Here is a 51,429-nt window from a genome sequence, read left to right on the forward strand (position 1 = left end):
GAAGAATTAGTCACTCCGATCCTGGATGATAACGGGTTGGAATTGGTTGATATTGAATATGTCAAAGAGGGTAAAGACTGGTTCCTGCGCGTCTTTATTGATAAAGATTCCGGAATCGACATCGAAGAATGCGGAATGGTAAGCGAAAAATTAAGCGAAAAGCTTGATGAACTTGACCCCGTTCCCCATAACTATTTCCTGGAGGTATCTTCACCCGGTGCAGAACGTCCGCTGAAAAAAGAAAGAGATTATCAAAGGGCTGTCGGCAAAAATGTCTTTATTAAAACATATGAACCTATTGATGGTGAAAAGAGCTTCGAAGGGGAATTAAAGGATTTTAATGGACAATCAATAATGGTTGAGATCAAGATTAAAACGAGAAAAAAACTCATCGAAATTCCTTTTGATAAAGTGGCTGCAGCCCGTTTAGCCGTTACCTTTTCTTAAAGTCATTAGCACTTGAAAAGAATGGCTTCCGGAACGATAATCCAGTTTTGCTAATATTCCTTTAAGAAGAACTGTGCTGGATTTGCTATCTTCAGCCTTTTTTTATAGAAAAAATGGACAAAAGGATCGAAGAAAAATTTATAAAGATTGAGGGGATACGTGTTTATGGCAAGTGAATTGTTGGATGCTCTTACGCTGCTTGAGAAAGAAAAAGGCATTTCCCGGGATGTGTTAATAGATGCGATTGAGGCTGCGCTCGTTTCAGCATACCGCCGCAATTTTAATCAAGCACAAAACGTGCGGACTGATTTGAATTTAGAAAATGGTTCAATGCGTGTATTTGCGCGAAAGGAAGTGGTCGAGGAGGTTTTTGATCCCCGACTTGAGATCTCAGTCGAGGAAGCGCAGCAAATGAATCCTAATTATCAGGTTGAAGATGTTGTTGAAATGGAAGTTACGCCGAAGGATTTTGGCAGAATTGCCGCGCAAACGGCAAAGCAGGTTGTAACCCAGCGCGTCCGTGAAGCGGAAAGAGGCATTATTTATTCTGAATTTATTGACCGCGAAGAAGATATTATGACCGGGATCGTCCAGCGTCAAGATCCTAAATTCATTTATGTCAGCCTTGGTAAAATTGAAGCGATTTTGCCGGCAAACGAGCAAATGCCGACAGAGCATTATAAACCTCACGACCGGATTAAAGTTTTCATTACAAAAGTGGAAAAAACGACAAAGGGACCGCAGATTTTTGTGTCGAGAACACATCCCGGCTTGTTGAAGCGGCTGTTTGAAATTGAGGTGCCTGAAATCTTTGATGGAACGGTTGAAATTAAATCAGTAGCCCGTGAAGCAGGCGACCGTTCAAAGATTTCCGTTCACTCTGACAATCCTGAGGTTGATCCGGTCGGCTCTTGTGTTGGTCCGAAAGGAAGCCGCGTTCAGGCGGTCGTAAATGAATTAAAAGGCGAAAAAATCGACATTGTCAAATGGTCGGATGATCCGGTTGTTTTTGTGGCCAATGCTTTAAGTCCGTCTAAAGTGCTTGATGTTATTGTCAGTCAAGATGAGAAGGCGACAACGGTTGTTGTCCCGGATTACCAACTGTCGCTGGCGATTGGAAAACGCGGACAAAATGCACGGCTTGCAGCAAAGCTTACTGGATGGAAGATCGACATCAAACCAGAATCGGAAGCAAGACAAGCCGGAATTTACCCGAGAGACGAACGGCTCTTAATTTTCGACGACGAAATTGAAGAAGATTCTGATATCGATTAAGGAGCGAGGTGAGGGATCGTGAAAAAAGTTCCTATGCGAAAATGTGTGGCAACCGGCGAAATGAAGCCGAAAAAAGAACTCATTCGCATCGTTCGCTCAAAAGAAGGAGAAGTATCGATTGACTTAACAGGTAAAAAGTCTGGAAGAGGTGCTTATCTTTCCAAGGATAAGGAAGCAGTAATGTCAGCAAAGAAAAAAAACACTCTGTCCAACCATTTACAGGTTAAGATCGACGATCATTTATACGAAGAGCTAATTGAACTCATTGAGAAGGAGAAACGACTGTCCTGATGAAATCAACTCAATGGATGTCATTGCTTGGCTTAGCCAATCGAGCACGAAAAATCATTTCGGGTGAAGAGCTTTCCGTGAAGGAAATTAGAAGCGGTAAAGCTAAACTCATCTTGTTGGCGGCAGATGCGTCAGCCAACACGACAAAGAAAATAACAGATAAATGTAAATCCTATCATGTCCCGTTTAAAATCGTTGAGAACCGATATTTGCTTGGGCAGTCAATAGGGAAGGAAGCCCGTGTCGTTGTGGCTTTATTAGATGAAGGATTTGCAAAGAAGCTGTTGACGTTGCTCGATTAATTTTAGCGGGGGTGAAAATATGAGTAAGACACGAGTCTACGAATATGCAAAAAAATATAATATTTCCAGCAAAGATGTCATTACGAAATTAAACGGAATGAATATTGAGGTCAAAAACCATATGGCAACATTAGAGGACGACACAATTAAAAAACTTGACAGCTTTTATCAGAAAAAAGAACAGAAACAGCCGCAGACACAAGGGAGCAAACAGCCTCAGCAACGACCGCAGAACCAAACACAATCAAGACCAAAACCAGCTGCAGCCACTAACAGTGGTACAAACACAGAGCCAAAAGCAGAACAGGCTAGAACGGCTCCAAAGAGCAACGACGGCAAAAAACAGGATGCTCCAGCGAGATCCAATAATAAGCCGCCGTTCAACAATAGCAATAGAAATAATAATAGAAACAATAATAACAATAGAAATAATAACAATAGAAATAATAACAGCAACAATCGGCCAAAAAATAATCGCGGCAAGCAGCAACAGCATCAGCAACTACCGCCACAGCCGAAAAAGGTCAGAGAGCTTCCGGAAAAAATTACGTTCACTGAGTCATTAACAGTCGCTGAACTTGGCAAAAAGCTGCACAGAGAGCCGTCGGAGATCATCAAAAAGCTCTTTATGCTTGGCGTAATGGCTACGATTAATCAGGAACTCGATAAGGATGCGATTGAACTTGTTGCAGGCGATTATGGTGTTGAAGTAGAAGAAGAAATCAGGATTGATACAACAGACCTGGAGGTTTATTTTACTGAGGATGATGCGGAGAACCGCGTTGAAAGACCATCTGTTGTAACAATCATGGGCCACGTTGACCACGGAAAAACGACTTTGCTTGATTCGATCCGTAATACTAAGGTTACAGCCGGTGAAGCTGGCGGAATAACCCAGCATATCGGAGCATACCAGGTGGAAGAGAACGGCAAAAAGATCACTTTCCTTGATACTCCGGGACATGCTGCATTCACGACGATGCGGGCCCGCGGAGCCAAAATCACTGACATTACGATTCTTGTTGTTGCCGCTGATGATGGTGTGATGCCGCAGACAGTTGAGGCGATCAACCATGCCAAGGCTGCAGAGGTACCGATTATCGTCGCAGTTAATAAGATGGACAAAGAGGCTGCCAATCCGGACCGGGTAATGCAAGAGTTGACCGAGCATAATTTGGTGCCAGAGGCATGGGGTGGCGACACCATTTTCGTTCCACTTTCAGCTTTAACAGGGGAAGGCATCGATAATCTGCTTGAAATGATTCTTCTAGTCGGCGAAGTGGAAGAATATAAAGCAAATCCGAAGCGTAATGCGATCGGAACGGTTATTGAAGCTCAACTAGACAAAGGCCGAGGTTCTGTTGCAACTTTGCTTGTGCAGAATGGAACGCTTAAAATCGGTGACCCGATTGTAGTCGGCTCTACTTATGGCCGTGTCCGCGCCATGGTGAATGATTTAGGACGCCGTGTGAAAGAAGCCGGTCCGTCTACACCTGTTGAAATTACAGGTCTTAATGATGTTCCCCAGGCCGGCGACCGTTTTGTCGTCTTTGATGACGAGAAAACAGCACGCCAGATCGGTGAGGCGCGTTCCCAGCAGGCTGTGCAGGCACAGCGCGGTGAAAAATCACGCGTCAGTCTCGAATCTTTGTTTGAACAGATGAAACAAGGGGAAATGAAAGATTTAAACGTGATTATTAAAGCTGACGTGCAAGGTTCTGCGGAAGCTTTGGCAGCCTCCCTGGAAAAAATTGATGTCGAAGGTGTTAACATCCGCATCATCCATACGGCTGTCGGAGCAATTAACGAATCAGATATCACGCTTGCTGCTGCATCCAATGCGATTGTGATCGGATTTAACGTCCGCCCTGATGTCAATGCAAAACGCACTGCTGAAGCAGAAAAGGTTGAGATTCGTTTACACCGGATTATTTATAAAGTAATCGATGAAATCGAAGCAGCGATGAAAGGGATGCTTGATCCGGAGTTCGAAGAAAAAGTTATCGGCCAGGCGGAAGTGCGCCAAACGTTCAAAGTTTCTAAAATTGGTACGATTGCCGGTTCCTATGTGACGGATGGTAAAATCACCCGTGACAGCGGCGTCCGTTTAATCCGTGATGGCGTCGTCATTTTCGAAGGCACCGTAGATGCCCTTAAGCGCTTTAAAGATGATGCAAAAGAAGTCAGCCAGGGATATGAATGCGGAATCACCATTAAAAACTTCAATGACGTTAAAGAAGGCGATGTGATTGAAGCATATATCATGGAAGAAGTGGAACGTTAATGATAATCGGCATGGCTGCCTGTGAATGCATTATTTATGATGCCCATTCGTTAAAAGAAAAGCGTGCCGTTTTACAGCGAATCCTTGCCCGTTTGAGACAAAAATACAATATTTCTGTTGCGGAGGTCGGGCATCAGGATGTTTGGCAGCGGACGGAGATTGCGATTGTCGCAGTCTCATCCGCTAAAGTTCCGGTTGAAAAGGAATTACAGAATGCATTAAAATTAATCGACTCTTTTCCGGAAATAGAACGGACGATTAGCGAAATCGAATGGCTTTAGTGTGTGCTCAGCTTGTTTTTAGCTCACGACATATGCAAATCGCCGTCTTCCAAATTGATTTCCGCGATTTAAAGAGTTTGCATGCCCGTTAATCCGGGTGAAGAGGTGAATCGAAATGAGTCATAGAGCGAACCGTGTTGGTGAGCAAATGAAAAAAGAATTGGGCGATATCATCGGCCGTAAAATTAAAGACCCGAGAATCGGCTTTGTAACGGTAACAGACGTTGAAGTCACCGGCGATCTTCAGCAGGCAACAGTGTTTATTTCTGTGTTGGGTGATGAAGAACAAAGGGAAAATACGTTAAAGGGCCTTGCAAAGGCCAAAGGTTTTATCCGCTCCGAAATCGGCCAGCGTATCCGTTTGCGGAAAACACCTGAAATTCTCTTTGAATTTGATGAATCCATTGATTACGGGAACAAAATTGAATCGCTTCTTCATCAAATCAAGGATGAAGATAAAAACTGAATGGCAGAACAAGCGTTGTGTATAAACGCTTTCATCAGGCAAACCAGATAAGACTTAATTAGAATATAGAGCTGAACTTGACTGCAAAAAGGGGTAGACTACTGTCTATCCTTTTTTTGTAAAAATCGGGATTTCTATAAAAATTTGCGCAGGAGGATGAAACATTGGAAGGGATATTGCCGCTTTTAAAGCCAAAAGGGATGACTTCCCATGATTGTGTTTTTCGCTTAAGGAAGATATTAAAAACAAAAAAAGTCGGCCATACTGGAACGCTCGACCCCGATGTTACCGGCGTTTTGCCTGTCTGTATCGGCAGGGCCACCAAAGTGGCCGAATATATAACAGACGCCGGCAAAGCCTATGAAGGAGAAGTGACGCTTGGTTTTTCCACTTCCACAGAAGATGCCGCAGGCGATGTCATTGACAAGCAGGCCGTTGACAGAGAAATATCCCGGGCTGAGATTCTGGATGTACTCGCGTCCCTGACCGGGGAAATTGTGCAGACGCCCCCGATGTATTCCGCAGTAAAAGTGAATGGAAAACGGCTGTATGAGTATGCCCGCAAAGGCATAGAGGTTGAACGGCCGACGAGAAAGGTGATGATTTATTCAATTGAATTATTGGATGACCGCATTCTATTTCAGGGCGAGGCGATCACCTTCCGCTTTCGGGTATCGTGCAGCAAAGGTACATATATTAGAACACTTGCGGTAATGATTGGTGAAAAATTGGGCTACCCCGCGCACATGTCGTACTTGACGAGGATTCAATCAGCACAATTTACGATCGCCGACTGCTTAACCCTTGAAGAAGTCGAAACTGTTATGGCAGAGGGGAAAATAGCGACGGTCTTAGCTCCGCTTGAAGCAGGAATTTCGCATTTGCCGAAATTTACTATAAGTGATACATTAGCAGAGAAAGTAAAAAACGGCGCTTTACTCCAGATTCCTGATCATTTAAGCGATGAATCTGGACCGATATTGGTTGAAACCGAGGAAGGGCGTGCCCTTGCTGTTTATCGCCATCATCCCCGTAAACCCGGTTTAATGAAGCCGGATAAAGTGCTCAGAAACGATGATAAAAGGTGAGGAAATGCGTGGAAGTTATTACAATTGATCATCCGCATCATTTTAAAAGGAATGAACTGCCTGCTGTGGCGATGGCACTTGGCTTTTTTGACGGGGTCCACCTCGGCCACCAAAAGGTGATCCAAACGGCAAAGGACTTTGCTGAACAGAAAGGCCTGCAAAGCGCGGTGATGACGTTTGACCCGCACCCATCTGTCGTTCTCGGCAGAAGCGAACAGCAGATTGAATACATATCCCCCCTGCCAGAAAAAATTGACTTGATTTCAAGGCTGGAAATCGACTATTTGTATATCGTTCGATTTACAAAAGAATTTGCGAATTTACTGCCACAGGAATTTGTTGACAACTATATTATTGGCTTACATGTAGACCATGCGGTGGCTGGGTTTGATTTTTCATACGGAAGAATGGGTAAAGGGACGATGGAAACGATCACCTTCCATTCCCGCGGGAGATTCACTTTTACGACCGTTCCCGAGCTTTCGGAAGGATCGGAGAAGATCAGCTCGACATTAATCCGCTCCCGGATCAGGAACGGAAAAACGGAGGACCTCCCCCAATTGCTGGGCAGGTACTACCAAACTGCAGGAATTGTTATTCATGGCGACAAACGGGGAAGGACGATTGGCTTTCCCACTGCAAATGTCAATATTCCGGAGGATTGGCTCATACCGCCTCCTGGTGTCTATGCCGTTCGCGTAAAGGTTAGCGGCTCGTGGTACTATGGAGTATGCAATATCGGATATAAGCCAACGTTTAATCAAGAGAAAGCTGCACGGCCTAGCGTTGAAGTACATATCTTTGAATTCAGCGGGGATATATACGGGGAGCAGCTTATGATAGAGTGGCATCTTCATATTCGAGAAGAACAGAAATTTTCAGGCATTGAGGAGCTCGTTGCACAAATCGAACGGGACAAGCAGAAAGCACTCGCATACTTTAAGAAAAGCTATGTTTAATCTTGCTTTTTGTCAAAAAAAGTTGTATTCTTATTAACGTATCAAAAATCAACCTTTGCTTGGCAAGACGAGTCACCGACGCTTGCTCGGTAACAGGGGATTATAAATTAGGAGGTGAACAGGATGGCAATCACACAAGAACGCAAAAATGAACTCATTGGTGAATTCAAGACACACGAAAGTGATACTGGTTCTCCAGAGGTTCAAATCGCTGTCCTTACTGAACAGATCAACAACTTGAACGAGCATTTACGTACACACAAAAAAGACCACCACTCTCGTCGCGGTCTTTTGAAAATGGTCGGTAAACGCCGTAATCTTTTGACTTACTTGCGTAATAAAGATGTTCAACGTTATCGTGAACTAATCAACAAGCTTGGTTTACGTCGATAGTCTGCCGAAGCGGGATTTTTTTCCCGCTTTTTTTCTATGTCCGGCTTGCGCCGTGAGCCTTCGCTCATTACGCGTTCATTAAAGCAATACATACTATTGGCTATGGCTTCAGAAAATATTTGAAAATAAGCTGAAAATCATATAAGTTGCGGCATTTTTGTACATACTATTATTAATTTGTCATAAGAGCATTTATATGCTTTTCTATAGAAGAACAGAAGTTAACAGAAAATTATTTTTTCTCGCTTAACTCTGAGCGTGATGGATCCAGAGAGGAGTTTGAAACGAATGGAACAAAATAAACAAGTCTATTCGATAGATTGGGCTGGCCGCCAATTAATGGTTGAAATCGGCCAACTGGCAAAACAGGCAAACGGGGCAGTGTTGGTGCGTTATGGAGACACGGTTGTACTCAGCACAGCAACAGCTTCAAAAGAACCAAAAAACTTGGATTTCTTTCCACTGACAGTTAATTATGAAGAACGGTTATATGCGGTAGGAAAAATTCCCGGCGGATTTATTAAAAGGGAAGGCCGCCCGAGTGAAAAGGCGATTCTTGCCAGCCGGTTGATCGACCGGCCGATTCGGCCTCTTTTTGCGGATGGTTTCCGTAATGAAGTCCAGGTAGTCAGCATGGTTATGAGTGTTGACCAGGACTGTTCCTCTGAGATGGCAGCGATGTTTGGTACATCATTGTCTTTGTCAATTTCGGACATTCCATTCGGCGGACCGATTGCCGGAGTCAACGTCGGCCGTGTCGACGGAGAATTTTTGATTAATCCGACAGTCGAGCAAGCTGAAAAAAGCGATATACATTTGGTCGTAGCCGGAACGAGAGATGCCATCAATATGGTTGAAGCAGGTGCTGATGAGGTACCTGAAGAAACAATGCTCGAAGCGATCATGTTCGGCCACGAGGAAATTAAGCGTTTAGTCGCTTTCCAGGAAAAAATCGCGGCTGAAGTTGGCAAAGCAAAAATGGAAGTCATCCTTTACCAAATTGATAAAGATATCGAAGCCGAAGTGCGCGGATTATGTGAGCAGGATATGATCAAAGCGATCCAGGTTCAGGAAAAGCATGCCCGCGAAGACGCGATTAAAGCAGTGAAAAATAACGTTCTCGAAAAATTTGTGGAACAGGAAGCAGACGATGATACGATCAAGCAGGTCAAAAAGGTTTTGGACAAGCTTGTTAAAGGTGAAGTGCGCCGCCTGATTACAGAAGAGAAAGTGCGTCCGGATGGCCGCGGTGTTGATGAGATTCGTCCACTTTCGTCCGAGGTAGGCATTTTGCCGAGGACGCATGGCTCAGGTCTTTTTACACGCGGACAAACGCAAGCGCTAAGTATCTGTACTTTGGGTGCTTTAGGTGACGTTCAAATTCTTGACGGATTAGGAATCGAAGAAGAAAAACGGTTTATGCACCATTATAATTTTCCTAACTTCAGCGTCGGGGAAACAGGTCCAATGAGAGGACCGGGTCGGCGTGAGATCGGACATGGTGCTTTAGGCGAGCGCGCACTGGAACCGGTTATCCCGCCTGAAAAGGACTTTCCGTATACGGTCCGTCTCGTATCAGAAGTTCTTGAATCGAACGGTTCAACTTCGCAAGCGAGCATTTGTGCAAGCACACTCGCGATGATGGATGCTGGTGTACCGATCAAGGCACCTGTTGCCGGTATTGCGATGGGCCTTGTTAAAACAGGTGAACATTACACGATTTTAACCGATATTCAAGGAATGGAAGACCATTTGGGAGATATGGACTTTAAAGTAGCTGGTACGGCCAGTGGAGTTACAGCTTTGCAAATGGATATTAAAATCGAAGGTTTATCACGCGAGATTTTAGAAGAAGCCCTGCAGCAGGCGAAAAAAGGCCGGATACAGATCCTCGACTCGATGCTGGCAACGATCTCAACACCGAGGGAAGAGCTGTCAACATATGCACCAAAAATCTTAATGATGGCGATTAACCCGGATAAAATTCGCGATGTGATCGGTCCAAGCGGCAAGCAGATCAACAAGATTATTGAAGAAACCGGTGTGAAAATCGACATAGAGCAAGATGGCACGGTCTTTATTTCATCTGTTAACGAAGAAATGAACCAGAAAGCCAAGAAAATCATTGAAGATATTGTTCGTGAAGTAGAAGTCGGGCAAATATATCTCGGCAAAGTAAAGCGGATTGAGAAATTCGGAGCGTTTGTTGAAATTTTTGCCGGAAAAGACGGCCTTGTCCATATTTCCGAGCTTGCTGAGGAGCGGGTTGGAAAAGTGGAAGATGTCGTGGCAATCGGCGATGAGCTTCTTGTCAAAGTGACCGAGATTGACAAGCAGGGCCGTGTCAACTTATCACGTAAAGCAGTATTAAAAGATCAAAAACAAAAAGCAGAGCAATAATAGTGTACTCCCCGCGCGAGCGGGGACAGGGAAGAAGCCAGGGACAACCCTGGCTTTTCTTATACAGTGTTCTACCTTGTCCTTCCTTCACATATTTTTTTATGGAAGGAGGAATGTCGGATGAAAAAAACCGGTTTAGTCGTCTTATTTATTGTAATTGCGTTTATATTGGTTAATAACCAAACGATAGATCATTACATTACCGTATTAAAAACAGAGACCCTTTCTGTCGGGAAGCAGAAAAGCCTTTTACGTGAAGAGATAGAACGGAAAGCCCAAGAGTATGAAATCCCTCCTGTCGACGCTAAAATAGACCGGGTTTGGAAAGCGATCCCGGGCTATAACGGACTGAAGGTGGATGTGGAAGCCTCTTACAACAAAATGAAGGGAACCGGGAAATTTGCCGAAAAAGACCTTGTTTTTCAACAAACAAGCCCGGCAGTCCATTTGAGTGATCTCCCTGCAGCTCCCATCTATAAAGGCAATCCCGAAAAGCCGATGGCTGCGTTTATCATTAATGTTGCATGGGGAAATGAATACATACCGGATATGCTTGCCACCTTAAAGAAGCGTCACGTTTCAGCGAGCTTTTTTCTGGAAGGAAGATGGGCAAAGCAAAATCCGGAACTGGTAAAAATGATTGCGGCCGCAGGCCATGAAGTTGGCAATCATTCGTATTCGCACCCGAATATGGAGCGGCTTGGAACGGCAAAAATTCATGAAGAAATAAAAAAGACGAATGAAGTGATTGAAGCTACAACCGGGATAAATCCGATCTGGTTTGCGCCGCCAAGCGGCAGCTACCGGGATCAGGTTGTCCAGATTGCCGCGGCGATGAAACTAGGAACGGTTATGTGGAGCGTCGATACAATTGATTGGCAGAAGCCTGCACCTCACGTGTTGATCCAGCGCGTTGTTACAAAGGTGCATAATGGGGCGTTAATCCTTATGCACCCGACCGACTCCACTGCAAAAGCACTTGATCAGTTGATCATGCAAATCAACGAGAAGGATATTGAGCTGGGGACGGTTTCTGAAGCCTTAAGTGAAAAAAGATTATTGAAGAAGTGAGAAAATTTCACAACGTAAAGCTAAACCGAGAAACGAATGCAGTTGTCTAAATAAACTGACGAAATACAATTATTAACTGAAATATAAACTTCTTTTTGGAAAAAATAACAACAATAAGCTATACTTACTAAATGCAGTCATACTTGCAGCCGGTCGTTCCAGAACAGGAGGAATTAATTTTGATTAAGAAATATACTTGCCAGAACGGTGTTCGAGTTGTCCTTGAAAATATACCGACCGTCCGTTCCGTCGCAATCGGCGTTTGGATTGGAACAGGATCACGCAATGAGGTACCTGAAATTAACGGAGTTTCGCATTTTTTGGAGCATATGTTCTTTAAAGGAACAACAACGAGAACAGCCCGGGAAATCGCTGAATCTTTTGATAGCATTGGCGGCCAGGTAAATGCCTTCACATCGAAGGAATATACATGTTATTATGCAAAGGTTTTAGATACTCACTCCCAATTTGCCCTTGAAGTTCTTTCGGATATGTTTTTTAATTCGACATTTGTCGAAGACGAATTAGATAAGGAAAAAAACGTCGTTTTTGAAGAAATAAAAATGTATGAAGATACGCCTGATGACATCGTCCATGATCTGTTGAGCAAAGCGATTTTTGAAAAGCATTCCCTTGGTTATCCTATCCTTGGCACTGAAGAAACGCTTCAGTCCTTTACTGGAAATACACTTAGAGAATATATGCATAACACATACACACCGGAAAATGTTGTCGTTTCTATTGCAGGAAACATTTCTGAGTCCTTTATAAAAGAAGTGGAGAAATATTTCGGCAGCTATGAAGGCGGGCAACAACTGGCTTTGGACGAAACGCCCGTTTTCCATACAAACCATGTAACCCGAAAGAAAGAAACCGAACAAGCCCATCTATGTGTCGGCTTTGAAGGCTTGAAGGTTGGCCATGACGACATGTACAGCTTGATTGTTTTAAACAATATCCTTGGGGGCAGCATGAGCAGCCGCTTGTTCCAGGAAGTGCGTGAACAGCGGGGACTCGCTTATTCAGTCTTCTCTTATCACTCGGCCTACCAGGACAGTGGAATCGTAACGATTTACGCCGGGACCGGGGCGAAACAGCTTGATGTGTTATCTGCAACAATCCAGGAAACATTAAGCAAACTTAAAGCTGAGGGTATTACCGATAGAGAATTGAATAACAGCAAAGAGCAGCTAAAAGGAAGCTTAATGCTCAGTCTCGAAAGCACGAACAGCCGGATGAGCAGAAACGGGAAAAATGAATTGCTGCTTGGCCGCCATCGCTCCCTGGATGAAATTGTTGAACAAATTGATCAAGTCAGCAAGCAGGGCGTGGATGAAATGGCCAAAAACATCTTTACGGATGATTATTCAATTGCTTTGATCAGCCCTGATGGAGAGCTGCCAAAGCTTCCTGCATAATGACTTTAAATACAGCCTGCCAAATATGGTATGGCTTTTTTTGTTTTAATTTAAGGACATTCCCCTAGTCTAAATCAGCGGTTTGGACGATACATATGTAAAAAATACTTTTTTGCGGGGGATTATACATGAAGCTGAGTGAATTGAGCGGCAAAGAGATTGTTGATGCAAAGCGTGCTGAAAGGCTTGGTGTCCTCGGGCAAACCGATCTGGAAATCAATGAAGCAACCGGACAAATAGAAGCATTGATTATTCCGACCGGGAAATGGTTTGGATTGCGGAAGCAGGGCGGGGAAGTCCGTGTTTCCTGGCGCCACATAAAAAAAATCGGAAATGACATGATAATTATCGATGTTCCCGAAGAGGATCAAAAACTGTAAACCGGCGCTTCTTAGGCCGGTTTTTTTATATTTGCCGAAATGGTGATTTGCACAACTCTCCGCGCACTCGCAGCTATAAAGTGAAGTCCTCCTTTTTGCAGGAAAACTCACCGATTCCCTGTTTCTATCATAATATGTTGGAGTAGTTCAAAACCAAAAACTTTATCATAACACCCGTAGCTATGACGAACGGGATTTTAACCAGTAGGTTGACGGTCGTTCTGGTCGGAAACGATTAGCGATTTTGAAAGCTATGCTGATGATCCCGGTAACATGAGAAAAGTTTCATTCCATATAAGAAGGTGATTGTATTCATGCTGACAGGAATGCAGATCGCAGTTATTGGCGGTGATGCCAGGCAGCTTGAGATTATCCGCAAGTTAACAGAACTGGATGCGAAGCTTTCATTAGTCGGATTTGAACAACTGGACCATGCCTTTACCGGAGCTATTAAGGAAAAAATGGAGGAAGTCGATTTTACAGCAATCGACTCGATTATTTTGCCTGTTCCCGGAACGAGCCTAGACGGCCAGATTGAGACGATTTTTTCCAATGAGAAAGTGTTCATAACAAAAGAAATACTCTCAAAGACCCCGGCCCATTGCACGATCTATTCTGGAATCACGAATTCCTACTTAAATGAAATTACGAAGCAGGCCAACAGGCGCCTTGTCCAGCTTTTTGAACGGGATGATGTTGCAATTTACAATTCGATTCCGACCGTCGAAGGAACAATTATGATGGCGATCCAGCACACCGATTTTACCATTCACGGTTCAACGGTCGTTATTCTGGGATTAGGAAGAGTTGGGATGAGCGTGGCACGAACCTTTCATGCAATGGGGGCTAAGGTAGCCGTTGGAGCGAGAAAGAGCGAACATATCGCACGGATCACCGAAATGGGCTTAACCGCGTTCCACCTTGATGATATCAGTAATATCGTCACCGATGTCGATATTTGCATTAACACTATTCCATATTTAGTTGTCAGTGCATCAGTTATTTCAAAAATGCCCGTCCATACGCTGATTATTGATCTCGCCTCAAAACCAGGAGGAACAGATTTCCGCTATGCGGAAAAAAGAGGAATTAAAGCGCTGCTGGCACCGGGTCTACCCGGAATTGTCGCCCCAAAAACGGCAGGGCAAATTTTAGCTAACGTTCTTTCTCAGCTGCTTGGTGAATTTTTACTAAATCGAAAGGAGAAAGAAGTATGAGTTTAAAAGGAAAAAGAATCGGCTTTGGGTTAACAGGTTCACATTGCACATACGACGCCGTGTTTCCGGAAATTGAGAAACTTGTTAATCTGGGAGCTGAAGTGATTCCGGTCGTTACTTTCACCGTAAAAAATACGGAAACCCGGTTTGGAAGCGGGGAAGACTGGGTGCAAAGAATTGAAAATCTGACAGGCCAAGCTATTATCGATTCAATTGTTAAAGCTGAGCCGCTCGGCCCTAAACTGCCGCTTGATTGTATGGTTATTGCCCCGTTAACCGGCAATTCAATGAGCAAGTTCGCCAATGCGATGACGGATTCCCCCGTCCTGATGGCTGCAAAAGCGACACTAAGGAACGGTAATCCTGTTGTACTGGGTATTTCAACAAACGATGCCCTCGGATTAAACGGGGTCAACCTGATGAGATTGATGGCAACGAAAAATATTTATTTTATTCCGTTTGGCCAGGACGATCCCGTGAAAAAACCGAATTCGATGGTGGCGCGAATGACGATGCTTGAAGAAACAATTGTTGCGGCAGTGAACGGTACCCAGCTCCAGCCTGTTATAGTAGAAAGATATAAAGATGCCAATTAACAGAACCCTTTTCCGGAACTTGAGGCAAAAAGTTTATTCCTTTAATGAACGAATATGTTAAAATAAATGATATTATGGGGATGGAGTATCGGTGTTGCACACCAAATTGCTTACATTCCCAAAACTTCTCATATTTTTTTATTATAAGATAAAACTGCTGATTTTATACCGGAAGGGGAATTATAGATGGGACAGACTCATGGATTGCATATTGCTGTGGTCGGAGCAACAGGCGCTGTCGGCCAGCAAATGATTAAAACTTTAGAAAATCGCAAATTTCCGATTTCAAAAATAAGCTTGCTATCTTCACCGCGATCTGCCGGCTCAAAGGTTATATTTAACGGTGAGGAAGTGATCGTCCAGGAAGCGAAGCCTGAAAGCTTTGAAGGGGTGGACATCGCCTTGTTCAGCGCCGGTGGAAGTGTTTCAAAACAGCTCGCTCCTGAAGCAGCCAAAAGGGGCGCAATTGTTATCGATAATACGAGTGCTTTTCGCATGGATCCAAATGTTCCACTCGTAGTTCCAGAGGTAAATGAAGATGACCTGCACCAGCATAACGGAATCATTGCCAACCCAAATTGCTCAACGATTCAGATGGTTGTTGCACTCGAACCGGTTCGCCAAAAATACGGCTTAAAGAAAGTGATCGTCTCCACATATCAGGCCGTGTCAGGTTCAGGCGCTGCTGCTGTCGAGGAACTCTATGAACAAACGCGCGCGATTATTAACAATGAACCATTTGAACCAAAACTTTTACCGGTAAAATCAGATAAAAAGCATTACCAGATTGCATTTAACGCGATTCCGCAAATCGATACATTCCAGGACAACGGCTTTACTTACGAAGAAATGAAAATGATCAACGAAACAAAGAAAATCATGCATTTGCCTGAGCTCCAGGTTGCCGCAACTTGTGTCCGCCTGCCCGTTGCCACCGGTCATTCCGAGTCGGTGTATATCGAGGTGGAAAACAGCGGTTTAACTGCGGAAGAATTAAAGGCCATACTTAAAGAAGCACCTGGCATTACGCTTCAGGATGATCCGGACAATCAAATCTATCCTATGCCCGCTGACTGCGTCGGCAAAAATGATGTGTTTGTCGGACGCATTCGCCAGGATCTTGACGAAACAAACGGTTTCCACCTCTGGGTTGTTTCCGATAACCTATTAAAAGGTGCGGCATGGAATTCTGTCCAGATTGCCGAAAGCTTAATCAAGCTTGGACTTGTTAAAGAGGTCAAGTAATCTCATTATCTAAGAAATGCGCAAGCGCCTTGGTCAGCCCCGACAAGCGCTGGAGGGCCTGTCGGTGAAGTTGCTCTATGACTTCATCGGCAGGACTGAAGTGACTCGAGGGGCTAGGCGCTGGAGCTGGACAAAAAAGAAGAATGAGTCAGATAAATTTTAGAGGTGTTACGATGAAGATAATCGTTCAAAAATTTGGAGGCACTTCTGTCAGGGATAAACAAAGCCGGGAAAGCGCAATCCGGCATATTAAAAAAGCCATTTCAGACGGATATAAGGCGGTTGTAGTCGTGTCTGCCATGGGCAGGAGCGGGGACCCTTATGCAACCGATACGCTTTTGTCATTAATTTCCGGAAATGCGAGCAAAGTCAGTAAACGGGAGCAAGACCTGCTTTTATCCGTCGGTGAAACGATTTCAAGTGTCGTGTTTACCAATATGCTGATCGAAAACGGCATAAAGGCAGTTGCGTTAACCGGGGCGCAGGCAGGCTTCAGAACAAACAATGACCATACAAGCGCAAAAATTGTTGAAATGAAATGCGACAGGCTTATAAAAGAGCTTGAACTTCATGATGCCGTTGTCGTCGCAGGATTCCAGGGCTCTGCGAAAAATGGTGACATCACAACAATCGGCCGCGGCGGAAGCGATACATCCGCAGCAGCATTGGGGTCTGCTCTTGAGGCGGAGTGGATTGATATTTTTACGGATGTAGAAGGGATTATGACGGCAGACCCACGGATTGCCGCAAATGCACGGCCGTTATCTGTCGTAACATACAATGAGGTCTGCAATATGGCCTACCAGGGGGCAAAGGTGATTCACCCGCGCGCTGTTGAGATTGCGATGCAGGCGAAAGTGCCGATCCGGATCCGCTCCACCTACACCGATAATCCCGGAACGCTTGTGACGTCGATTAACAAACAGAACAGAGGCAGTGATATTAAGGAGCGCCCTGTCACAGGCATTGCCCATGTTTCAAATGTTACACAAATTAAAGTGTATGCCAAAAAAAATCAGTACAATTTACAGGCTGAAGTTTTCAAAGCGATGGCAAATGAAAAGATCAGCGTCGATTTAATCAATATATCACCAAACGGTGTCGTCTATACTGTTACAGATGAAGTGACCGACCATGCAATCAATGTGCTGGAAAACCTCGGCCATGAGCCTGCTGTCGAGCGGAACTGTGCAAAGGTGTCCGTTGTTGGCGCAGGAATGGCAGGAGTTCCCGGGGTTGCTGCGAAAATTGTTACGGCCCTATCAGAAAAAGGGATCAGAATTTTACAATCTGCTGACAGCCATACAACCATTTGGGTCCTGGTTAAGCAAGAAGACCTTGTAAATGCAGTAAACGCTCTCCATGATGCTTTTCAACTTGAATCGGAAGCATTGGAGTTTGAAAGAACAGATATATAAGAGGTATGAAGGAGTGGAATTATGGTTCTTTTCGGCAGAGTTTCAACGGCTATGGTAACGCCTTTTGATAAAAAAGGGCATGTTGATTTTGCAAAAACGACCCAGCTCGTCAATTATTTAATTGATCACGGGACCGAATCGCTTGTTGTTGCAGGGACAACCGGTGAATCGCCGACCCTTTCTAAAGAGGAAAAGCTGGCTCTTTTCCAGCATGTTGTCAAAGCGGTCGATAAAAGAATTCCGGTGATTGCCGGAACTGGCAGCAATGATACTTATGCATCCATTGAATTAACAAAAAAAGCGGAACAGCTCGGTGTCGACGCTATTATGGTTGTTGCCCCATATTACAATAAACCCAACCAGGAAGGGCTTTATCAGCATTTCAAAGCGATTGCCGAGAGCACAAAGCTTCCGGTTATGGTCTATAATATTCCCGGCAGAGCTTCAGTCAATATTGCGCCGGAAACGGTCGTTCGCCTGTCGCAAATTGCGAATATCGCCGCTGTGAAGGAAGCAAGCGGAGATCTAAATGCGATGACCCATATCATTGCGAATACGGACGATGACTTTTTGCTTTACAGCGGCGACGACGGCTTGACGCTTCCTGTCCTGGCAATTGGCGGTGCAGGCGTTGTCTCTGTTGCATCTCATGTGATCGGTAATGAAATGCAGGAGATGGTCCGTGCTCACTTTTCTGGAAATTTTGCTCAAGCAGCAAAGCTTCATCAAACGATCCTGCCCGTTATGCAAGGATTATTTACATCGCCAAGCCCAGTGCCTGTAAAAACGGCGCTCCAGCTCGAAGGGCTTGACGTTGGTTCTGTCCGCTTGCCGCTCGTCCCGCTTTCGGAACAAGAACGGACGACATTAGCAAACCTATTAAAGACAATTTAAAGCAATATAACACGCAAAACAGCCTAGCCAATGGAATTGGCATGGCTGTTTTTTTGGAGTACGAATGTGTAATAACCTGCTTGTTTTTTGAATTCTGATCAAATTTTTAAAATATATCGTCGACTTCCCCGTTTTCATCGTCAACATTTAAAATATATCGTCAACTTCCCCGTTCTTATCGTCGACTATTAACTATATCGTCAACATCCCCGTTCTTATCGTCGACTTCCCCGTTTTCATCGTCAACATTTTAAATATATCGTCAACCTTCACGGATTTATCGTCAACTTTACTTAATATCGATTATTTAACATGGTTCGACGATATTCGCATTCGTCTGGAGAAGGCGAGCCAACAATATGGTTGTAAACAATTTCTGTCATCAAGTATAATTGTTGTAACTGATTTTTTGATCGGCGAAAACAACATAGGAGGAACTTACGTGAGTATGACAAGAAATGAAAGTATTAAGCTGATTGCCCTGGGGGGAGTAGGCGAGATGGGCAAAAATATGTACGTCGCAGAGGTGGATGACGACATATTTGTCATTGACGCAGGCTTGATGTTCCCGGAGAATGAAATGCTTGGAATCGATATTGTGATTCCTGATTTTTCATATTTACTGGAAAACAAATCAAGAGTGAAGGCGATTTTGCTGACTCATGGCCATGAGGACCATATTGGCGCCTTGACATATGTACTGCGCAATCTCGATGTACCTGTGTACGGAACAAAGCTTACCATCGCCTTGGCACAGGCAAAACTTAGAGAGCAAGAATTTAACGGAACAGCAGACTTTAGAGAAATCAATTCCGATTCCCGTCTAAACTTTGACCGGGCGGCGGTGACCTTTTTCAGGACAAACCACAGCATTCCTGACTCAGTCGGAATTTGCATCGATACTTCCGATGGCGCTATCGTTTTTACTGGCGATTTTAAATTTGATCAGGCAGCAACCGATCTATATAAACCGGAAATCGGCAGAATGGCCAGTATTGGTGAAAAAGGGGTTTTATGTTTGCTGTCCGACAGTACCGAAGCAGAAAGGCCTGGTTACACCATTTCTGAGTCCGTTGTAACCAAGGAAATGTCCACGGCATTCTATAATGCTCCAGGCCGGATTATTGCGGCATGCTTTGCCTCTGACTTAAACCGTATTCAGCATATCTTTAATGCGGCAGCCGAAAACGGCCGAAAGGTAGCAGTTGTCGGGAAAAGCCTGCAGCGTGTCTATGACATTGCCCTGCAACTGGGCTATATTGAGGTTGATGAAGGTTTAATTATTCCAATCGGCGCCATCGATCAATATGCGGATAAAGACGTCGTTGTTTTGACTACGGGAGAGCAGGGGGAACCGATCGAGGCTTTGCAAAAAATGGCCAAGCAAGACCATAAACAGGTAAATATCCAGAATGGTGATACCGTGATTTTTGCAGCGTCTCCTTTGAAAGGAAGCGAACTGTTTATTCATAAAACGATTGATATGCTGTACCGCGCCGGAGCGCACGTCGTGTCCGGAAAATCGATCACTCAGGTTCCGAGCCATGGCAGCCAGGAAGAACTTAAATTTATGATTAATTTAATGAAACCGAAATATTTCATTCCTGTTCATGGCGAATACCGGATGCTAAAAGCCCACGCCCGGGTTGCCAAAGAATGCGGGATTCCGGATGATCACACAATTATCGCTGAAAAAGGGGATGTATTCGAGATTAAACAAGGCCAGTTGAAAGCGGGCGGCCGCGTTACAGCCGGAAACGTATTAATTGATGGCAGCGGTGTCGGCGATGTTGGCAATATCGTCCTTCGTGACCGGAGGCTTTTATCCCAGGACGGTATCCTGCTTGTTGTGGTGACATTAAGCAAAGGTACACGAAAAATTGTTGCAGGGCCTGAAATCATCTCACGCGGGTTTGTCTACGTGCGCGAATCGGAAAAGTTGATGGAAGACTCAACAGATTTAGTCCGCCAGATTGTCGAAAAGAATATCTCGAAATCTTCCTTCGATTGGACAAGTTTAAAACAAGATATGAGAGATTCACTAAATCAATATTTATATGAGAAAACAAAACGGAGACCGATGATTTTGCCGATCATCATGGAAGTCTACAGTTGAAAACAGGTATGGCCATCTGGCCGTACCTGTTTTTTTGCCTTTGACCGGATTATTTTTTATAACCATAGAATGAAAACTCTGCCAAAGATCATACTAACAGTATTATTTCTTGAAGGGAGAACAGGATATGGATCAAGAAAGGTTTCAAACAGGCTTTAACAACCAGGATGAGACGGAACAGCAAAATGAAGAAAAGGGCTCGACCTTAATCGAAAAAATACAGGAGCTTGGCCAAACGAATGTGCCGCAGCTGTCACAGGATTCAACGATTCATTGTCTGACGATTGTCGGCCAGATTGAAGGGCATTTGCAGCTTCCGCCACAGAATAAAACAACAAAATACGAGCACATCATTCCGCAAATCGTGGCCATAGAACAAAACCCGAAAATAGAAGGACTTCTTGTCATCCTTAACACAGTAGGCGGGGATGTCGAGGCTGGCCTGGCTATTTCCGAAATGCTTGCATCACTCTCGAAGCCAACAGTTTCAATTGTCTTGGGTGGCGGGCATTCTATCGGTGTTCCAATTGCCGTGTCATGTGATTATTCGTTAATTGCCGAGACTGCGACAATGACGATTCACCCGATTCGCCTTACAGGTCTTGTGATCGGGGTTCCGCAAACGTTTGAATACTTGGATAAAATGCAGGACAGGGTGGTAAAATTTGTAACCAGACACTCGAAAGTGAGTGAACAAACCTTTAAAGATTTAATGTTTGACAAAGGCAATTTAACAAGGGACATCGGAACAAATGTTGTCGGCTCAGAAGCAGTTGAACATGGCTTGATTGATGAAGTAGGCGGAATCGGCCAGGCGATGGGAAAGCTTAATGAATTAATCGAGTTAAAAAGGGCAAGAAATGCGGCGATCATTCAATGATCCTCTATACGATGATGCCTGAAGAGCTGATATTTCCTGCTGAGGGGGACGTCTACAGTAAGCAAAAATTGATTAACTTGGACGGGATCCCGCTTATGGTGGAATTGGATGACGACCAGTCCTACCGGGTAATCCGTGTTTTAAGCAGCGATCCCCAGCACTTTATGGATTCGCGGTGCACACCGGGCGCAAAAATTTCTTTTTGATAATTTCTGGCTGCCTTATGTTTGGACTGGGTATATGGTATAATAATGACAACTCGTTAAGAAGCAGCCAGCTTGGGCTGCTTTCTTAGTTGTCATGGAAGCATGCTATTTGTTTCGACCAGATTAAAACATAAGGTGATAAAATGGCCAAAAGAAAAAGAAGACAGTCAAGAAAAAAAGATCATTTGAAAAGGACGCTGCAATTTGAGCTGTCTGCCCTGATTATTATTGCGCTGGCCGCAATTTCGCTTGCTAAGCTTGGGGCAGTCGGTAAGGGAATTGTCCTATTCTTTCGTTTCTTTATGGGAGAATGGTACATATTGAGTTTAATTAGCCTGATTATTTTTGGCGGATATTTAATGTGGAAACGTGAATTTCCGTTTTTATTTTACAGAAGGCTTGTTGGGATATACATCATCATTGGATCCTTGCTGCTTCTAAGCCATGTTACACTCTTTGAGCTAATGTCAAGCGGTGGGAGCTTTACAAACCCGAGTGTGATTTCAAATACATGGGACCTTTTTCGCATGGAAATAAACGAGCAAACGAGCACTACCGACCTGGGCGGCGGCATGATAGGTGCTGTCCTGTTTGCACTCTTCTACTATTTATTTGATGAAGCCGGGACGAAGGTAATTGCCACAGTATTTATTATCATTGGATTTATTTTGCTGACCGGGAAGACATTTGGGGGTAGCGCAGCAAAATTAGGCGGATTTATATGGGAGTTCGGCAAAAAGAATTGGCTCGCTTTTGTTGCTGATATGAAAGATTCAACGACTCGTCGCAGAGAACGAAAAGCAGCAAAAAGATTGCAGCGGCTGGAACAGCGCAATCGCGTACAAGCTGAACAGGATAATCAGGCTGTTACGGCTCACGACGGACCGGAAACGAGGGAAGAACGGCCTTCTGAACCAATCATTTCAAGCTTTGCGGAAAGAGCCTATCCGACGCCGCCAGTAGAAGCGGAAAGCGGCAAATCGGAGCAACGGAATCGATCTGCCGAAGACGATTCTGCACCGCCAATGACGTTTACTGAAGTGGAAAATACTGCCTATGAACTTCCGCCTGTAAGCCTGCTAAAGCACCCGCGCCAAACAGATCAAAGCGGAGAATACGAACTCATCCACGCAAATGCTGCCAAGCTGGAGCGAACTTTCCAAAGCTTTGGGGTGAAAGCGAGGGTAACACAAGTACACCTAGGGCCGGCCGTAACGAAATATGAGGTCCACCCGGATGTTGGTGTGAAGGTAAGCAAAATTGTCAGCCTCAGTGATGATCTTGCGCTCGCCCTTGCTGCTAAAGATATTCGCATCGAGGCACCGATACCTGGTAAATCGGCAATAGGCATCGAAGTGCCGAATTCAGAGGTTGCGATGGTTTCGTTGCGGGAGGTTCTTGAAGCAAGGCAAAATGACAGGCCGGAAGCAAAGCTGATGATTGGCCTGGGCCGGGATATCACCGGCGAAGCCGTTTTGGCGGAGCTTAATAAAATGCCCCATCTGCTTGTCGCCGGGGCAACCGGAAGCGGAAAAAGTGTCTGTATCAACGGAATCATCACGAGTGTGTTAATGCGGGCAAAACCACATGAAGTGAAGCTGATGATGATTGACCCGAAAATGGTCGAGTTAAATGTATATAATGGAATCCCGCATTTACTCGCTCCCGTTGTTACCGATGCAAAAAAGGCTTCCCAGGCTCTAAAAAAAGTTGTCAATGAGATGGAAAGGCGCTACGAGCTCTTTTCCCATACAGGCACTAGAAATATCGAAGGATATAATGACTATGTAAAAAGGCAAAACGCAGAAGAAGAAGCGAGCCAGCCGCTTTTGCCATATATTATCGTCATCGTTGATGAGCTCGCCGATTTAATGATGGTAGCTTCTTCAGATGTTGAGGACGCGATTACTAGGCTGGCACAAATGGCACGGGCCGCAGGCATCCATTTAATAATTGCAACGCAGCGTCCGTCTGTTGATGTCATTACCGGGGTCATCAAGGCGAACATTCCTTCCAGAATTGCTTTCGCTGTATCATCGCAAACCGATTCGCGAACGATCCTTGATATGGGAGGGGCTGAGAAGCTGCTCGGCAGGGGGGACATGCTGTTCCTGCCGGTTGGAGCTTCGAAGCCGGTTCGGGTCCAGGGCGCGTTTTTGTCGGATGAAGAGGTTGAAGATATCGTTGATTTTGTGATTGCCCAGCAAAAAGCCCAATATCAGGAAGAAATGATTCCCGACGATATCCCGGAAAATACCACTGAGGTTGATGATGACCTTTACGAAGAAGCGGTTGAACTGATTGTAGATATGCAAACAGCCTCTGTATCGATGCTGCAAAGACGATTTAGAATCGGTTACACCAGGGCAGCCCGTTTAATTGACGAAATGGAAGCAAGAGGGGTTGTCGGTCCGTATGAAGGAAGTAAGCCACGGGCCGTACTGATCTCAAAACCGAAAGAAGAAGCAAGCTCATAAGAATGTGACAACTGCCTTGCGGAACAAGCAAACAAGCAAACATCGCGTGGTCTATCTCGGACACAAGCACACATCGCTTGTTTCTATCTTGTAAACAAACCCAAAAGCCGGCTAGTCCGGCTTTTGTTATGTACAAAAACAAAATCACGAGATTATTTAAGCTAGAAACTGTTTCCAGCCGTTAGCATGCCTCTTGTAAACAGCAAATATGACATACTATTAAAAGCGCTTACAAAAAAGTTAAGAGAACAATCTATGTCAATTTTTTACCGGGATCAGCGGAGAAAAATTATATGGGTAAACGAAAGAAAATAATTGACAGGACAAGGATTCTAACTGTTTTCTGCATGAATAGACTAACTGTATAGGGAGCTTTTTTTGCATATATCTTCGACTGTTGTAAACTATAAGCTTTTTTCGACAAAATCCTGAAACTCTATTTATTTATAGGGAAAAAAGTGTTATAGTATTTTCGATTAGTAGGAATGATTGAACATCAGAGGTCTGATGTCTGGAGAAAAGTGGTTGGAGGAGCTCATGTCTATCAAATCAGATAATCGGCATTTGTATTTACAAGTCATCGATCGAATTAAGCAGGATATTGACGAAGGCAAGTATAAAGAAAGAGAGAAGCTGCCTTCAGAGTTTGATCTTGCCAAGCAGCTCGGAGTCAGCAGGGCTACCCTTCGGGAAGCGTTAAGAATTCTAGAAGAGGAAAATGTGATCATCCGCCGTCATGGCGTTGGGACATTTGTGAATGCCAAGCCGCTGTTTACTTCGGGGATCGAGCAGCTTAACAGTGTAACGAATATGATTGAACAAGCAGGCATGACTCCTGGGACGATTTTCCTCGGCTCATCAACGATGAGTCCAACCGAAGAGGATATTCGCCGCTTCTCATGTACCATGGACGAAGAAATTGTCATGAGTGAACGAGTTCGAACCGCTAATGGCGAACCAGTCGTGTATTGCATTGATAAAGTTCCCCAAAGAATCATGCCGGAATCCTTTTCCCATGAGCAAGAATCGCTTCTCAGCATCTTGGAGGAGAAGGCAGGGCGGAAAATTACTTATGCGGTTGCCCAAATCGAACCGATCGGCTATCATGAAAGAATTTCACCGATCCTGGAATGTGACCCGGAAACAGCTTTGCTAGTCTTAAAGCAAATGCATTTCGATGAAACGGACGAACCCATTCTGTATTCGGTCAATTATTTTAAAGCCGATAAGTTCAGTTTTCACGTTCTGAGAAAAAGAATTTAATTTTTTCAGAGATTGTAAACGCTTAGGCGATCCAGACCATTTCTACTATATCTACAACACTTTAGGGGGTACAAACCTTGAAAACGCGTAAATTCGGATTAGCGCTGTCACTTGTGCTTGCTGCTGGAACGATTTTAGGGGCTTGTGGCAATTCAGACGAAAAAGACAATAACGGAGCTGGCGGAGGAGAAAAAGAAGACAAATTCTCTATAGCAATGGTAACGGATGTCGGTGGTGTAGATGACAAATCCTTCAACCAATCTGCATGGGAAGGTCTCCAGAAGTTTGGTAAAGACAATGGCCTTGAAAAAGGAACAGGCTATGATTATTTGCAATCCCAATCTGACGCTGACTATGCGACAAACTTAAATAACCTTGTCCGCAAAGATTACAGTCTCATTTTTGGTATTGGTTTTATGATGATGGAAGCTGTCGATGAGATTGCCAAACAACAAAAAGACGCTCACTTTGCGATTGTGGATGCTGAAGTCAACCAGCCAAATGTCGCAAGCATTTTGTTTAAAGAACAGGAAGCTTCATTCCTTGCTGGTGTCACAGCAGGACTTGCGACCAAGACAAAGAAAATCGGTTTTATCGGCGGTGTCGAGGGTGCGGTAATTGAGCGTTTTGAGTCGGGTTTCCGGGCTGGTGTCCAAGCGGTTAATCCTGAAGCAGCAGTTGATGTTAAGTATTCAGGTGCGTTTGACAAAGCTGAGCTTGGCCAAACGATTGCAGCGACAATGTACTCTTCTGGTGCGGATGTGATTTTCCATGCTGCTGGCGGCACTGGTAATGGCCTATTTAAAGAAGCACGCGACCTTAAGAAAAAAGATCCTTCTAATCTAATTTGGGCAATCGGCGTTGACTCTGATCAAACAGCCGAGGGTATAGTAGAAATTGACGGCGAAGAGCACAATGTAATCATTACATCGGCACTTAAGCGTGTTGACAATGCCGTAGTTGATATTTCAAAACAGGCTAAAGAAGGAAACTTCCCTGGCGGAGAAATTACGACTTACGGATTAAGTGAAGACGGCGTCGGCCTTGCTCCAATCAATGAAGAGCTTGCCAATAAAGCAGATATTGAAGCAGCTGTCGAAGAGTGGAAACAAAAAATTGTTAGCGGGGAAATCACGGTTCCAGGAACTCGTGACGAATTAAAAACTTTCTCTGCTAGTTAATGAACAAAAAGGAATAAGTGGTCACGGCTTTTTCGGCCTCTTATTCCTTTTTTTATAATTGATAAATTTCACAATGTAATAAGCTAAACCGAAAAACGAATGAAGTTGTCTAATAAACAGGAGTATACCGTAGGAATACATATATCTTAACTTAAATAACTGTTCGTTTTTCAATTAAAGAATGGCTTTATGAAGTTCATTCAATTAATAGAATGTTAATTGAAGCGCAGAACCCATTTCTGCTTTTCACTTAAGATTTTAGGGGGGCAACCCCGTTTTTTAACCAAAGTAAAAGTCTGACCTCATACTACTAAACTTTAATTTCCTTTATTTAAGAGCAAGGAGTGAAAAATGATGGAATACGTAATTGAAATGATTAATATCCGCAAGGAGTTTCCCGGGATTGTTGCCAACGATAATATAACCCTTCAACTGCGAAAAGGAGAAATACACGCTTTGCTCGGGGAAAACGGGGCGGGTAAATCGACATTAATGAATGTGCTCTTCGGCCTGTACCAGCCAGAGCAAGGTGAAATCCGTGTTAATGGAAAAGCCGTGAATATTACCAATCCGAACATTGCTAACGATTTAGGAATTGGCATGGTGCATCAGCACTTCATGCTTGTTGATACATTCACAGTCACCGAAAATATTATTCTCGGAAAAGAAACAACATCCCGTGGGAAGATTGATCTTAAAAAAGCCGAACAAGAGGTAAGGGAAATTTCGGAACGCTATGGGCTCGCTGTCGATCCAAAAGCGAAAATTTCCGATATCTCGGTTGGAATGCAGCAAAGGGTAGAAATATTAAAAACTCTTTACCGCGGCGCGGAAATCCTGATTTTTGATGAGCCAACAGCCGTTTTGACGCCGCAGGAAATTAAAGAGCTCATCCAAATTATGAAAACCCTTATTACAGAAGGCAAGTCGATTATCCTGATTACTCATAAACTGAAAGAAATCATGGAAGTATGCGACCGGGTCACGGTTATCCGGAAAGGGGTTGGCATTGGCACCCTCAATGTAAAGGACACGAATCCAAACGAGCTGGCGAGTCTTATGGTTGGCCGTGAAGTCCTTTTTAAAACGGATAAAACTCCTGCCGACCCAAAGCAACCCGTGTTGGAGATTGATCAGCTGTTTGTGAAGGACTCCCGCGGTGTTCCGGCTGTCAAAGGACTTGACCTCGTTGTCCATGCCGGAGAAATCCTCGGAATTGCCGGGGTTGACGGGAATGGCCAGACTGAATTAATCGAAGCAATCACCGGGCTCAGAAAGTCGGAAAGCGGCTCAATTAAACTGAACAATAAAGAAGTCCGCAATCTTTCATCGCGGAAGATAAGTGAGTCCGGAGTTGCCCATATTCCGCAGGACCGCCATAAGCACGGTCTTGTCCTCGATTTTCCGGTTGCTGAGAATATGGTTTTGCAAACTTATTATAAAACCCCATTCTCAAAAAAGGGTATCTTGAATTTCAAAGAGATCTACAAAAAAGCAAGAACACTGATAGCGGAATTTGACGTCAGAACACCAAGTGAATACACACTCGCCCGCTCTTTATCAGGCGGTAACCAGCAAAAAGCGATCATTGGCCGTGAGGTGGATCGCGACCCGGATTTATTGATTGCCGCACAGCCGACACGCGGCCTTGATGTTGGGGCAATTGAGTTTATCCATAAACGGCTTATCGAACAGCGTGATCATGGAAAGGCTGTCCTGCTTCTTTCATTTGAGTTGGATGAAATCATCAATGTCAGCGATCGCATTGCTGTTATTTATGAGGGAAAGATTGTCGCAATAGTCGATCCAAAGAAGACGACAGAACAAGAGCTCGGATTGTTGATGGCCGGTTCGAAACGAAAGGAAGCAGGTGAAGAAAGCCATGTCTAATCGCCTAAAAAATATATTAGTTCAGGTGAAGAAGGCAATATCTAATCGCCTAAAAAATATCTTAATTCCGGTAATAGCCGTACTTCTCGGCATCATTGTCGGAACGATTATTATGGTTATCAGCGGCTATGATGCCGTTGCGGGTTATACCGCGCTGTGGAATGGTGCTTTTGGACAAGCATATTATACCGGTGAAGTGGTTCGCCAGGTCACTCCATATATTTTAGCCGGATTATCGGTAGCATTTGCCTTCAGAACCGGTTTATTCAATATTGGTGTTGAAGGCCAGCTGATTGTCGGCTGGCTTGCAGCTGTTTGGGTTGGCGTGGCCTTAGAGCTTCCGAAAATCATTCATTTGCCGCTTGCGATATTGGCCGCTGCTCTGGCAGGAGCACTATGGGGCTTTATTCCAGGCCTTTTAAAAGCCCGTTTCCGCGTTCACGAAGTTATTGTCACAATTATGATGAACTATATCGCTCTACATGTAACAAACTATATGATTCGGACTGTCCTTTCCGAAAGAAGCGACAGGACAGCAAACATTCATGGATCGGCTACACTTCGATCACCGTTTCTTGAAGGGCTGACCGACTATTCCCGCCTCCACTGGGGAATTATCATCGCTATCATAAGCGTATTCATTATGTGGTTTTTACTAGAAAAAACTTCGAAAGGCTTTGAATTAAGATCTGTTGGCTTCAATCAGCATGCATCACAATATGCGGGTATGAACGTCAACGCCAATATCATCCAGTCAATGGTTATATCCGGTACTTTTGCCGGGCTCGCCGGTGCGATGGAAGGACTCGGAACATTTGGATACGCAGCGATAAAGGGCGGTTTTACAGGTGTCGGCTTTGACGGAATCGCCGTTGCCCTTTTAGGCGCAAACGGCCCGATCGGGATTGTTTTTGCAGCCATCCTGTTTGGCAGCTTAAAGGTTGGTGCCTTGAACATGCCGCTTGAGGCCGGTGTGCCGAACGAACTCGTTGATATTATTATTGCGCTAATCGTTTTCTTTGTTGCCGCAAGTTATATGATTCGTTTATTGATTGAACGATTGAGCAAAAAGGGGGTGAAGTAAGTGGGCTTAATGGATATTTTATTAATTATTATTCCATCTACTTTACTTTGGGCAGCACCACTTATTTTCACTGCATTAGGTGGAAACTTTTCGGAGCGTTCCGGCGTTGTAAACATCGGGTTGGAAGGATTAATGGTGATTGGGGCATTCGCTGCGATCGTTTTTAATTTAACGTTCGTTGACAGTTTAGGAAACTTAACGCCTTGGATTGCCCTGTTAGTGGCAATGGTTGTTGGCGCCTTGCTTTCTGTTCTCCATGCTGTTGCGTCGATTACATTCCGAGCTGATCAGACGGTTTCCGGTGTCGCGATTAACCTGCTAGCAGTAGGGGCGGCCTTGTTTTTAGTCAAGCTCATCTACGGAAAAGGACAGACTGATATTATCCAAAAGGGATTCAGCAAAGTCGATATTCCGCTGCTAAGCGATATTCCGCTGCTTGGAGAACTGTTTTTCTCCAATACGTATTACACATCGTATGTTGCGATCGTTTTTGCGTTTATAGCCTGGTATGTGATGTTCAAGACACCGTTCGGCCTCCGTCTTCGTGCCGTCGGGGAACATCCAATGGCGGCGGACACAATGGGAATTAACGTCACAAGAATGCGTTACATTGGCGTCATCATTTCCGGGGGGCTTGCCGGAATTGGCGGTGGTGTATACGCACAGGCAATTTCCTCTGACTTCAGCCATGCAACAATCAGCGGCCAGGGCTTTATGGCTCTAGCAGCATTAATTTTTGGTAAATGGCATCCGCTTGGAGCAATGGGTGCCGCGCTATTCTTTGGATTTGCGCAAAGCTTGAGCATTATCGGATCAAGCTTACCTTTCTTAAAGAATGTTCCAAATGTATATTTGCTTATTACACCATATGTGTTAACGATTCTGGCTCTGGCAGGTTTTATTGGCCGGGCAGAAGCCCCTAAAGCTTCCGGAACACATTATATAAAAGGAAGCAGATAATATACGTTACACCCCTGGTTCTTAAGTGAATCAGGGGTGTTTTTGTATAAAAATGACCAGAGTAAGTTAAGAAAATTGACGAAGATTGTCTAAATATTTATCTTTTTGAAACGCTTTATTGTGCTAAAATGGAATTAGTTGTTAATACTTTAAGAGGGTAATAGATATGGGTTTTTCTCTGTATATGAACGATTATAAAACCGAAAGAATCTTTTCCTATCTAAGATGGATTTTCTTTGCGATGGCAATAACGATATTTTATTTTCCTCCCCTGGCTGAGATTCTCCAATTTGAATCAGGCTCATTTCCGTACCTCGTCGCAGTCGGCGCCACATATATGTTAACAGCACAGATAGCACTATCTAAAATGAGGCCTGATCATAAGTACTTCCCTTTAATTACAAAAATAGGGATCTTGTTTGATTTTATTGCGCTCTTTTGGCTTTTATATTTGACCGGCGGCGTGATGAGCTATCTTTTTCCGATTACTTACCTGTTTGTTATGCATGCGACTATTTATTGGCGTACGAAAGGTTTTTTCATCTCAAGTGCCTCGGCAACTGCCGGTTATTCCGGAATACTATTAATGGAGATGCCTGTACCTCAACAAGTGTGGTTTGTCTTTTTATTAAATACGGCTTTTGTTTGGATTGTCGGACTCTTCGGCGCCATGCTTGTGCTAAGGGAACGAAAGCATATTAAGCAAAAAAACATGTATCAGCAGCTTGTTGTTACCGATTATTTAACAGGACTGTATAATCATCGCCACTTCCAGGAGCATATACGTCATTTGAGGGAGAAGTCGATTCCCTTTTCACTTATAATGGGTGATATTGACCATTTCAAGTCGGTAAATGACCGGTATGGCCATTTAGTGGGAGATGAAGTACTCCGGGAAATCGGCAAAATGATGAATGATTTTGCATTAAAATATGACGGACAAGCATTTCGTTATGGAGGCGAGGAATTCGCTCTTGTACTCCGCAACCAGAAGACAGAACAGCTGCAGCAATTTTTTACAGAGTTTTATGAATACTTAAACAAGAAAAAATTCACAAATAGTTGTCTGAAAATTACGATGAGTTTTGGCATTGCTGGCAGCAAACAGGCACAGACAAGCGAAGATGTCATATCCGAAGCAGATAAGCTTTTATATATAGCGAAGAGAAATGGTAAAAACCAGGCCCGTTTTGATTGCGGTACTGCCTTCTGCAATTCCAGCCCACTCCCGACAGAAGCCATTTCAAGTTAACAGCCTCCATTAACGGGGGCTTTATTTATTTCATCATAATAATATTATGTAAACACCCCCTTGAAAAAGAAATGAAATGATCTGCCCGGAAGCTAAGTATAATGTAAAAAGTCTAAATTCTGGTACTATAAGAAAGAATAGCCTTCAAATTAAAGGATATGATAGAAAATAACCGCTCGACTGAAAAAAAGTGTTTGGTAAGGGAGGAATTATGATGGCTATAATATCTGAAGCCATGAAGAAAATGAAAGGCTACAAACTGCATATTGTCAAAACAGGAAAATATAAAACGAATACAATCGTTTGGAAAATGAAGGCACCTTTAAATGAGGATGATGCAACTTTTAGAGCAATCCTGCCTTACGTTCTTCAAAGCAGTTCAGACCGCTATCCTTCGACAACCGCTCTCCGTTCATATTTAGATGAACTTTATGGGGCAACCCTTTTTGTCGATCTCGCAAAAAAGGGTGAATATCATATTATCAGCTTCTCTATCGAAGTCGCCAACGAGAAGTTTTTGAGCGACCCGGCCCCATTACTGAAAAAAGCATTTGAGTTTTTCGCAGAAATCCTCCGAAACCCGCATGCAAACGGGCAAGCATTCGATAAGGAGACAGTTGACAAAGAGAAACGGACGTTAAAGCAGCGGATTCAAGCAGTTTACGATGACAAAATGAGATATTCTAACTTCAGGCTTGTTGAGGAAATGTGTAAAGGCGAACCGTACGCTATTCCTGTAAACGGCGAACTTGAAAAAGTCGATGATATTAATGCGAAAAATTTATATGAATATTATGAAAGAGCTTTTTCAGAAGATGAACTTGATCTTTATGTAATCGGCGATATTGTCGAGGATGAAGTAATTGAAATCGCTGATAGCCTCTTGCAATTTAACGAGCGCGAGCCCCAGGTCTCAGCGTCGTACATACCAGAAAAAAAGCCAGAGGTTCATGAAGTAATCGAGGAGCAGGATGTCAAGCAAGGCAAATTGAATATCGGATACCGCACAAACATCACATATGGGGATGCTGATTATTATGCCCTGCAATTGTTCAACGGTATTTTTGGCGGCTTTTCACACTCGAAGCTGTTTATTAATGTCCGCGAAAAAGCGAGTCTTGCCTATTATGCGGCAAGCCGGCTAGAAAGCCACAAAGGATTGCTGATGGTGATGTCGGGAATAGACAGGAAAAATTATCAGCAGGCAGTCACGATTATTAAGGAACAAATGGAAGCAATGAAAAACGGCGATTTTACGGAGCCTGAAATTGAACAGACGAAGGCCGTAACAATCAACCAGATGCTTGAAACGATTGACACAGCCCGGGGCCTTGTCGAGGTGTTCTACCATAGTGTTGTTGCCGGTACCCTTGTGGACCTCGACGAATGGCTCGAAAACACAAGGCAAGTGTCGAAGGAAGATATCGTTGCGGCCGCACAAAAAGTCGATCTTGATACGATCTATTTTTTAACGGGAATGGAGGTTGGAAAAAGTGAAGAAAATTAAATTTGACCAGCTCCAGGAAGAGCTTTTTTATGAAAAGCTTGAGAATGGGCTTAATGTATATATTCTCCCTAAGCCAGGATTTAATAAAACCTATGCTACGTTTACAACGAATTACGGGTCGATCGATAACCATTTTCAGCCTCTTGATAAAGATGAAGTGATCGAGGTTCCGGATGGCATTGCCCACTTTTTGGAGCATAAGCTTTTTGAGAAGGAAGACGGGGATGTGTTCCAGCAATTTAGTCGCCAGGGTGCATCAGCAAACGCGTTTACATCTTTTACACGAACAGCGTATCTGTTTTCGAGTACGTCGAATGTGCAAGAAAACCTCGAAACGTTAATCGATTTTGTCCAGGATCCTTATTTTACTGAGAAAACAGTTGAGAAAGAAAAAGGCATTATCGGCCAGGAAATCACCATGTATGAAGACAATCCCGATTGGCGTTTATACTTTGGCCTTATTGAAAATTTGTACAAAAACCATCCTGTTAAGATTGATATTGCAGGAACAGTTGAATCAATTTCCGAAATTACACAGGATATGCTCTATGAATGCTATAAAACCTTTTATCACCCGAGCAACATGCTGCTGTTTGTAACAGGGCCGGTCGATCCTGAGCGGATCATGAACCAGGTCAAGGAGAATCAGGCTAAAAAGCAGTATGATGACCAGCCGGAAATCAAGCGCCAGCTTGCCGAAGAACCGGCCGAAGCTGCGGTCAAAAAGCAAGTCCTAAAAATGAATGTGCAAACATCGAAATGCTTATTCGGAATCAAAGCTCCGGATCCAAACGAAAGCGGTGCTGAACTGCTGAAAAATGAGTTAACCATCAATGTTATCCTCGATATCTTGTTCAGTAAAAGCTCCGAACGATACAGCGAGCTATACAATGAAGGACTGATTGATGAAACATTTTCCTATGATTATACACAGGAACAGGGCTTTGGTTTTGCGATGGTAGGCGGGGATACGAATGATCCTGAACGTCTTTCTGAGCGCATTGCGGAAATATTGGCAGAAGGAAAAAGAGGCATCGTCTTTACGGAAGAAAATCTCGGCAGAGCGAAAAAGAAGAAAATCGGTGCTTTTCTTCGTGCGGTTAACTCCCCTGAATATATCGCCAATCAATTTACGCGTTATGCCTTTAACGATATGAATTTATTTGATGTCGTTCCGACGCTTGAGAGTATTTCGTTGGAAGATGTCAAAGCTACTGCAAACCGATTCATCTCTGATGACCGGTTCAGTGTCTGCCAGGTGATTCCGAAAAACAAATAATGAAGTCTGAAAAAAGTACCATTTCGGTACTTTTTTTTATATGATTCATACGAATCCTCCTGGTTTATCAATACAATTTAACTCGTTTTTCGGTTTGGCTTAATACTTTGTGAATTTACTCAATAGATAAAAAACTGTATGATAAAGGGCATATACTGAAATTGTACGGAGTGGAGTGCATGGGAAAATTCATATTAATTACCGGGGCAAGCGGCGGTATCGGGAGCGCGATTGCAAAAAAATTGGCAAAGAACGGTTATTCACTCTATTTGCATTACCATCGCAATACAGTGGGTATTAAACAGCTGATGAGCGAACTGAATGAACTCGAAGGGGAGTATATTCCGATTCAAGCTGACCTTTCGTCTCCGTCCGGCTATAAAAAAATTGCTTCTTCGGTCTTTTCACTTGATGCAATCATTCATAATAGCGGCAACAGCCATTCTGGCATGCTGATTGATCTTGATGAACAATCCGCCGAGGAACTGGTCCGCATTCACGTAACATCGCCGCTTTTGCTTACAAAGGAACTGCTTCCGAAGCTGCACAGTAAAAAAGGCGGCAACATCATCGTCATTTCTTCGATATGGGGGCAAACCGGCTCAGCATTTGAAGTTGCTTACTCTGCTGTGAAAGGGGCACAGATCAGCTTTGTAAAAGCATTGAGCAAGGAACTGGCCCGGACTGGGATCAGAGTCAACGGGATCGCGCCGGGCGCGATCGATACGAGGATGCTTGACAGCCTCACTGAAGCAGAAATGGATGAACTGGCAAATGAAATTCCAATCGGCCGACTCGGAAATCCGGAGGAGGTCGCGAATTCAGTTGCTTTCTTTCTGTCAGATCAAGCCACTTACATAACCGGCCAAATACTAGGTGTCAACGGCGGTTGGTATACTTAAAAATTTCATGCATATTTTCATCCTTGTAAATCCAAAATAACCATGTATTTATGAAAAGGAGGATGAAAAAATGTCTATATTAGAAAGCTGGGACCAATGGAAAAGTTTTTTAGGTAATCGCCTCCAACATGCCCAAAATGAGGGGATGAACGATGAAACGATCAGTAACCTTGCCTATGAAATTGGTGGTTACCTTTCTGAGAACGTTGACCCTAAAAATGAGCAGGAAAGAGTTCTTGCTGATCTTTGGTCGGTTGCAAGTCGTGAAGAACAGCATGCGATTGCCAGTATGATGACCAAGCTCGTTCAAAATAACGGATCTGGACAACAATAATTGATGAAACAGCCCTTGCCTTAACCGGCAAGGGCTGTTTTCTTTTAACAATACTTCGGAGCTTGTCCAGTCCCGAAAGCATTCATTTTGCCTGTTAAGGAAAAGTTATGCTTGTTTTTCCTTTCATCTTCTGGAAAAATAATTTATGATAGAATCGGGATAAAAATTTTGCAGGAATTTGTCAAATGGTTATCGTGTGGGAGGTTTTTATGGATAAAACCGAATGGTATTTAGAATATGAAATACAAAAAAACCGTCCTGGTTTGCTTGGCGACATCTCGTCTTTGCTCGGTATGCTCTCAATCAATATTGTCACGATTAATGGCGTAGATGAAGGCAGGCGCGGATTACTGATTCTTGCAAAGGACCATGAACAAATTGTGCGGCTTGAGTCTATTTTAAATACGATGGATACAATAAAAGTAATTAAGCTTAGGGAACCAAAGCTCCGGGATCGCCTGGCTGTCCGGCATGGCCGATACATCCAGCGTGATGCCGATGATAAAAAAACATTCCGCTTTATCAGGAATGAACTTGGCATTCTTGTTGATTTTATGGCAGAATTGTTTAAGCAGGATGGTCATAAGCTGATCGGCATCCGGGGAATGCCACGTGTCGGCAAAACGGAATCAATCGTGGCTTCCAGTGTGTGTGCCAATAAACGATGGCTGTTTGTTTCCTCGACTTTGCTGAAGCAAACGATTCGTAATCAACTGATTGAAGATGAGTATAATGAAAACAATTTATTTATTATTGATGGCATAGTCTCGACGAGAAGAGCAAATGAACGGCATTGGCAGCTTGTCAGGGAAATCATGCGCCTCAACGCTGTAAAAGTAGTTGAGCACCCGGACGTGTTTGTGCAGAATTCTGAATATACTCTTGAAGATTTTGATTATATTATTGAATTGCGCAATGATCCTGATGAAGAGATCACATACGAACTTGAACATAAAAACAGCATGTTCTCTGATTCTGAATTTGGTGGCTTTGATTTTTAAACGTATGGAAGGTGTTATTGTGACTGAACTAGGCAATAGATTAAAAGAAGCACGTGAAGCAAAAGGCATGAGCCTTGACGAGCTGCAAACGGCGACTAAAATTCAAAAACGATATTTAAAAGGCATTGAAGAAGGAAATTACGAAATGATGCCTGGCCAATTTTACGTACGAGCTTTTATCAGGCAGTATGCAGAAGCAGTCGGCATTGAACCGGAAGAGCTCTATGAGCAATATAAAAACGATATTCCTGCAGCACATAATGAAGATATTACAGAAAAAATTTCAAGGGTGCAAACGCGGAAAAACATTTCAGACAATAGCTCAAAGATTCTTGATTTGCTGCCGAAAATATTGATAGGCATTTTTGTGATTGGGGCAATTGTCCTTATCTGGTACCTCGTCCTCGAAAACAAGGATCAAGGAGCAGATGAACCTGTTAATGAAGAGGATACGACGATTAATTATGAGCAGCCGGATAGCGTCGATAAAGAGTCAGAGAAAAATAAAGATAATGAAAAAAATGAAAACACAGAGGATAAGCAGAAAGAAGAGGATTCAGACAAAGCTGACGACTCCGCAAGCAATGGAGAAGGTCAAGTGGAGGAAGCTCCTGCCCAGCAAATCTCTGTTGTTGAAGCCAGTGGAAGAAATACCACTTACCAGTTAACAAACGCCAAAACATTCAATTTGAGAGTGGCGGCGACCGGTGCGAATACGTGGGTCAACATCACAAACGGCAAAGGGCATTCTTTCTATCAAGGGACACTTTCTCCAACAGGGACGAACAGCCAAACAGTTGATCTGTCACAAGAAACGGAAGCAGTGATCGTGATTGGAAATTCTGCGAATACTGAAATCTTCGTGAATGATCAAAAGGTAGAGTTTGCTGTCTTGCCATCAGAATCGGTACGCCAGGATATTACAATTCGAAAAGTACCGGCAAACGAATAGTCATCTGCAAGATGGCTATTTTCCTTTACATATTGTTTTAATTCCCGGGTTGAATGAGCCTGGGCGCTTTTTAGATACTATTTTGGAGGTATATCATGAATCTGCCTAATAAAATTACCATTTCAAGAATATTGCTTATTCCAGTATTTCTTATTGTGATGCTGGCACCCTTTGATTGGGGGAACATGTCCTTTATCGGAGCAGAACTACCTGTAACCCATTTTATCGGTGCGATAATTTTTATCATTGCTTCCACAACCGATTGGATCGACGGCTACTATGCCCGAAAATACGACCTTGTTACCAATTTGGGCAAGTTCCTTGATCCGCTCGCCGATAAATTGCTCGTTTCGGCTGCTTTAATCGTGCTCGTCGATCTGGAGCTTGCAGCCTCCTGGATTGTCATCGTGATTATCAGCCGTGAATTTGCGGTTACCGGCCTGCGGCTTGTCCTTGCTGGAGAAGGAGAGGTAGTAGCTGCCAACAGGCTGGGAAAAATCAAAACATGGACGCAAATTATTGCGATTTCAGCCCTGCTTCTCCACAATGCGATATTTGAACTTGTCTCGATACCGTTTGACCAATTGGCCCTGTGGGTCGCCATGTTTTTTACGATTTGGTCCGGATGGGATTATTTCGCCAAAAACAAGCGTGCTTTTCTTAATTCAAAATAATCGGGGCGCTTTAGGAGGGCAGATTGATGAATGCAGAAATTATTGCAGTCGGATCCGAACTGCTGCTTGGTCAAATTGTCAATACAAATGCGCGCTTTATCTCAAGGCAGCTCGCCGACATGGGCATCAATGTTTTTTACCATACCGTTGTCGGGGATAATCCAGCCCGTCTTGAAGCTGTTATCAAGATAGCTGAAAGCCGTTCGCAATTAATTATTTTTACGGGCGGTCTCGGCCCGACGAAAGACGATTTAACAAAGGAAACGATTGCCAGACATTTACAGAAAAACCTCGTTACCGATGAGGAAGCCCTCCGTTCGATCGAGCAATATTTTGAACGCACAAATCGAGTGATGACGGATAATAACCGAAAGCAGGCTCTTATTCTTGAAGACTCTCAAGTGTTGAAAAATGATCACGGAATGGCACCTGGCATGGTTCTTTCAACGAAAAATCATACGTATATGCTGCTGCCGGGCCCCCCGAAGGAAATGGAACCGATGTTTCTGAAATACGGGAATGCGGTTTTGCTTGGCAAAGCGGCTTCACAAAAAGTAATTGCTTCAAGGGTATTGCGTTTTTTCGGAATTGGCGAATCGCTTCTTGAAACAGAACTTGAAGACTTAATCGAAGCGCAGACGAACCCGACGATTGCTCCCCTTGCCTCCGACGGGGAATGCAGCATCAGGCTGACAGCAAGTGCTGCCTCTTTTGATGTTGCCCAATTGCTATTGGATGAAATGGAGGAAAAAGTGCTCGCCCGTGCCGGAGAATTTTTTTATGGTTATGATGAGACATCGCTTATGAAGGAATTGACGAAAACTTTGAAGGACAAGGGCTTAACAATTGCCTGCGCCGAGAGCTTAACAGGAGGGATGTTCCAGCAGGAGCTTACCTCTTATCCGGGAGCCGGGGCTATCTTAAAGGGCGGTGTTGTTTGTTATACGAACACGGCCAAAACGGATGTGCTTCAAGTCAGCAAGGAAACGATTGACAAGCACGGCGCGGTTAGCCGGGCCTGTGCCGGGGAACTGGCCGAAAATGCAGCAAACATTTTCGAATCTGACCTCGGAATCAGCTTTACTGGAGTGGCAGGTCCTGATGAGTCCGAAGGAAAACCGGTCGGAACGGTCTATATTGGCATTTCTGTCAAAGGAACACCGGCAGTTGTTGAAAAAATGCAATTTGGCGGCGGCAGAGAAGCAAATCGCATTCGCGCTGTCAAATATGGCTGCCACTTGCTATTAAAGCTTCTCGCTAATTCACAGAGTGCTTAACAAAGCGCTCTGCTTTTTAATTTCAGAATATGAGTAAAAAAGTTTATTTTTTACGCTTTATTAACTCGAAAATAGGGAAGTTTCTTGATATAACGACTATTTCTTGATATCTTTAGTGATAGAAAAAAACCGAATAAACGTTCGATTTTTTTCTAGACAAAACATAAAAAAACATTTATAGTTAGAGATAGGTTCTGTGAGATGAGACAGAAAACGAATCCGATTCGTTAACAATAAAGGAGGAAATACTTAGTGAGTGACCGTAAAGCTGCCTTAGAAATGGCGTTAAAACAAATAGAGAAGCAATTCGGTAAGGGTTCTATTATGAAGCTTGGAGAGCAGACAGATCGTAGGATTTCGACTATCCCGAGTGGCTCCCTTGCCCTCGATGTTGCTCTTGGAGTAGGTGGATATCCGCGCGGAAGGATTATTGAAATTTATGGACCTGAAAGTTCAGGTAAAACCACAGTTGCCCTGCATGCGATTGCCGAAGTCCAGGCAAACGGCGGACAAGCTGCATTTATCGATGCCGAACATGCGCTTGACCCGGTTTATGCCCAGAAGCTTGGTGTGAACATCGATGAACTGCTGCTTTCCCAGCCCGATACAGGCGAGCAGGCGCTCGAAATTGCGGAAGCTCTTGTCAGGAGCGGCGCGATTGAAATTTTAGTTATTGACTCGGTTGCAGCACTTGTGCCAAAGGCCGAGATTGAAGGCGAAATGGGTGACAGCCACGTTGGTTTGCAGGCCCGCTTAATGTCTCAGGCTTTGCGTAAATTGTCAGGTGCCATTAACAAATCAAAAACGATTGCCGTTTTCATTAACCAGATCCGTGAAAAAGTCGGAGTTATGTTTGGAAATCCGGAAACGACTCCAGGCGGACGCGCATTAAAATTCTATTCAACAGTGCGCCTTGAAGTCCGACGTGCGGAGGCTTTAAAGCAAGGAACGGATATGGTCGGAAATAAAACAAAAATTAAGGTTGTAAAAAATAAGGTAGCCCCGCCATTCCGTACAGCTGAAGTGGACATTATGTACGGCGAAGGAATTTCCAGAGACGGCGAAATTATTGATTTGGGCTCAGAGCTGGACATTGTCCAAAAAAGCGGTTCATGGTATTCGTATAATGAAGAGCGTTTAGGGCAGGGCCGTGAAAATGCGAAACTGTTTTTAAAAGAAAACAAAGAGCTGCGCCTTGAAATCCAGCAAAAAATTCGCGACCATTACGGTCTTGACGACGAAAAAACGGTTATTGACTCTGGAGAAGAGCCGGAACAATTCGAGCTTGTAGACTAAAAAACAAAGCCTCAGGGCTTTGTTTTTTTTGATTTTGTATACACTCCGGGATTGAAATATAAAAGTCCGCAGCAACCGGTATATGAATGTTATTGCTTGAATATGTGAATTTATCGCTTGGATGATATGGCTTTTTGCTTATAGACAAAAAAAGGCGCAGGGACTGGCCCTTGACAATAAAATTTTACAGCTATACAATTAAGCATGTATATTTTACACATTTTTTAGTATTAACACGTTTAAAAGTCCTAGAGCTGTATGTTGATAAACAATGTACATGCCGACAGTTAAAAAAACGTAACAAAAGTTCATAGCAAGAGGAGGTGAAATGATGGAACCCATTACGATCATCTCCATTTTGCTTGGCCTATTCGTCGGTGCAGTTGTTGGCTATTTTATTCGTAAATCCTTTGCGGAAGCGAAGATAGCTGGAGCAAAAAACGCAGCGGAGCAGATTTTAGAAGATGCAAAGCGTGATGCAGAAGCCTCAAAGAAAGAAGCTTTGCTTGAGGCAAAGGATGAAATCCACAAGCTTCGTACTGAAGCTGAACGTGAGGTTCGTGAACGAAGAAATGAACTGCAAAAACAAGAAAACCGTTTACTGCAAAGAGAGGAGAATCTTGATCGCAAAGATGAGTCGTTGAATAAACGAGAAAATCTTTTAGAGAGAAAAGATGATTCCCTTAACCAAAGACAACAGCATATTGAAGAGATGGAAAGCAAAGTGGACGAGATGGTACGAGCACAACAGGCTGAACTGGAACGCATCTCGAGCTTGACGCGTGAAGAAGCGAAAGCAATCATTTTGGATCGTATCGAACAGGAAGTGTCCCACGATATCGCAATCATGGTGAAGGAGAGCGAAAATCGTGCAAAAGAGGAAGCAGACAAGAGAGCGAAAGAGATCTTGTCACTTGCTATCCAAAGATGTGCAGCAGACCATGTTGCAGAGACAACTGTATCGGTTGTGAACTTGCCGAATGATGAAATGAAAGGCCGAATTATCGGTCGGGAAGGCCGTAATATACGGACTCTCGAAACACTGACAGGAATCGACTTGATTATTGACGATACTCCTGAAGCAGTCATTTTATCCGGCTTTGATCCGATTCGACGTGAAACAGCTCGCTTGGCGCTGGACAAGCTTGTGCAAGACGGAAGGATTCATCCGGCACGCATCGAGGAAATGGTTGATAAAGCTCGACGCGAGGTGGATGAGCATATCCGTGAGATAGGTGAACAAACTACATTTGAAGTGGGTGTTCACGGGCTCCATCCTGATTTAATCAAAATTCTTGGCCGCTTAAAATTCCGAACGAGTTATGGCCAAAATGTATTAAAGCACTCAGTGGAGGTTGCCCACCTTTCCGGGCTGCTCGCAGCTGAACTTGGGGAAGACACGACCCTGGCCCGCCGCGCGGGACTTCTGCACGATATCGGTAAAGCGATTGACCATGAAGTTGAAGGAAGCCATGTTGAAATCGGGATTGAACTTGCTACGAAGTACAAGGAACATCCGGTCGTAATCAACAGTATTGCTTCCCACCACGGGGATACGGAACCAACATCGATTATTGCGGTGCTTGTGGCAGCAGCAGATGCTCTATCTGCGGCAAGGCCGGGAGCTCGCAGTGAAACACTTGAAAACTACATTCGCCGTCTTGAAAAGCTTGAAGAGATTTCAGAATCGTATGACGGTGTTGAAAAATCATTTGCAATTCAAGCAGGCCGTGAAGTTCGAATTATGGTAAAACCAGAACAAATTGATGACCTTGAAGCTCATCGCCTGGCACGGGATATTCGGAAAAGAATCGAAGAAGAACTCGATTATCCGGGCCATATAAAAGTAACAGTAATACGCGAAACAAGAGCGGTAGAATATGCAAAATAAAGCGGTGCTTCAGCACCGCTTTTTTTTGTATCCAGCTGCTCCATGAATAGAACCAAGTGGGATTGTGGTAAGATCTACATAAGCAAAAAAACACGTAAAGGAAAGGGCACTAACATGAGAATACTGTTTATAGGGGATGTCGTTGGCTCACCCGGGAGGGACATGGTCAGCAGCTATTTATCTCGATTAAAAGAGAAATTCCGTCCGACGATTACGATTATCAACGGAGAGAATGCCGCAGGCGGGAAGGGAATAACTGACAAAATTTACCGACGCTTCCTTGAGGAAGGGGCTCAGGCTATTACGCTTGGCAATCATGCCTGGGACAACCGGGAAATTTATGAATTTATTGATGACGCAAAAAATATGGTGCGTCCTGCCAACCTTCCAGATGGAACACCAGGGAAGGGAATCGTCTATTTAAAAGTGAATCAGGATGAAGTGGCGGTGATCAACCTGCAGGGGCGGGCTTTCATGACACCGATTGATTGCCCGTTTAAAAAAGCAGATCAGCTTATTGAAGAAGCGCGAAAGCGAACGTCGATCATTTTTGTTGATTTCCATGCGGAAGCAACGAGTGAGAAGCAGGCGATGGGGTGGTATTTGGACGGGAGGGTGTCAGCGGTGGTCGGTACCCATACACATGTTCAAACGGCAGATGAGCGCATCCTGCCCGCTGGAACAGCGTTTTTGACAGATGTTGGCATGACCGGCCCCTATGATGGTATTCTCGGTGTCGAAAGAGACGCCGTACTGAAAAGATTCTTGACAGCCTTGCCGGTCCGCTTTGAAGTGACGAAGGAAGGGCGGACGCAACTGAGTGCGGTAATAATTGACATTGATAAACAGGATGGAAAAGCAAAAAAAATTCAAACCATCTTAGTGAATGATGATCACCCATTTTTCTCATAAAGAAACAATTTCTTCTGCTCCTTGAAAAACGATCCCAGGAAGCTTCATAAGCAATCCTTTTTTTGTCCAAGCCGGAATATGTCTTTTAAGTGCTGAATATAGTAGCAATGGAAAGATTTATCCGTTCTCGCAGACTGGACAGTTTTTAGTTCACGGGCTTGAGGAAGGCTTGGGAATGGATTGGTTGACCCGAATTTGTCAGCAGCAGGCACACAAACAGAGCTTGACCAGTTGATGGATGATTTCACGTACAACCTGATTTGTTCAATTTTTGAACATACGGGATCGGGATTAAACAAGGAGGAGCTAGGAATGGAAATATTAAAAGTTTCAGCAAAATCTAATCCTAATTCTGTAGCTGGTGCACTTGCCGGTGTTCTGCGCGAAAGAGGTGCTGCGGAAATCCAGGCAATAGGTGCAGGTGCATTGAATCAAGCCGTTAAGGCAGTAGCGATTGCAAGAGGATTTGTCGCACCTAGCGGAGTCGATTTAATTTGCATCCCGGCATTTACAGATATCCTAATCGATGGAGAAGAGAGGACTGCCATTAAGTTAATTATCGAACCAAGATAAAAAGTTTCTCTAAGGGGGAAACCACAGGAACTTGGCAGTTCTTTCCGGTCGAATTTGTAGACAAAAAATCCTGTTTGCAACATGCAAACAGGTTCTCTTTTTTTTATATTATATTTAAACGAGGTGGATGGATGTGAAGATATTTGATGCTCACTGCGATGTCCTTTATAAACTATTTATGAACAACAGCCTTGATTTTACGGATTCCCCGGATTTGCAGGTGACGTGGCAGCAATTATCGGGGCCAGGGCCGAAGGTTCAATGCTTTGCAATCTATGTACCGGAAAAAGTCCATCCGGATCTGAAATTTCAGGCTGCACTTCATATGGTCGAGCTTTTTTACGAAAGGATTATCGAGCCTTTTTCAAATATTAAAATGATCCTGACAAAGGATGAGATCATGCGATTAACTGAACACCAAATCGGAGCCATTTTAACACTCGAAGGCTGCGACGCGATCGGATCGGATATAAACAAACTGCAGACGCTCCTGCGGCTCGGAGTATCATCTGTAGGGCTTACCTGGAATTATGCGAACAGCGTTGCTGACGGGGTGTTGGAGGAAAGAGGTGCAGGTCTGTCGAGGTTTGGGAAACAGGTTGTCGATGTCTTGAACAACGAGGGCATATGGTGTGATGTATCCCACTTATCGGAAAAAGGGTTTTGGGATGTAATCGATCTGGCTGATTATCCAACCGCATCCCATTCAAACTGCTATGCCCTTTGTCCGCATCCAAGGAATTTGCGGGATGAGCAAATCAAGGCGTTAATAGACAGAAACAGTGTTCTTGGCATCACGTTTGTTTCTCCATTTCTGTCAGGAACACGATCGGCAATGATTGCAGATGTATTGAGGCATCTTGACCATGTTTGCGCACTTGGCGGGGAAAACCACGTCGGTTTTGGTTCGGATTTTGACGGTAGTGATGACATCGTGAAGGGATTGGAAAGAATGGCCGATTATTCGGCTCTCGTCAATGAACTTTATAAATATTATTCTAATATACAGGTGGACAAGTTTCTCTATCAAAATTTTGCAGGAAGATATCCGCGCTAAAAAACCGGGGAAGCTTTAAAATACAGGTATTAAACAATACAAATGGCCCGAACGTGATACACGCTAAAATGTAAATAGCTATTATATTTCGCAAAATAAAAAAATATTCACATTTTAGCCAATATTTAATCTGAAAGGGTTGCTTTTTTTACTACATAGGTCTAGAATTGAAAGCGTTTAGTACCCTCCTATTAACCGATATCTTTTTGTATATAGGCTTGAAATGGTGATATAGAATGGTGCTACTCGTTAAACATGCAACGTTTTTACATAATTCTTTTAACGTATCTAAAGGGGTGTAAGGAATGATCAATCAACTTTCTTGGAAAGTTGGCGGACAACAAGGGGAAGGTATTGAAAGTACCGGGGAGATATTTTCCATTGCGCTGAATCGTTTAGGCTACTACTTGTATGGTTACCGCCACTTTTCATCACGTATTAAAGGCGGCCATACCAACAACAAAATTCGTGTAAGCACAACTCAAGTTCGGGCCATTTCAGATGATTTAGACATACTTGTGGCATTTGATCAGGAGACGATCGATGTAAACTACAAAGAGCTTCATGATAAAGGTGTCATTATTGCCGATTCAAAATTTGACCCAAAACAGCCAGAAGATACTAAAGCTACTATGTATGCGGTTCCATTTACGGAAATTGCCACGGAACTCGGCACATCCCTTATGAAAAACATGGTTGCCATCGGAGCAACTTCAGCAGTACTAGATCTTGATATTAAAGTTTTCGAAGAAGTAGTTCAAGAGATTTTTGGACGCAAGGGCCAGCAGGTCGTTGACAAAAACATGGAAGCGATTCAAGCAGGCTATGATTACATAAAAGAAAAGCTTGGCGCCAGCATCGAGACCATGCAACTTGAAAAAGCAGACGGGAAAAAGCGGATGTTCATGATTGGAAACGATGCGATCGCCCTTGGAGCTTTAGCGGCAGGCTGCCGTTTTATGGCTGCATACCCGATTACGCCTGCTTCTGAAATAATGGAATACTTGATTAAAAAACTGCCTCCACTGGGCGGAACCGTTATTCAGACAGAGGACGAAATTGCTGCCGTTACGATGGCGATTGGTGCGAACTATGCCGGCGTTCGCTCGATTACAGCTTCAGCTGGTCCGGGACTGTCTTTGAAAATGGAAGCGATTGGTTTATCAGGAATTACCGAAACGCCGCTCGTCATCGTTGATACACAGCGCGGCGGTCCTTCGACCGGTTTGCCGACTAAACAGGAACAGTCTGATTTGATGGCGATGATTTACGGGACTCACGGTGAGATTCCAAAAATTGTCCTCGCTCCAAGTACGGTTCAAGAGGCTTTCTATGATACAGCCGAAGCTTTTAATCTTGCAGAAGAATATCAGTGTCCGGTTATTATTCTATCAGACTTGCAGCTGTCGTTAGGAAAGCAAACGGTGGAACCGCTCGAATTTGATAAAGTAGAAATCCGCCGCGGCAAGCTTGCCAACAGTGAACTGCCTGAAATCGAAAACAAAGGCTATTTTAAGCGTTATGAAGTGACAGACGATGGTGTGTCACCACGTGTCATTCCAGGCATGAAAAACGGGATCCACCATGTGACAGGTGTTGAGCATGATGAAACCGGAAAACCGTCAGAATCGTCGGCAAACCGGAAGGCACAAATGGATAAGCGCTTCAAGAAGGTTGAACATATTCGTTTCAACACCCCTGTCTATAAAAACGCTCCTCACGAAGAAGCGGACCTGCTAATTGTCGGTTTTAATTCGACTCGCGGTACGATCGAAGAAGCAATCGCCCGCCTTGAAAAAGACGGTTTAAAAGTAAACCATGCACAAGTGCGCTTGATTCATCCGTTCCCGACAGATGAACTGCTGCCACTCGTGAAATCGGCGAAAAAAATTGCAGTTGTTGAAAATAACGCAACAGGCCAGCTGGCAAACATTTTAAAAATGAACGTCGGTCATGCTGAAAAAGTTGTCAAGATATTAAAGTATGATGGAAACCCATTCTTGCCGCATGAAATTCATACAAACTGCAAGGAGTTGTTTTAAATGACAACATTTAAGGAATTTCGAAATAATGTAAAACCAAATTGGTGCCCGGGCTGCGGCGACTTCTCCGTACAGGCGGCGATCCAGCGAGCCGCGGCAAATGTCGGGCTTGACCCTGAAAACTTGGCGATTGTTTCGGGAATCGGCTGTTCCGGCCGTATTTCCGGTTATATTAACTCATACGGATTTCACGGTATCCACGGGCGTTCATTGCCAATCGCCCAAGGTGTGAAAATGGCTAACCGTGACCTGACCGTGCTCGCTTCAGGCGGGGACGGCGACGGATTCGCAATTGGAATGGGTCACACCATTCACGCGATTCGCCGCAATATTGATATCACCTATATTGTGATGGACAACCAAATTTATGGATTAACAAAAGGGCAGACATCACCGCGCTCTGCTGCTGGTTTTAAAACAAAGTCAACGCCGCAAGGATCGATTGAACAGGCTGTTTCTCCAATGGAAATGGCTTTGACAGCGGGTGCGACATTTGTAGCGCAAAGCTTTTCAACCGATTTGAAGGATTTAACAGCACTGATTGAAGCGGGAATTAAGCATAAAGGATTTTCGTTAATCAATGTGTTCAGCCCTTGTGTGACATACAATAAAGTAAACACGTACGATTGGTTTAAAGAAAACTTAACGAAGCTGAGTGACATCGAAGGCTATGATCCTTCCAGCCGAGAAGTTGCGATGCAAACGCTAATGAGGCACGACGGCCTAGTCACAGGCTTGATTTATCAAGACACAGAGCGCAAGTCTTACCAGGAGCTGGTCAACGGCTACTCGGAAACCCCGCTTGCCCATGCTGATTTAAATTTAAATGAAGCGCACTTCAACAAGCTGGTAGCAGAGTTTATGTAAATAAAAGCAGTGAAAAACCCCCGGGATTCAAAATTAATCAATCCCGGGGGTTTTTCATGTATTTTTTACTAAAAAATTCAAATTTAGCAGGGCCCTCTTTTTATAGTAAAATAGAAGTGTCGCTCCAGCACATTATCATATTTTATTGTTTGTTTTCGTCCAATCGTTTAAAATGGTTAGTTGTACGTTAACAATTAATATAGTGTTTAGATTACTCGAAAGGGGATTTTTCATGAACGAGAAACAACGAATTGAAGGCCAGCAAGTAGAAGCTGTTAATTCTCCGGACAAAAAATCCGTCAAGTATCAACTTATACTAACCTCGACACCAACTCCAGTTATACCAAGGCTTCAAGCCACTTTCCGCAATGTTTAAATAATGAGTTTGCCGTAATCCAAATACCTATTATAAACAGGGAGGATTACCGCAAAATGAACTTATCACTAGAAGACTACCTTACAGAAATCGAAATCCAAAATTACAGCAAGAGTACCGTCAAGAATAAGAAAGCCATTTTATTACAGTTTGAAAGATGGTTATTCGAATCCTATAAAATGGAACTAGAGGATACTACCACTAGACACATTAAACGGTACATTAAACACCTCTTAGACGATGGAATCAAAGCTAACACAATCAATACAAGGCTAAAGACCTTGAATAACTTTTATAAGTTCTGTATCAAGGAAAAGATACTCAAAGACAATCCGCTGGATGACATTGAACTACTCAAGGAAGAGAAGGTCATGATTAAACCGTTCAGTATCAAAGACATTCAGAAGATGATTGACTTCTACTGTGGTACTAATTTTATGGATGTTAGAAACCGTACAATCCTAACCTGCTTATTTGAAACTGGTATCCGTTCTGCTGAATTATCAGGAATTAAATTAACGGATGTATTTGAAGATGCCATTCTCATAAGGGGTAAAGGTGACAAGCAACGATTAGTACCTATAAGCCTTCATTTAAGGAAAGCCTTGGTTAAGTATAGGAGAGTTAGGGAGAAGTATCTAAAAGGTCAGGAATGCCCCTTCCTGTTTGTCTGTACACGTACCAAGGGCGGAGGGTTAAAGAAGGATGTATCCTCTATAGGAAGAATGGGACATGAAGCAGTTCTAAACGTCGTTAAACGGTCAGGAAAGGCTTGTGGGGTTGATGTAGCCTTATTGGTGCATAGTTGTAGGAGAAGCTTTGCCCAAATCGCATTAGGCAGTACAGACCTTTATACAGTATCCCGTTTGCTAGGACATAACCATGTAGCGACAACAGAGAAGTATATCCAATCAATGGAAGATAAAACGGTACTGGAACGGGGTAGAAATGCTTCACCATTATCCACACTTAGAGGAAAGAAATATCAATAATGTTAAAGACTACCAGTTAAAGGTAGTCTCTTTTTTGCCAATTTATGTTTAGAAAAAAATAAAACAATGACCGCCAAGTTTAGTTTAGAAATGTATTATTGATTAACACCCAACCCCCAAATTTCCCATATTTTACCTACCCCCATCCCTTCCCAGTTGTTACCAATCTCTCCTATTTATTCCATAGTAATATTATGATTAATTGTTAATAAATGTTAATAATAATAATTGGATATGTATGGTAGTAATGGTAGGATATAACTCTATGGTTATGATTTATATTAGTTGTATATTGTTACCAATAGTGTAGATATACGGTAATGTATTGGTAGTATGTGGTGGATAAGGATAATAATAATTAATTTATTCTACTGGTATATTCTACCGTTATAAGGGAAGATATATCCATTTATGGAAGGGGGTGGGGCTATATCTTAACGGTAAGACTACTTATATTTATTCATAAAGATGTATTTATTATTCATTATTATTTATTTTCCCTCTGCTACCAAACCTATATTATCAATAATCCTGTATGGATTACCGCAACCATCCATCCAATTATTTACATTATGGATGTATGAAGTATGAATACCTAAATGGGGATTTATGGATAATTGGTACTGGTGGCAATAACCATTGACAGTAACGGTAATCTATGATTTAGAAAAAGATGTTGACAAAATATTTTATTTGTGATTCATAATTTGGAATAAATTGGTAGGTGAATTGGAAATAATTATATGTTGACAACTGTGTGTGGTACTACTACAGATTATCTACTAGGTGGGATAAATTGTGACCAACAGAAAGCTGCTATATCAAGGTTTATGGAAAATACTACCGTTAATTAGGTGTGGAATTTGTGGACAAAATGTGTACACAATTGGAAGAAAAAGGGGATAATAGCAGTAATATATTGTAGCTAATTTGGTGTGTTTTTCTACATAAAAAAAGAAGGATTAACCTTTTTAGGCTAATTCCTCCAATCGTTCTCTTAAGTCTATTAGTGCAAACTGTAAGTAAATATTGCTGTATGCTACAGATGGTTTTCTTCTTCCCTTTGGTTTATTTAATCCCGTATCATAAGCATGACGGTTATTCTCTGTATAGGTACACCACTAAAGATTAGACACATGATTATTAGCCCTGTTACCGTCAATGTGATTAATTAGGGGTTTACCCTCCACCTTAGGAATAAAGGCAGTAGCAACCAATCTATGGACATTAAACAGTGTCATTGTATCATTCTTATCTTTCGCTAAACCTACTTTACGATAACCGTTATAAGGGGTTATCTTTAACACCTTTTCCTTACCAGTATAGTAGTAATCCGTAGACTTAACCCTTCCATGATTTGATACCTGATACTTACCGTTATAACCTTCAATATCTTTCCATATTTCCATTAGATTCTACCCCCCAGTATATCGCTAAATTCCTCAAATACTTCTAACGATTTATCAAGGGCTTTATTCGTATAAGCTTTAGCCATCTTAACTCCCCCTCTATTCTATTAACGATTCAAAGTTGAAAAGTGTATCCCTCTATCCTCACTGAGTTAATCGAGTGAAGTTTTCAAAATGGGACACATACCCTAAAAAGAAGTACCTATACACTTATATAAAGTTGAGAGGGAAAAGTGTATCCATATGGGGGAGGGCTTTTTTCTACAGTGTCAAAAGTACACAGTACAGTGTTGTAAACAGCCACTTTATTTCCTCTAAAAAGTGGGGCATTTTTTCAAATTTCTACAGATTAAA

General features: G+C 43.4%; 47 protein-coding genes (1 of these 47 running past the window's edge). 46 read left to right on the top strand and 1 reads right to left on the bottom strand.

Annotated features, from left to right (window positions below):
- The 46 genes from rimP to CU635_RS08255 form a co-directional block, all read left to right on the top strand.
- Positions 1-447: the 3' portion of a ribosome maturation factor RimP gene (gene rimP, locus CU635_RS08035; RefSeq protein WP_101576667.1), read on the top strand. 24 nt of this gene lie to the left of the window's left edge; the window shows 447 of its 471 coding nt (coding positions 25-471); the start codon falls outside the window, past its left edge; its stop codon occupies positions 445-447.
- A gap of 165 nt (positions 448-612) precedes the next feature.
- Positions 613-1,722: a transcription termination factor NusA gene (gene nusA / locus CU635_RS08040; protein ID WP_101576669.1), complete on the top strand. Its 1,110-nt coding sequence runs from the start codon at positions 613-615 to the stop codon at positions 1,720-1,722.
- Positions 1,723-1,755: 33 nt separating this feature from the next.
- Entirely contained in the window at positions 1,756-2,013 is a 258-nt protein-coding gene (gene rnpM, locus CU635_RS08045) for an RNase P modulator RnpM (RefSeq protein ID WP_101576760.1), read from the top strand.
- The gene (locus CU635_RS08050; protein ID WP_101576671.1) at positions 2,013-2,315 is read left to right on the top strand and encodes a YlxQ family RNA-binding protein; all 303 of its coding nucleotides are present in this window, start codon (positions 2,013-2,015) and stop codon (positions 2,313-2,315) included. Before rnpM ends, CU635_RS08050 begins: the two co-directional genes overlap by 1 nt.
- A 19-nt stretch (positions 2,316-2,334) precedes the next feature.
- A complete protein-coding gene (gene infB / locus CU635_RS08055) occupies positions 2,335-4,599 on the top strand; it encodes a translation initiation factor IF-2 (protein WP_101576673.1) in 2,265 nt (754 codons plus the stop codon).
- Positions 4,599-4,880: a DUF503 domain-containing protein gene (locus CU635_RS08060; protein ID WP_101576675.1), complete on the top strand. Its 282-nt coding sequence runs from the start codon at positions 4,599-4,601 to the stop codon at positions 4,878-4,880. The genes infB and CU635_RS08060 overlap by 1 nt, the downstream gene beginning before the upstream one ends.
- A 115-nt stretch (positions 4,881-4,995) precedes the next feature.
- Positions 4,996-5,346, top strand: a complete 351-nt coding sequence (gene rbfA, locus CU635_RS08065) for a 30S ribosome-binding factor RbfA (protein ID WP_101576677.1) — start codon at positions 4,996-4,998, stop codon at positions 5,344-5,346.
- Between the two features lie 164 nt (positions 5,347-5,510).
- On the top strand, positions 5,511-6,434 hold the full coding sequence (gene truB, locus CU635_RS08070) for a tRNA pseudouridine(55) synthase TruB (RefSeq protein ID WP_101576679.1): 924 nt from the start codon (positions 5,511-5,513) through the stop codon (positions 6,432-6,434).
- Between the two features lie 8 nt (positions 6,435-6,442).
- A complete protein-coding gene (ribF, locus tag CU635_RS08075) occupies positions 6,443-7,393 on the top strand; it encodes a bifunctional riboflavin kinase/FAD synthetase (RefSeq protein WP_101576681.1) in 951 nt (316 codons plus the stop codon).
- 123 nt (positions 7,394-7,516) lie between these two features.
- On the top strand, positions 7,517-7,786 hold the full coding sequence (gene rpsO / locus CU635_RS08080; RefSeq protein ID WP_101576683.1) for a 30S ribosomal protein S15: 270 nt from the start codon (positions 7,517-7,519) through the stop codon (positions 7,784-7,786).
- Positions 7,787-8,074: 288 nt separating this feature from the next.
- Positions 8,075-10,186 carry a polyribonucleotide nucleotidyltransferase gene (pnp, locus tag CU635_RS08085; protein ID WP_101576685.1) on the top strand — a complete coding sequence of 704 codons (2,112 nt, stop codon included), beginning with the start codon at positions 8,075-8,077 and terminating at the stop codon, positions 10,184-10,186.
- A 120-nt stretch (positions 10,187-10,306) separates the two neighbouring features.
- Positions 10,307-11,257, top strand: a complete 951-nt coding sequence (locus CU635_RS08090; RefSeq protein WP_101576687.1) for a polysaccharide deacetylase family protein — start codon at positions 10,307-10,309, stop codon at positions 11,255-11,257.
- Positions 11,258-11,436: 179 nt separating this feature from the next.
- Positions 11,437-12,675 (top strand): M16 family metallopeptidase, encoded by a 1,239-nt coding sequence (locus tag CU635_RS08095; RefSeq protein WP_101576689.1) that lies wholly within the window; start codon positions 11,437-11,439, stop codon positions 12,673-12,675.
- Between the two features lie 128 nt (positions 12,676-12,803).
- Positions 12,804-13,055 (top strand): YlmC/YmxH family sporulation protein, encoded by a 252-nt coding sequence (locus CU635_RS08100; protein ID WP_101576691.1) that lies wholly within the window; start codon positions 12,804-12,806, stop codon positions 13,053-13,055.
- 314 nt (positions 13,056-13,369) lie between these two features.
- Positions 13,370-14,272: a dipicolinic acid synthetase subunit A gene (gene dpaA / locus CU635_RS08105; protein WP_101576693.1), complete on the top strand. Its 903-nt coding sequence runs from the start codon at positions 13,370-13,372 to the stop codon at positions 14,270-14,272.
- Positions 14,269-14,868 carry a dipicolinate synthase subunit B gene (gene dpaB, locus CU635_RS08110; protein WP_101576695.1) on the top strand — a complete coding sequence of 200 codons (600 nt, stop codon included), beginning with the start codon at positions 14,269-14,271 and terminating at the stop codon, positions 14,866-14,868. The genes dpaA and dpaB overlap by 4 nt, the downstream gene beginning before the upstream one ends.
- 186 nt (positions 14,869-15,054) lie before the next feature.
- Positions 15,055-16,113 (top strand): aspartate-semialdehyde dehydrogenase, encoded by a 1,059-nt coding sequence (gene asd / locus CU635_RS08115; RefSeq protein ID WP_101576697.1) that lies wholly within the window; start codon positions 15,055-15,057, stop codon positions 16,111-16,113.
- A gap of 173 nt (positions 16,114-16,286) precedes the next feature.
- Entirely contained in the window at positions 16,287-17,531 is a 1,245-nt protein-coding gene (gene dapG / locus CU635_RS08120; RefSeq protein WP_101576699.1) for an aspartate kinase, read from the top strand.
- Between the two features lie 21 nt (positions 17,532-17,552).
- A complete protein-coding gene (gene dapA / locus CU635_RS08125) occupies positions 17,553-18,425 on the top strand; it encodes a 4-hydroxy-tetrahydrodipicolinate synthase (RefSeq protein WP_101576702.1) in 873 nt (290 codons plus the stop codon).
- Positions 18,426-18,873: 448 nt separating this feature from the next.
- Positions 18,874-20,541, top strand: a complete 1,668-nt coding sequence (locus CU635_RS08130; protein ID WP_219619905.1) for a ribonuclease J — start codon at positions 18,874-18,876, stop codon at positions 20,539-20,541.
- 127 nt (positions 20,542-20,668) lie between these two features.
- A complete protein-coding gene (locus CU635_RS08135) occupies positions 20,669-21,421 on the top strand; it encodes a ClpP family protease (RefSeq protein WP_101576706.1) in 753 nt (250 codons plus the stop codon).
- Positions 21,418-21,627, top strand: a complete 210-nt coding sequence (locus CU635_RS08140; RefSeq protein ID WP_101576708.1) for a YlzJ-like family protein — start codon at positions 21,418-21,420, stop codon at positions 21,625-21,627. The genes CU635_RS08135 and CU635_RS08140 overlap by 4 nt, the downstream gene beginning before the upstream one ends.
- A gap of 143 nt (positions 21,628-21,770) precedes the next feature.
- The gene (locus tag CU635_RS08145; protein ID WP_101576709.1) at positions 21,771-24,104 is read left to right on the top strand and encodes a DNA translocase FtsK; all 2,334 of its coding nucleotides are present in this window, start codon (positions 21,771-21,773) and stop codon (positions 24,102-24,104) included.
- Between the two features lie 537 nt (positions 24,105-24,641).
- On the top strand, positions 24,642-25,367 hold the full coding sequence (locus tag CU635_RS08150; RefSeq protein ID WP_101576711.1) for a GntR family transcriptional regulator: 726 nt from the start codon (positions 24,642-24,644) through the stop codon (positions 25,365-25,367).
- Positions 25,368-25,444: 77 nt separating this feature from the next.
- Positions 25,445-26,548, top strand: coding sequence for a BMP family lipoprotein (locus tag CU635_RS08155; RefSeq protein ID WP_101576713.1), 1,104 nt, complete (start codon positions 25,445-25,447; stop codon positions 26,546-26,548).
- Positions 26,549-26,902: 354 nt separating this feature from the next.
- A complete protein-coding gene (locus tag CU635_RS08160) occupies positions 26,903-28,438 on the top strand; it encodes an ABC transporter ATP-binding protein (RefSeq protein ID WP_101576715.1) in 1,536 nt (511 codons plus the stop codon).
- 37 nt (positions 28,439-28,475) lie between these two features.
- The gene (locus CU635_RS08165; RefSeq protein ID WP_101576762.1) at positions 28,476-29,522 is read left to right on the top strand and encodes an ABC transporter permease; all 1,047 of its coding nucleotides are present in this window, start codon (positions 28,476-28,478) and stop codon (positions 29,520-29,522) included.
- Entirely contained in the window at positions 29,523-30,482 is a 960-nt protein-coding gene (locus CU635_RS08170) for an ABC transporter permease (protein ID WP_101576717.1), read from the top strand. It abuts the gene before it with no gap.
- Positions 30,483-30,648: 166 nt separating this feature from the next.
- Entirely contained in the window at positions 30,649-31,734 is a 1,086-nt protein-coding gene (locus tag CU635_RS08175) for a GGDEF domain-containing protein (RefSeq protein ID WP_101576720.1), read from the top strand.
- 214 nt (positions 31,735-31,948) lie between these two features.
- The gene (gene yfmF / locus CU635_RS08180) at positions 31,949-33,241 is read left to right on the top strand and encodes an EF-P 5-aminopentanol modification-associated protein YfmF (RefSeq protein ID WP_101576722.1); all 1,293 of its coding nucleotides are present in this window, start codon (positions 31,949-31,951) and stop codon (positions 33,239-33,241) included.
- A complete protein-coding gene (yfmH, locus tag CU635_RS08185) occupies positions 33,228-34,520 on the top strand; it encodes an EF-P 5-aminopentanol modification-associated protein YfmH (RefSeq protein WP_101576724.1) in 1,293 nt (430 codons plus the stop codon). Before yfmF ends, yfmH begins: the two co-directional genes overlap by 14 nt.
- A 179-nt stretch (positions 34,521-34,699) precedes the next feature.
- Positions 34,700-35,422, top strand: a complete 723-nt coding sequence (gene ymfI / locus CU635_RS08190; protein ID WP_101576726.1) for an elongation factor P 5-aminopentanone reductase — start codon at positions 34,700-34,702, stop codon at positions 35,420-35,422.
- 70 nt (positions 35,423-35,492) lie between these two features.
- Positions 35,493-35,756 carry a DUF3243 domain-containing protein gene (locus CU635_RS08195; RefSeq protein WP_101576728.1) on the top strand — a complete coding sequence of 88 codons (264 nt, stop codon included), beginning with the start codon at positions 35,493-35,495 and terminating at the stop codon, positions 35,754-35,756.
- Positions 35,757-35,965: 209 nt separating this feature from the next.
- Complete coding sequence (locus CU635_RS08200) at positions 35,966-36,757, top strand: DUF3388 domain-containing protein (RefSeq protein ID WP_101576730.1); 792 nt, start codon at positions 35,966-35,968, stop codon at positions 36,755-36,757.
- Positions 36,758-36,776: 19 nt separating this feature from the next.
- Positions 36,777-37,709: a helix-turn-helix domain-containing protein gene (locus CU635_RS08205; RefSeq protein WP_101576764.1), complete on the top strand. Its 933-nt coding sequence runs from the start codon at positions 36,777-36,779 to the stop codon at positions 37,707-37,709.
- A 95-nt stretch (positions 37,710-37,804) separates the two neighbouring features.
- The gene (gene pgsA / locus CU635_RS08210; protein ID WP_101576732.1) at positions 37,805-38,383 is read left to right on the top strand and encodes a CDP-diacylglycerol--glycerol-3-phosphate 3-phosphatidyltransferase; all 579 of its coding nucleotides are present in this window, start codon (positions 37,805-37,807) and stop codon (positions 38,381-38,383) included.
- Between the two features lie 26 nt (positions 38,384-38,409).
- A complete protein-coding gene (locus CU635_RS08215; RefSeq protein ID WP_101576734.1) occupies positions 38,410-39,660 on the top strand; it encodes a competence/damage-inducible protein A in 1,251 nt (416 codons plus the stop codon).
- Positions 39,661-39,912: 252 nt separating this feature from the next.
- Positions 39,913-40,956, top strand: coding sequence for a recombinase RecA (recA, locus tag CU635_RS08220; RefSeq protein WP_101576736.1), 1,044 nt, complete (start codon positions 39,913-39,915; stop codon positions 40,954-40,956).
- A gap of 331 nt (positions 40,957-41,287) precedes the next feature.
- Positions 41,288-42,847, top strand: coding sequence for a ribonuclease Y (gene rny, locus CU635_RS08225; protein ID WP_101576738.1), 1,560 nt, complete (start codon positions 41,288-41,290; stop codon positions 42,845-42,847).
- Between the two features lie 114 nt (positions 42,848-42,961).
- Complete coding sequence (locus CU635_RS08230) at positions 42,962-43,759, top strand: TIGR00282 family metallophosphoesterase (RefSeq protein ID WP_101576740.1); 798 nt, start codon at positions 42,962-42,964, stop codon at positions 43,757-43,759.
- Between the two features lie 312 nt (positions 43,760-44,071).
- On the top strand, positions 44,072-44,332 hold the full coding sequence (gene spoVS / locus CU635_RS08235; protein ID WP_029281188.1) for a stage V sporulation protein SpoVS: 261 nt from the start codon (positions 44,072-44,074) through the stop codon (positions 44,330-44,332).
- Between the two features lie 127 nt (positions 44,333-44,459).
- A complete protein-coding gene (locus CU635_RS08240) occupies positions 44,460-45,389 on the top strand; it encodes a dipeptidase (RefSeq protein ID WP_180956627.1) in 930 nt (309 codons plus the stop codon).
- Between the two features lie 305 nt (positions 45,390-45,694).
- The gene (locus CU635_RS08245; protein ID WP_101576744.1) at positions 45,695-47,431 is read left to right on the top strand and encodes a 2-oxoacid:acceptor oxidoreductase subunit alpha; all 1,737 of its coding nucleotides are present in this window, start codon (positions 45,695-45,697) and stop codon (positions 47,429-47,431) included.
- Positions 47,432-48,298 (top strand): 2-oxoacid:ferredoxin oxidoreductase subunit beta, encoded by an 867-nt coding sequence (locus tag CU635_RS08250; RefSeq protein ID WP_101576746.1) that lies wholly within the window; start codon positions 47,432-47,434, stop codon positions 48,296-48,298.
- A 232-nt stretch (positions 48,299-48,530) separates the two neighbouring features.
- The gene (locus CU635_RS23270; RefSeq protein ID WP_180956628.1) at positions 48,531-48,674 is read left to right on the top strand and encodes a hypothetical protein; all 144 of its coding nucleotides are present in this window, start codon (positions 48,531-48,533) and stop codon (positions 48,672-48,674) included.
- A 56-nt stretch (positions 48,675-48,730) separates the two neighbouring features.
- Entirely contained in the window at positions 48,731-49,666 is a 936-nt protein-coding gene (locus CU635_RS08255; RefSeq protein ID WP_101576748.1) for a tyrosine-type recombinase/integrase, read from the top strand.
- 1,121 nt (positions 49,667-50,787) lie between these two features.
- Here CU635_RS08255 and CU635_RS08260 read toward each other — a convergent pair.
- Positions 50,788-51,075, bottom strand: a complete 288-nt coding sequence (locus CU635_RS08260) for an NUMOD4 domain-containing protein (RefSeq protein WP_101576766.1) — start codon at positions 51,073-51,075, stop codon at positions 50,788-50,790.
- Positions 51,076-51,429: the final 354 nt, after the last annotated feature.

Source organism: Bacillus canaveralius, assembly GCF_002860125.1.
GTDB classification, from domain to species: Bacteria; Bacillota; Bacilli; order Bacillales; family Cytobacillaceae; genus Bacillus_BJ; species Bacillus_BJ canaveralius.

Bases quoted from the DNA above. Each gene is read 5' to 3' on its own strand.
- CU635_RS08255 (WP_101576748.1), top strand. From the start codon at position 48,731: ATGAACTTATCACTAGAAGACTACCTTACAGAAATCGAAATCCAAAAT.
- CU635_RS23270 (WP_180956628.1), top strand. From the start codon at position 48,531: ATGAACGAGAAACAACGAATTGAAGGCCAGCAAGTAGAAGCTGTTAAT.
- rny (WP_101576738.1), top strand. From the start codon at position 41,288: ATGGAACCCATTACGATCATCTCCATTTTGCTTGGCCTATTCGTCGGT.
- rbfA (WP_101576677.1), top strand. From the start codon at position 4,996: ATGAGTCATAGAGCGAACCGTGTTGGTGAGCAAATGAAAAAAGAATTG.
- CU635_RS08195 (WP_101576728.1), top strand. From the start codon at position 35,493: ATGTCTATATTAGAAAGCTGGGACCAATGGAAAAGTTTTTTAGGTAAT.
- CU635_RS08240 (WP_180956627.1), top strand. From the start codon at position 44,460: ATGGATGTGAAGATATTTGATGCTCACTGCGATGTCCTTTATAAACTA.
- CU635_RS08175 (WP_101576720.1), top strand. From the start codon at position 30,649: ATGGGTTTTTCTCTGTATATGAACGATTATAAAACCGAAAGAATCTTT.
- rnpM (WP_101576760.1), top strand. From the start codon at position 1,756: ATGCGAAAATGTGTGGCAACCGGCGAAATGAAGCCGAAAAAAGAACTC.
- yfmF (WP_101576722.1), top strand. From the start codon at position 31,949: ATGGCTATAATATCTGAAGCCATGAAGAAAATGAAAGGCTACAAACTG.
- CU635_RS08230 (WP_101576740.1), top strand. From the start codon at position 42,962: ATGAGAATACTGTTTATAGGGGATGTCGTTGGCTCACCCGGGAGGGAC.
- CU635_RS08260 (WP_101576766.1), bottom strand. From the start codon at position 51,075: ATGGAAATATGGAAAGATATTGAAGGTTATAACGGTAAGTATCAGGTA.
- CU635_RS08215 (WP_101576734.1), top strand. From the start codon at position 38,410: ATGAATGCAGAAATTATTGCAGTCGGATCCGAACTGCTGCTTGGTCAA.
- CU635_RS08200 (WP_101576730.1), top strand. From the start codon at position 35,966: ATGGATAAAACCGAATGGTATTTAGAATATGAAATACAAAAAAACCGT.
- CU635_RS08050 (WP_101576671.1), top strand. From the start codon at position 2,013: ATGAAATCAACTCAATGGATGTCATTGCTTGGCTTAGCCAATCGAGCA.
- rpsO (WP_101576683.1), top strand. From the start codon at position 7,517: ATGGCAATCACACAAGAACGCAAAAATGAACTCATTGGTGAATTCAAG.
- dpaB (WP_101576695.1), top strand. From the start codon at position 14,269: ATGAGTTTAAAAGGAAAAAGAATCGGCTTTGGGTTAACAGGTTCACAT.
- CU635_RS08090 (WP_101576687.1), top strand. From the start codon at position 10,307: ATGAAAAAAACCGGTTTAGTCGTCTTATTTATTGTAATTGCGTTTATA.
- CU635_RS08135 (WP_101576706.1), top strand. From the start codon at position 20,669: ATGGATCAAGAAAGGTTTCAAACAGGCTTTAACAACCAGGATGAGACG.
- CU635_RS08150 (WP_101576711.1), top strand. From the start codon at position 24,642: ATGTCTATCAAATCAGATAATCGGCATTTGTATTTACAAGTCATCGAT.
- pnp (WP_101576685.1), top strand. From the start codon at position 8,075: ATGGAACAAAATAAACAAGTCTATTCGATAGATTGGGCTGGCCGCCAA.
- CU635_RS08160 (WP_101576715.1), top strand. From the start codon at position 26,903: ATGGAATACGTAATTGAAATGATTAATATCCGCAAGGAGTTTCCCGGG.
- CU635_RS08250 (WP_101576746.1), top strand. From the start codon at position 47,432: ATGACAACATTTAAGGAATTTCGAAATAATGTAAAACCAAATTGGTGC.
- CU635_RS08140 (WP_101576708.1), top strand. From the start codon at position 21,418: ATGATCCTCTATACGATGATGCCTGAAGAGCTGATATTTCCTGCTGAG.
- nusA (WP_101576669.1), top strand. From the start codon at position 613: ATGGCAAGTGAATTGTTGGATGCTCTTACGCTGCTTGAGAAAGAAAAA.
- spoVS (WP_029281188.1), top strand. From the start codon at position 44,072: ATGGAAATATTAAAAGTTTCAGCAAAATCTAATCCTAATTCTGTAGCT.
- dapA (WP_101576702.1), top strand. From the start codon at position 17,553: ATGGTTCTTTTCGGCAGAGTTTCAACGGCTATGGTAACGCCTTTTGAT.
- asd (WP_101576697.1), top strand. From the start codon at position 15,055: ATGGGACAGACTCATGGATTGCATATTGCTGTGGTCGGAGCAACAGGC.
- ymfI (WP_101576726.1), top strand. From the start codon at position 34,700: ATGGGAAAATTCATATTAATTACCGGGGCAAGCGGCGGTATCGGGAGC.
- pgsA (WP_101576732.1), top strand. From the start codon at position 37,805: ATGAATCTGCCTAATAAAATTACCATTTCAAGAATATTGCTTATTCCA.
- CU635_RS08060 (WP_101576675.1), top strand. From the start codon at position 4,599: ATGATAATCGGCATGGCTGCCTGTGAATGCATTATTTATGATGCCCAT.
- CU635_RS08130 (WP_219619905.1), top strand. From the start codon at position 18,874: ATGACAAGAAATGAAAGTATTAAGCTGATTGCCCTGGGGGGAGTAGGC.
- CU635_RS08100 (WP_101576691.1), top strand. From the start codon at position 12,804: ATGAAGCTGAGTGAATTGAGCGGCAAAGAGATTGTTGATGCAAAGCGT.
- dpaA (WP_101576693.1), top strand. From the start codon at position 13,370: ATGCTGACAGGAATGCAGATCGCAGTTATTGGCGGTGATGCCAGGCAG.
- infB (WP_101576673.1), top strand. From the start codon at position 2,335: ATGAGTAAGACACGAGTCTACGAATATGCAAAAAAATATAATATTTCC.
- CU635_RS08145 (WP_101576709.1), top strand. From the start codon at position 21,771: ATGGCCAAAAGAAAAAGAAGACAGTCAAGAAAAAAAGATCATTTGAAA.
- CU635_RS08245 (WP_101576744.1), top strand. From the start codon at position 45,695: ATGATCAATCAACTTTCTTGGAAAGTTGGCGGACAACAAGGGGAAGGT.
- dapG (WP_101576699.1), top strand. From the start codon at position 16,287: ATGAAGATAATCGTTCAAAAATTTGGAGGCACTTCTGTCAGGGATAAA.